The sequence below is a fragment of the Brevibacillus invocatus genome, from assembly GCF_003710915.1.
Taxonomy (GTDB): Bacteria; Bacillota; Bacilli; order Brevibacillales; family Brevibacillaceae; genus Brevibacillus; species Brevibacillus invocatus.
The window spans coordinates 1-57,671 of sequence record NZ_RHHR01000015.1; the positions used below are offsets into that span (position 1 = coordinate 1).

The following is a 57,671-nucleotide window of genomic DNA, read 5'->3' on the forward strand; positions in this document are numbered from 1 at the left end:
GAGGTTTGGCACCTCGATGTCGGCTCATCGCATCCTGGGGCTGAAGTAGGTCCCAAGGGTTGGGCTGTTCGCCCATTAAAGCGGTACGCGAGCTGGGTTCAGAACGTCGTGAGACAGTTCGGTCCCTATCTGTCGCGGGCGCAGGAAGTTTGAGGAGAGCTGTCCTTAGTACGAGAGGACCGGGATGGACGCACCGCTGGTGCACCAGTTGTCACGCCAGTGGCACAGCTGGGTAGCTATGTGCGGAAGGGATAAGCGCTGAAAGCATCTAAGCGTGAAGCCCCCTCCAAGATGAGACTTCCCACAGCGCAAGCTGGTAAGACCCCTCATAGACGATGAGGTTGATAGGTTCGGTGTGGAAGCGTGGTAACACGTGGAGCTGACGAATACTAATCGGTCGAGGACTTATCCACATGCTTTAGCAATCATGCAGATCCAGTTTTGAAGGAACAAGGTTCTTTCATTATTCCTCGGTAGCTCAGTTGGTAGAGCAATCGGCTGTTAACCGATCGGTCGGCGGTTCGAGTCCGTCCCGAGGAGCCATATATGGAGAGTTACCCAAGAGGCCGAAGGGGACGGTTTGCTAAACCGTTAGTATGCGCAAGCGTAGCGAGGGTTCGAATCCCTCACTCTCCGCCATATCGTTTTTAGTTTCATATTGTTTTGTGGCGGTGTAGCTCAGCTGGTTAGAGCGTTCGGTTCATACCCGAAAGGTCGGGGGTTCGATTCCCTCCGCCGCTACCATCCTAAGTTGCGGTCGTGGTGGAATTGGCAGACACACCATCTTGAGGGGGTGGCGGGGCGACCCGTGCGAGTTCGAGTCTCGCCGACCGCACCATATTGATAACTTGGCCCGTTGGTGAAGCGGTTTAACACAGCAGCCTTTCACGCTGTCATACAGGGGTTCGAATCCCCTACGGGTCACCATACAACACCTCACAAAGCAAAGGGAATGCTTGATAGCAAACTTGGATACTTTATGGGGGGGCCACATTGCTAGAGTGTGGATGTGGAGGCTTAGCTCAGCTGGGAGAGCATCTGCCTTACAAGCAGAGGGTCGGCGGTTCGATCCCGTCAGCCTCCACCATTAATTTCTTAGGATAAGGGACGCTTTTTTGGCGAAACATGATCCTTAACTGTCGCGGGATGGAGCAGCTCGGTAGCTCGTCGGGCTCATAACCCGAAGGTCGCAGGTTCAAATCCTGCTCCCGCAACCAAATACTCTTACTCGTACATAGAAGAGTACTCGTAACGTGCATATTATGGAGCTGTGGTGAAGTTGGAGTTCACGCCGGTCTGTCACACCGGAGGTCGCGGGTTCGAGTCCCGTCAGCTCCGCCATTCTTTCTCAAGCATGGTGGACAAGAATACGCTTGAGGCTCGGTAGCTCAGTCGGTAGAGCAGAGGACTGAAAATCCTCGTGTCGGCGGTTCGATTCCGTCCCGAGCCACCATTTATTGAATAGCTAAAACGTGCCGGTGTAGCTCAATTGGTAGAGCACCTGACTTGTAATCAGGGGGTTGTGGGTTCAAGTCCTATCGCCGGCACCATTTTTTGGGGTATAGCCAAGCGGTAAGGCAACGGACTTTGACTCCGTCATTCCCAGGTTCAAATCCTGGTACCCCAGCCATTTTTGAGCCATTAGCTCAGTTGGTAGAGCATCTGACTTTTAATCAGAGGGTCGAAGGTTCGAGTCCTTCATGGCTCACCAGTTTTTACAAAACGTATATTTCTGTTAAGAACATGCGGGTGTGGCGGAATGGCAGACGCACCAGATTTAGGTTCTGGCGGGAGACCGTGGGGGTTCAAGTCCCTTCACCCGCACCATCCTTGACAGAAATGATACAGGCTTTTTCCTTGAAATGCGGATGTAGCTCAATTGGTAGAGCGTCGCCTTGCCAAGGCGAAGGTCGCGGGTTCGAGACCCGTCGTCCGCTCCATCATCTTTATTCAGGTTTCCTAGTTGAATAGTAAGATTGATTTTGTTACATCTATTATAGAAGCTAAAGAGTAGGAAACTGTCCTACTCTTTTTTTGTACTATAGGAGGGCGAGATAAAGACTTTCCCTTATACCTGGATTAGATGGAACCTGACTGATACTATATACAATTTTTCGAAATATTTATACAAATTTTGTAATCTTCATTATTTTTTTCTTGTATCTCATTATTTCTTCTATTACGTTAGAAATACGTCTTTGAACTTATGACTTTGCATCAATCGATGGAATCAAATCTTTACCGTTACTGTCCCAGGCTTGGTAGAAGACTAAATGGAACAGGAGTTGTTATCAACATGAACCCGATCAAAGTGGAACATGCACATCCTGCAGTGACGAACCTGATTGCAAATATGGAAAAAGTGCTGATTGGTAAGCGCTCAGTCATCGAATTGACAGTGGCAGCGATTTTGGCAAAAGGGCATGTCTTGCTAGAAGATGTCCCGGGTGTGGGAAAGACAATGCTAGTGCGTGCTTTGGCTAAATCGATTGGTGGAGAATTTAAAAGGATTCAATTTACGCCGGACCTCTTGCCGACCGATGTAACCGGCGTTGCCATATTTAATCAAAAAAGTCTGGAATTTGAATTTCGTCAAGGTCCTCTCTTTTCCAACGTCGTGCTGGCTGATGAAATCAACCGGACATCGCCTAAAACACAATCAGCTCTACTGGAGGCGCTGGAGGAGCGCTCCATCACTGTAGATGGGGTCACCTATCCCTTGGCGAAGCCGTTCTTTGTCATGGCTACACAAAATCCGCTGGAGTATGAAGGAACATTTCCGTTGCCAGAGGCTCAGTTGGACCGCTTTCTGATGCAATTGCGTCTGGGATACCCTAGCGTAGAGGAAGAGACGCGTATGCTGACCCGTTTTTCGGACAGCAACCCGCTGGATACACTGGAGCCGGTCATGAGTGCTGAAGAATTGGCAAAATTGCAGGATTTAACTTCTCATGTGAAAGTATCAGAAGGAATCAAAGAATACATTGTACGACTTTGCCATAAAACACGTGACCATCACCATGTCTATTTGGGTGTAAGCCCGCGTGGGTCTCTCGCTTTGTATCGTGCAACACAAGCTTTGGCATTTGTACGTGGACGAGATTACGTCATTCCGGATGACGTGAAGGAGCTCGTCCCGGTTACATTTGCGCACCGGATGATTGTGAAGCCGGAAGCACGTCTGGAGGGGGCGACCGTTGAGCGGATTCTGACGGTGATTTTGGCAGAAACCCGTGTTCCGATGGGATGAGGTGGTGACTGAGGATGAAACAACAAAAATGGGGCAAAGTCAAAGTGATCGGACTGGTATTGGTAACCTTTGTGTTCTCCAAATTTCAGGGGGGATTTGCCAGCTGGTTTTTGTTCTACAGCAGCCTTGTCTTTTTCGCCTACGAATGTTTGGCCTACTTTCTGATGTTCTCCACGTTGGAGGTGGTTCGACAACTAGATCGAAATCGCCTGCAGGAAGGGGAGGACGTGGTTGTCACCATTCGGCTGCGACGGAGAATCTGGTTCCCATTTGGATGGAACATGATCCTGGAGCCGCTGCCTGAACGTCTCACAGGCTTGTATGAACCGCACAAGCAGCTCATATTCCCGTGGTTTAAAAGAGAGATAGAGTTTCGCTATGTCATCCCCCACCTGCCGCGCGGGCATTATCGCCTGCAGGAATGCGTAATTAGCGGCGGTGATTTTTTTGGATTCATTGAACGTCGAGAGGTCAAAGCGCTTTCTGATGAGCTTCTCGTTTACCCTACCTATCAACATTTGAACCATTGGCCACTCGGTGATGGGAGCTTCAGCGGAACCATCCATGTCTCGCATAGACGCTCCGATGATGTGGCCGCTGTACGAGGTGTTCGCGAATATCATCGTGGAGATCGGCTCAGTCAGATCCACTGGCGGGCGTCTGCTCGTGGATCGGGTTTGAAAACCAAAGAATTTGAGCATCAGGCGATGAACCAGGCTGTCTTTTTCCTTGATGTTGAGAAAAGAAGCTATCAGGATCAAGCGCCAGATCTGTTTGAATTGGCCGTTAAGGTAACAGCCAGCCTGATCGCCTTTGCCAACCGCAATCAGTACCATTATGGGCTCGTCTATAAACAGGCAGATCGAATCTCGATTGCACCTGCCGTTTCACATGCACACTTCTTACGTGTATTTGATCAATTGGCGCGTGTGATGCCAGAGGGAAGCGAACCTTTCGCGCGCATACTGGGACGCGAAGCCCTGGAGCAGACGCAGGGGGTGACTCTGATGGTCGTGACGCCGCGGCTGGACAAAGAGCTGGTGGGTCGATTGATCGCTTTGGCCCAAAAGGGAAGACGTGTACAGCTATTCTATGTAAACCGGGCTCAGAGCTACACGATGGAACAGAAACGCGTCCTTCAGCTGTTGACGGCAAACAAGGTAGTCTGTACAGCTATTCAGTCGGAAGATTACCAGCATTGGAAGCGTATGGGGGGTGCCTAGGCAGATGTACGAATGGAAACGCCCGACGCTATTAGACGTGATCTCGGCACTCTTTTTGTTCCTCCTGGTGAGGGAATGGCTTATTCCCCTGCAGGTTTTGACGGACACCGGAGATCTCTGGCCGTTCTATATGATAGCGGCTTCTGCCATCCTCGTGGATTTGCTAATGCCCTATCGTTGGCTATCCTTTCCGTTCAAGCTGATCGGGTTACTATGGCTGCTGCATGCGACCTTTTTTGAGACTCCGTTCTGGGAGCGCAAGTGGCTTATTGAGGTATATCAGCACATAGTCCACGATATCCCGCTCGTTTTTGCGCAAGACTGGGGAGCAATGTCAATTCTCTCTCGCAATGCCATGTTTGACATCATGTTGATCGTATTGATTTCCATGATTACGTACCTGGTACTGGAGCAGAGGCAAGTATTATGGTTTGTCGTCATGACAGAAGCGTATTTGGCACTGCTGGATACCTTTATGCCATACGAAGCAGACGGGGGCATCATACGCACACTGATCTGCGGCTTCCTGCTTCTCGCGATCACTCATTTGACGAAAATGACCCGTATGGCTACGGTAAACGGAAAGCGCGGCTGGGTGTTAGCCAATTCGATCATGGCCCCCATGCTGATTATTGCGATGAGTGTGGGAATCGCTTATGCTGCACCGAAACAGGACGCGAGCTGGCCAGATCCGATTTCCTTTTTAATGGGGAACAGTCAGGGGACAGCAGGGACCGTAATGAAAAAAGTAGGGTACGACAACAACGATGGACAGCTAGGCGGTCCATTTATTTCGGATAACACGCTGGTGTTCGTGGGGGTAACCAATGAACAGAGCTACTGGCGTGGAGATTCCAAGGATATCTACACCGGTGTGGGCTGGGAAAAAGGGAAGCGCGAATATGAATCCATTCTCGACCTCCAGAATCACGAGTGGGAAAACACGTTGTTTAAAGGACTGGAAGCCAGGGAAGTAAAGTCTTCCCTATTCTTTAGCGGACCTTTGCAGTATGCGACTGTCTTTTATCCCGGGCAGATTAAAAAGCTGAGGGACTATACACCGGAAAATGCGACTGTCGTCTTTGACACCTGGAACCAGCAGCTGGAAATTCGAGCAGGAAAAATCAATCTCCTGCCGCCGTCCGGTTCGAGCAATTCTCAGCCTGTCGTCGGCCCCAATACCTTGCTGATGAAGCTGAAGCAATACAATGTAGAGTCTGAAGTGCCTGTCGTGAGTGAAAAAGCCATCACGCAGGCTGGGACGAATTATCCGGAAGAAATTCGAGCCAACTATCTGCAATTACCTGAGCAGCTACCAGCGCGGGTGAGGGAGCTGGCTCAGGAGATCACCCAAAATGCCGAAAACCCGTATCAAAAGGTAAGGGCAATTGAGAATTACCTGCGTTCCAGTGGAAAATATAAGTATGAGACGACCGACGTGCCTATACCCGAGCCAGGTCAGGATTTTGTGGATCAGTTCTTGTTTGAGAGCTATCGCGGGTACTGCGATCATTTCTCTACCTCGATGACAGTCATGCTGCGTACACTGGATATTCCGGCCCGTTGGGTAAAAGGTTTCGCACCGGGTGAACGCGTAGGGTCTGACGATCAGGGGAATGACATCATGGAAGTGCGAAGCAAGGATGCTCACTCCTGGGTAGAAGTGTACTTCCCTGAGCTTGGTTGGATTCCTTTTGAAGCGACCAGCACGTTTACTTCTCCTGTTCGTATTCAATACGACCTGCAATCCGAGCAGTCGCAGCTTCCGATTCCACTGCCTGACCTAGGCAACCAGGGCGGCATCGATCGCGGAGATGGACGTTGGGATGAGTTGGAAGGGGGAGACGCAGTTTCTACCAGTGGCTTCCGTATTCCTTGGCAGGTAAACGCATTGATTCTGGCTGCCTTGGCAGGAAGTGCTTTCGTTGCGTGGAGACGCAGACAAGACATTCAGATTTGGTGGCTACGCCGCAAGATGAATCATCTCGAAAGCAACCAATATCCGGATCGCTTTCATCTCTTAATGCGCATGGTGGAAAGTGTCTATACACGTCGCAAGTCCGGTGAGACAATACGTGAGTATGTGAACAGGCTCTCCATACCGGGAGACAAGCGGCAGGATTTACGCTATTTGACAGAGATGTACGAACGGATGATTTACGGGTTAAAAGGAATGGAGCAAAAAGCACGAATCGTCGCAGAGGAATTAATGGAAAGACTGATACGTCAACTGAAGCCTTGAACATTGACTTTTCATCTGCTAGAATGACGATCAATGAGTCTCGTATAATCCTCAGGAATATGGCCTGAAAGTATCTACCACCTGACCGTAAATCGGGTGACTACGAGGAGAGCACATCGGATTTATGTACATGCAACTGCACAAGTGTACACAAGCTGGGACTCTGCCGCCGTACTCTTTTTCGGAGGTGACAGTCCCGGTTTTTTTCGGTGCAATGCCTGTATGGGGTAGACTGCTCGAACGGCAATGAACAAAATCGGATAGGGTCGGCAAAATTGAGCGCAGACTCTTGCAAGTCCTGTGGTACAGGAGAAAGGGGTCAACATGGACAAGACTATGGAAATGATCGTCGTACTTGATTTCGGAGGCCAGTACAATCAACTGATTGCTCGCCGCGTGCGCGATCTGGGTGTATACAGTGAACTGGTAGCGTACAATACACCGGTCGAAAAAATCAAAGAAATGAATCCAAAAGGAATTATTTTTTCCGGTGGACCTGCCAGCGTATACGAAGAGGGAGCGCCAAAGGTAGATCCAGCGATCTTTGATTTGGGACTGCCCGTACTGGGAATTTGCTATGGCATGCAACTGATGAGCCATATGTTGAACGGAAAAGTAGAACGTGCTGGAAAACGGGAGTACGGAAAAGCTGAGCTGCGTTTGCAAGAAGCGCACAACCTGTACGAAAAATGGGACGCGAACGAAGTCGTATGGATGAGCCACTCAGACAAAGTAGTGGAGCTGCCGACCGGATTCCGCATCGATGCAGTAAGCGACAGCTGTCCTGTAGCAGCGATCAGTCATCCAGAACGAAATCTGTACGGTGTACAATTCCACCCAGAAGTACGCCATACCGTGAAAGGCTCCGAGTTCATAGCGAACTTCCTGTTCAACATCTGCGGTTGTGAAGGCAACTGGAGCATGACCTCGTTTATCGAAGACGAGATTGTACGAATCCGCGAGACCGTTGGAGACAAACAGGTTCTGTGTGCATTGAGCGGCGGGGTAGATTCCTCTGTAGTAGCTGCACTTATCCACAAAGCCATCGGCGACCAACTCACTTGCATGTTCGTCGATCATGGTCTTTTGCGCAAAGGTGAAGCAGAAGGAGTAATGGAGACATTTGGTGAGAAGTTCTCCATGAAAGTGATTAAAATCGATGCCCGCGAACGTTTCCTTGGTAAGCTGAAAGGCGTTTCTGACCCCGAGAAAAAACGTAAAATCATCGGAAACGAGTTCATTTATGTATTCGATGAAGAAGCAGCCAAATTGAAAGACATGGATTTTCTGGCACAGGGCACACTATATACCGATATCGTGGAAAGCGGAACTGCAACAGCTCACACGATCAAATCTCACCATAACGTAGGCGGACTGCCTGAAGACATGAAATTCGAATTGATTGAGCCGCTGAAAACGCTGTTCAAGGACGAAGTTCGCAAGCTGGGTGCCGAGCTGGGTCTGCCAGACGAAATCGTATGGCGTCAGCCTTTCCCGGGACCAGGCTTGGGTATTCGGGTATTGGGTGAAGTAACGGAAGAAAAGCTGCACATCGTTCGGGAATCTGATGCGATTCTGCGCGAGGAGATTGCCAAAGCAGGTCTCGACCGCGAAATCTGGCAGTACTTCACAGCTTTGCCGAATATGAGCACGGTCGGCGTTATGGGTGATGTTCGTACCTATTCCTATACAGTAGGGATTCGTGCAGTAACATCCATTGATGGAATGACGGCGGATTGGGCGCGTATTCCATGGGATGTACTCGAGAAAATCTCTACGCGTATCGTGAACGAAGTAGATCATGTAAACCGCATTGTGTACGATGTAACATCCAAACCGCCAGCCACCATTGAGTGGGAGTAATCCGTTGAGTGCCACCCAGTGGGGGCGAAAAGACGAAAATAAAACATGGCTTCGGGATCAATTTGTAAAAACCGGATGATTTTCGTTATGAAAATAATAACGTTCGTATTTTTCGTTGACAGTATATAAGCTACCTGTTACACTTTTCGATGTAAAAGGTAAATATTAAGGTTCGTATAATCCAGAGGATATGGCTCTGGAGTTTCTACCAGGTCGCCGTTAACGACCAGACTACGAACAAAATGTCATCGGGATGTGTTTTCGTTATTATTTTTCGTGATTGGTCCCGCAGCGTTTTGTTTGCAGTCGAGGCGTTACATAGCGTCTCGACCTTTTTGTTTGCCACCAAACATAAATTCTGGGGGGACTACTCGGTGCGCAAGTATTTCGAGTTTGACAAACTAGGCACCAATTATCGCCGCGAAATCATCGCGGGAATCACCACATTTCTAGCAATGGCTTACATTTTGGCAGTTAACCCGTTCATTCTCAGCGGTGCGGATCTTCCGCCAGAACTGAAAGCGAACTATCCTGAATTCGGTGCAGTGTTTACAGCTACCGCACTGGCAGCGGCTATCGGTACATTGCTGATGGCGATTATCGGTCGTTTGCCAATCGCGCAAGCACCGGGGATGGGGCTGAACGCATTCTTTACGTACACCGTCGTACTGACTATGCAAATTCCTTGGCAACAAGCTCTGGCGGGTGTATTTCTCTCATGTACGATTTTCTTGATTCTGTCTCTGACAGGTGTTCGTGAAGCGATTATCAATGCCATTCCACAAGGTTTAAAATATGCGGTATCCGCAGGTATCGGTCTGTTCATTGCTTTCATCGGTTTGAAAAATGCTGGTATCGTAGTAGCGAACGATGCAACGTTCGTGGCTCTCGGTCACCTTACCTTTTTCCAGGACAACCTGACGCCTGAACAGGTTCTGGCTGCGAAAAATGCTTTGCTTGCTATTTTTGGTCTGATCGTTACGGTGATCCTGATGACACGCAAAGTAAATGCGGCAATCTTCATCGGGATGTTCGTAACCTGTATAGCTGGTATGATTGTCGGTTTGGTTGATGTTCCTAAAGGAATTTTTGCAGCTCCACCAAGCTTGGCTCCTACCTTCGGGGCAGCATTTGAATTTTTGGGAGATCCGTCTGTACTGTTTTCCGTAAACATGCTGATCATCGTCCTGACCTTCTTGTTCGTGGACTTTTTCGATGCGACTGGTACTCTCTTGGGTGTAGCCAACCAAGCTGGCTTGCTCAAGGATGGCAAACTGCCTCGTCCAGGTCGCGCACTCGCATCTGATGCGGTTGCGGGCATGGCGGGTGCTGTGCTGGGGACGTCCACAACGACAGCTTACATCGAGTCGGCTGCAGGGGTAGCTGCAGGTGGCCGCTCTGGTTTTGCTTCTGTCGTGACGGGCTTGATGTTCATCCTGGCGCTGTTCTTCTTCCCGCTGCTTGCAGTTGTTACTTCAGCAGTCACGGCACCAGCATTGATCATCGTAGGAGTATTGATGGCTTCCAGCATCGCGAAGATTGCATGGGATGACCTCGAAGAAGCGTTTCCTGCATTCCTCACGATTCTGATGATGCCACTGACTTACAGCATTGCGACCGGTCTGGCTGCAGGCTTCATCGTTTACCCAGTACTGAAAGTCATGAAAGGCAAAGCGCGTGAGGTTCATCCAGCGATGTACGTTCTATTCTTCGTCTTCCTGGCATACTTCATCTGGCTGCGCGAATAGAACAAGTAAAGATTATCAAACGAACGGTTTCCTTCTTGTATGGAGGGAGGCCGTTTTTTGCATTCATATAGTCTTTTATTTCCAGTTTCGGTAGGATAATAGAGAGGGAGGGGTTTGTGTGAAAAAAGTGGAGGTCATGCTTGTTCGTCATGGTACTGTTCTGTACGGCTACTGTGTTTCCCAGTGTTACAAGCGGCGAGGAACTGCCAGGTAAAAACCGCTACAGGGCGAATGTCCAGATAGATCCCCTGAGTAAACACGTTGAAGGGAGTATCACCATTCTGTTCAGACCGCAAGATCCCTCACAGGTCTACCTACATGTCTATCCGTATGCTTTTGCCGAAAAGAAACAAGGTGAACAGTGGGAGCAACTTTTAGGCAAGGACGCGCTCCCAGGAGCGTATGCTATTACCAAGCTATCAGTAGAAGGACACCCTGTCGAACCGAAACGGCAAGGCACTCTTCTGGAAGTGTCACTGGAATTGGCGAAAGACGCAGTGGAAAAGGCAGGACAAGTCAGGCTGGAGCTTCATTTTGAAATGACTCTTCCTCGCAATAATGGACGCATGTCCTACGACGATCACGCACTTTGGCTGGGCAACTGGCTGCCTGTACTTGCAGTTCATGACAAACAGGGCTGGAATCTGGAGCCATACGAGCCGATCGGGGACCCCTTTTACAGTGAGAACGCGGATTATCAGATACAGGTAACTCTGCCAGACCACTATCAATTGGCGAGTACGGCAGCTGATCAGGAAGCTATGATTAAGGCGACGGCACAGGGGCAAAAGACTTATCAACTAGAGGCTGGAGACGTTCGTGATTTTGCACTCGTCATTATGGATCAAACGTATCAAATATTGGAGACAAAGGCAGATCATACACAGGTGAGAACTTGGTTTCGCTCAAGTGACAATGCAGTGGCAGCAAAGCGTCAGCATGAGGCTGCATGGCAGTCATTGGCGTACTTCAACAGCCAGTTTGGCGCGTATCCCTATCGCGAATTCGATGTCGTGCGTACAGGCGGAGCGATCAATGGCATGGAGTATCCTGCTATCGTTTTTGTGGATGGAAGCCATTTCTTCTCCGAGAGAGAAAGTACGATACATACAGTCGTTCACGAAACAGCCCACCAATGGTTTTACGGTATTGTGGGGAATAATCAATGGAGGGATGCTTGGTTGGATGAAGGCTTGACGGAGTACGCTGCCATCGCTTTTCTCTCGGCTAAAGATCCACAATATGAAGCTTATCGGGTATGGGATCGCATGCTGCGAGGAACGACCGTTTCAAGCTATATAGAAGCGAATCTGCGTCCCTGGCAACCACTATCTGCCTTTCCGGACAACCGAAGCTATGGAGATTTGGTCTATTCGCGTCCTTTCTCGATGATGTGGATGCTGCGCGATGCTTGGGGAGAAAAGAAGCTGCATGCGTTTTTGAAGGCGTACGTCCGTACTTATCGATTCGGAGTGGCCACAGGAGAAGATTGGATTGCTTTACTGACAGCAGAAGCCGGTGCAGACGCAAAAGATTTTATCGACTATTGGCTGTATCTGAATCCGAAAAAAAGAACGGCTGCAGAGAATTGGTTGGAGAAGCAGCGACAATAGCGTGAGGAAATGAAAGAGTAGCGGATGAAGGCAGGGGATCGCCATGTGGCGAAAAAGTGGAGCACGTGCTGTCTTGCTGGGTGTGGGAATATTATTGGCCGGGATTATGTGGTTAAGGCCATGGTCAGAGGTACAATCGGGAGCTGTTACGAATGAGTCGGTGATTCCGACTGAACAAGGACAGGCAGCTCCCAAGGATGCTGCAACCTACACCGCCGATATGCAGATTGATCCAAAAGCGCATCGGGTGACAGGAACGTTGACAGTCCGATTTGTTCCAAAGGATGATCACGTGTATTTTCATCTTTATCCCAACACATTTCAGAAGGCAGCTGATCTGAGTACGGACTCTTGGGAGCGTGTACTGGGGAAACAGCGGGAGCCAGGAGGCATCCAGATCACGAGCGTACGCGTGAACGGGGAGGATGTGCCTGTCCGCTATCAGGGGCCAACGCAAACACTATTACATGTTCCCATCGCTTCGTCGGGGATGGGGACAGCTGACCACTCCGAGATCGAAATGCGTTTTCAGCTACAGGTGCCGTACAATAAAGGCAGACTTTCCTATAACGACAATGCCATGTGGCTCGGCAACTGGCTGCCGATTCTGGCGGTCAAGGAGCCCGGCGGTTGGCGGCTTGATCCGTACTCGGCGATTGGTGACCCCTTTTACAGTGAAACAGCGAACTATCATCTGCGGGTACAGCTGGCGGACGAATACCAGTTGGCTACCAGTGGTGTGGAGAGTGTAGCGGTGGTGACTCAGACCCGTCCCCAGCGGCAGACGCTTTACGAGATCGATGCCTTGAACGTACGTGATCTTGCGATGGTTGTCATGGACGATACCTACCACAAGGTGACGGCAACTGTCGAGGATACGGTAGTACATATATGGTCTCAGGAGGGAGACGATACTCGGATTGTCAGTCGTCTTCATGAAGCGGCAGAAGGAGCGCTGCGCTACTTTAGCGAGCAGTTTGGTCCGTACCCCTACAAGGAATATGACGTGGTGAAAACGGGCGGATTTTTTGGCGGCATGGAGTACCCCGGAATCGTCTTTATACAGGAAGAGTTTTTCGAAAGGGCTGATCCGATCGGCGATGCTGTCATCGCTCACGAAACAGCACATCAGTGGTTCTATGGGCTGGTAGGCAATGATGAAGTGCGCGAAGCGTGGCTAGACGAGAGCCTGAGCGATTATGCGACATTAGCCTACCTGACAGATGTGAGCCGAAATTCCGCCAATCTGTACATCAAGATGCGCCAGTCCCAATCCCGCGAGGCAGAAGCATACGCGGCAAAAGGGCTTGCGGTTTGGCAGAGTGTCGAACAATTTCCTGATTGGGACAGCTATGTGCGGCTCGTCTACGCACGCGGAGGGGCGATGCTTTGGCATTTAAGTCAGGAATGGGGACAAGAGCGCGTTCATCGGATTTTGCGTCAGTTTGTGAGCCAGCATCAATACGGCCAGGCTAAGGGGCAACAGCTGGTGGAACTGCTCAGTAAAGAGGCCGGGGCTGATGCCACTCCTTTTATCGATTATTGGCTGCATTTGAAGCTGGATCAGCAAGAGCACGCGAAGGCGTGGGTGGAAAAAGGTAAACACGAATGATTGATACAGGTTCATTTTGTAATGTTCGGAATCGAGGTTGACAGGCAAACTTTCTCCCTGCTAAACTGAAGAAGTTGAAAGCAATCAAGTACGTATAGCCCAGGCGATCAGTACGGCTGCCAGATGCCGTTAGTCGGTTGGGCTTTCTATTGAATCCTATACGAGGGGGCGAAAGGTGTCATGACCAAACCATTGGCTGGCGTCATCATGGGTAGTACTTCAGACTGGGAAACAATGAAGGAAGCATGTGCCATTCTGGATGAGTTGCAGGTGCCATATGAAAAGAAGGTGGTATCCGCTCACCGGACTCCGGACTTGATGTTTGAGTACGCGCAGACTGCCAAAAGTCGCGGGCTGGAAGTCATCATCGCAGGTGCAGGAGGAGCGGCTCACCTGCCAGGAATGGTTGCGGCGAAGACAGAGCTGCCTGTCATCGGCGTACCGGTCAAGTCATCCAATTTGAATGGACTGGATTCGCTTCTCTCGATTGTGCAGATGCCCGGTGGAGTTCCGGTAGCGACCGTGGCCATTGGCAAAGCGGGAGCGATCAATGCAGGTTTATTGGCTGCTCAAATCCTGGGGATCAAATATCCCGAGATTCAGGAGCGTTTTATGGAAAGACGGGATGCTACACGTCAAAAAGTGCTGGAGGATAGTGATCTGGGATGACACATGCCAAAGACAAGCTGATCAAGCCGGGCGCTACGATTGGAATATTGGGCGGAGGGCAGCTGGGACGGATGATTGCCCTTGCTGGACGAGCCATGGGGTATCGTTTCATTACGATGGATCCGACAGAGGATGCACCATGTGGCCAGACAGCAGACCGGCAAATCGTCGCGCGTTACGACGATGTGGAAGCCGCCATGCAGCTGGCTGCAGTCAGTGATGTGATTTCTTACGAGTTTGAAAATGTGGATGCACAGGTAGCGGAAGTGCTGGAGAGCCAGGCTTACGTGCCACAGGGCAGTCGCCTCTTGCGCATTACGCAAAATCGGATTCGCGAAAAGACTGCGATTCAGGAGATGGGGATTCCGGTTGCTCCTTTTCGGGTAGTAGCCAGCCTGGCAGACCTGAAGGAAGCAGTTCGCGAGCTGGGGCTGCCTGCCGTGATGAAGACGGCAACGGGCGGCTACGACGGTAAAGGACAGTGGGTATTGAAGCGTGAAGAAGAGCTGGAGGAAGCGTTTGAGACTCTTGCAAAGGCGGGAACAGAGCTGATCGTTGAGCAGTTTGTACCGTTTGAGCTGGAGCTGTCTGTGATCGCCGCGCGCAATCCGGACGGAGAGCTCGCAGTGTTCCCTACAGCAGAGAATATTCACCAGGACAACATTCTTCATCTGACCATTGTTCCCGCGCGTGTTTCCGAGGAAGTCAGGGAGCGGGCCGAAAAAATCGCCCGAACGATCGTGGACAAGCTGGATGTGGTAGGTCTGCTTGCTATCGAAATGTTTCTTACCGCAGATGGACAGCTGTTCGTGAACGAGCTGGCCCCACGCCCGCACAATTCCGGTCATTATACGATGGAAGCCTGTGTGACCTCACAGTTTGAACAACACGTACGGGCTGTCTGCAACCTTCCTTTGGGATCGACAGAGTTGCTCTCACCTGTCGTGATGGTTAATATACTGGGTGAGCATCTGCAGCCTGTTCTGGATCGTGTGGACGAGCTGCCGCGTTCGGCCAAGCTTCACTTGTACGGCAAGGCAGAAAGCAAGGAAAAACGGAAAATGGGCCACCTCAATGTACTGGCCCCTTCCGTAGATGAAGCACTCCACTTGATCGATAAGCTGGAAATCTGGAGTACAAAAACGGAGGTACAATCATGATTGATCGTTATTCGCGACCAGAAATGCGCGCTATTTGGACAGAAGAAAACAAGTTTAAGGCATGGCTGGAAGTAGAAATTCTCGCATGTGAAGCATGGTCCAAGCTGGGTGTCATCCCCGAAGAAGACGTGAAAAAGCTGTGGGAAAACGCGAGCTTTGATATTGAGCGCATTTATGAGATTGAGCAGGAGACTCGTCATGACGTCGTTGCCTTTACGCGCGCTGTATCCGAAACTCCCGCGCTGGGCGAGGAGAAAAAATGGGTGCACTACGGGTTGACCTCCACAGATGTCGTCGATACAGCACTCTCCTATCTGCTGCGCCAGGCCAACGAGATTTTGGAAAAAGATATTGAGGATTTCATTGCCATTCTCGCGGACAAAGCGCGTGAGCATAAAGATACCGTGTGCATGGGCAGAACGCATGGCGTCCATGCGGAGCCGACTACCTTTGGTTTGAAGCTGGCTCTCTGGCATGAAGAGATGAAGCGCAATCTGGCCCGTTTCCGCGCTGCCAAGCAGGAAGTAGCTTACGGCAAAATCTCGGGGGCAGTAGGAACCTACGCCAATATCGATCCTTTCGTTGAAAAATATGTATGCGAAAAGCTGGGCTTGTCCGCAGCTCCGATCTCCACGCAAACCCTGCAGCGTGACCGTCATGCTGAATACATGGCGACACTGGCTCTGATTGCGACCTCGCTGGAGAAGTTCGCGACTGAAATCCGCGGTTTGCAAAAGAGTGAGATGCGTGAAGTGGAGGAGGCATTTGCCAAGGGGCAAAAAGGTTCTTCCGCTATGCCACACAAACGCAACCCAATCGGCAGTGAGAACATTTGCGGTCTGTCTCGAGTCATTCGCGGACATATGCTGTCTGCTTATGAAAATGTTCCGCTCTGGCATGAGCGCGATATCTCCCATTCTTCCGTGGAGCGTGTCATTCTGCCGGATGCGACGATGCTGCTGAACTACATGCTACGCCGCTTTGGAAACATCGTGAAAAACCTGACCGTTTTCCCTGAAAACATGAAGCGCAACATGGACCGTACTTTTGGTTTGATCTACTCGCAGCAGGTCATGCTGAAGCTGATCGAAAAAGGCATGAGCCGCGAGAAGGCGTATGATACCGTACAGCCTCGCGCCATGCAAGCGTGGGAAGAACAACGCTCCTTCCGCGCGATTGTGGAAGAGGATGCGACGGTTACCGCTACCTTGACTAAGGAAGAGCTGGATTCCTGCTTCGACTACCGCTACCACCTCAAGCACGTAGACACGATTTTTGAACGTCTCGGCTTGCTGTAAGCAGCGCATCGATTACAACAACAGCCTGGCAAACTCATGCCGGGCTTTTTGCTGTCTCTTGAACGCGCTTGTTGCTTCGCTCAGCCTTGATTACGCCACGATAAAGGTTTTCTTACAAAAGTGTAAGGTTCCTGAAAGTTAACTCGATGGTACCCATTTCCGCTCTCTTTTAGAATGAAGTCAAGAATGAGGAAATGGGAGATCGATGATGAATACCATGAATGCTATGAACACCGTAAGAATGTATCCGCAACTGGATCATCAGCAAATATACGAAGAGTACTCTGATAAAATACATCGCTATTTTCGTTACCGGGTGAAAAATGTTTGGGACGTGGAAGACCTGACGACCACTGTTTTCATCAAGGTTTACTCCAAACTGGAGCAGTATGATCGACGCCATCCGTTTGGTGCCTGGATCTTCCGGATTGCTCACAATACGCTGATTGACTACATGCGCAAAAAGCGGGAGTGTCCGGTGGATCAGGATATGTTCTGCTCGATCAAAGCTACAGATGAGCAAGAGCTTCCGGAGGAGAGCCTTCTGACACAAGAGACGACAGAAGGGCTGTGGAAGCAGGTACATACGTTGACAGTGGATCAACGGAATGTGATTTCACTGCGCTACTTGGCTGACCTGCGCATGAACGAGATCGCTCAGATTCTCGGCAAGACAGAAGCCTCGGTGAAGATCCTGCATTTTCGCGGCATTCGAAAGCTGCAACAGATGATGACTGTCCAAAACTAGGGATGGAGGAGCTCCATCCTTTTTTGCCTTGCCCCCTCTCAAGCATTGGCGTAGACGAAATTTCTAAGTATAGTTAAGGGATGAGGAAACGCGAGATGAGAGGAGCACGCTTTCATGTCAACGATCATGATCGTAGAAGACGATCCGAAAATTAACCAACTACTGCAAAATCAGCTGGAGAAGTACGGCTATCATATTGTGAACATCGAGCAGTTTGATCGTGTCATGGACATTTTTTCCGAAGCAAGGCCCGATTTGGTCTTGCTCGATGTCAATTTGCCAAAGTTCGACGGTTTTTACTGGTGCAGGCAAATGAGGCAGGTGTCCAACTGTCCGATTCTCTTTATCTCGGCGAGAGAGAGCAAGATGGACCAGGTCATGGCGCTGGAGAACGGAGCAGATGACTACATTACCAAGCCATTTGATTATGATGTTGTGCTGGCGAAGATTCGCAGCCAGCTGCGTCGCGCCTATGGCTTGTACGCTCCGCAGGAAGGGGAGCGGACGGTGGAGGTTGCAGGGCTCAGGCTCTACCTGGAGCGGATGGAGCTGTCCATGCATGAGCACAAGATTGAATTGAGCAAAAAGGAAGCGTTGCTGTTGGAAGCGCTGATGAACCAGTTTCCGCGAGTCGTGAGCCGGGAGCGCTTGTTGGAAAAGCTATGGGATGAGCAGTTTGTGGATGAAAATACATTGAACGTGTACATTACGCGCGTGCGCGCCAAATTGAAGGACCTGGGACTGGACGGTGCTGTGGAGACGGTACGCGGTTCCGGCTATCGATTGAAGGCCACCTGGGAGGATCTGCAATGAAGCTGTTCCTCAGGGATCAATGGGCTTTTGCCGCTTTTTTCGTGGTTCAGCTGATCTTGCTGCTGTTGATCTTTGCGCTGGACGGGTACTGGAATTCCTCGCTGATGATCTACGCAATCTTCCTCTCCCTTTTCTTTTCAGGTGGATTCTTGCTTAGCCGTTACCTGACACACCGGACGATCTATCAGCGGCTGAGCAATCCGGTCCAATCTCTGGAGGAGCTGACGCAGTCACATGGCAATGCTCCTTTGTGCCGAGCAATGGACGAGAATTGCCTGGAGCAGTATCGGCTGTACAAGGAAGAGCTGCACGCGTATGAAAACAAGCAGCGGGACCATATTACGTTTATCCAGCAGTGGGTGCATCAGATGAAGACGCCACTTTCGGTCATTCATCTGCTCCTGCAGGATGACGACGATCCGAAGTCGGAGAGTGTGCGAGAGGAAGTAGACCGTCTGAAGCGAGGGCTGGAGACCATCTTGTACCTGGCGCGACTGGATCGATTCGAGCAGGATTTCCTGATCGAGCCGGTGAATCTGCGGACGCTCGTGCAGGAAGCGGTGGCGGAAAACAAGCGGCTGTTTATTCGCAATCAGGTGTATCCTGAGTTGCAGATCGACGAGCATTGGTCAGCCGAGTCGGATGATAAGTGGCTCTCTTTTGTCCTGAATCAGCTGCTGATCAATGCTGTGCGATATTCCGCAGGGAAGAGCAACAAAGTGACGATACGGGCTTATGAACGCGGCTCGCAGGTTGTGCTGGAGGTTCAGGATTACGGGATTGGTATACCTCGCGAAGATATTCGACGCGTGTTTCAACCGTATTTTACAGGGGAAAATGGGCGTAAATATGCGGAGTCTACCGGCATGGGGCTCTATTTGGTCAAGGAAATCTGCGGAAAGCTCAATCACGCAGTGGAGCTGGAGTCCATGGTGGACGCGGGAACGACGGTACGTGTGGTCTTGTCTGCTGTTGTACCAACCAACCTTACAAGATCGTAAGCTAGCTGAAAGTTAATTCGATAGTTGTCAGCTAGCTGCCTCTTTATAGTAGAGGGAGGGTCATGAAGGAGGCAAGGTTTATGGATATGCTGCAAGTGAAAAGCTTGAGCAAAATATATGGTGGTAAAGTGACATACCGCGCATTGACTGATATAGATTTTACGATCACCAAAGGAGAGTTCGTCGGGATCATGGGCCCATCAGGCAGTGGAAAGACGACTCTTTTAAACATGATATCGACTATTGATTCTCCCACGTCTGGAGAAGTGCTGCTCAATGGCACCAATCCGCATCTGCTGAAAAAGTCAAAGCTGGCTTTGTTTCGGCGCCGAGAGCTCGGCTTTGTCTTTCAGGACTTCAATCTGCTGGATACGTTGACGCTGGGGGAGAATATCGTCTTGCCGTTGACGCTGGACGGGGAAAACGTGCATGTCATGGAGGAAAAGCTGCACGCTGTGGCGATCAAGCTGGGAATTCAGGACATTCTGGAAAAGTTTACGTATGAAGTATCAGGGGGCCAAAGGCAACGTGCAGCAATCGCCCGAGCGATTATTCACTCACCGTCCCTGCTGTTGGCAGATGAGCCGACGGGCAACCTCGATTCCAAATCCTCACGAAAAGTAATGGAGACACTGGAGGCACTCAACAAGCAGGATCAGGTGACGACCATGATGGTGACCCACGATGCTTTGGCTGCCAGCTACTGTCACCGCGTCATTTTTATCAAGGACGGTCAGTTCCATAACGAGATGTATCGCGGGGAAAACAGGCAGGCTTTTTTCCAGAAGATTATTGACGCGCTGTCTTTCTTGGGAGGGAACACCTATGACCTTTCGACAATTCGCGTTTAACAATGTCTCAAGGAACAAAAGAACCTACGCAGCGTTTTTCCTGAGCAGCGTCTTTTCGGTGATGATCTTTTTCGTCTATGCCATGTTTATTTTCCATCCGGGCATTGCAGATGAGGCGATACACGAATCTGTAGCTACCGGGATGATGGTGGCTGAATACGTGATCTTCCTGTTCGCTTTTTTCTTTCTCTTTTATTGTGTAGGCGCTTTTTTAAAGAAGAGGGAGAAAGAGTTCGGGATCTTGTTCATGCACGGGATGACCCCGTTGCAGCGCAATTTGCTGATTTTCATGGAAAATATGTTGATTGGCGTGGTTTCGATTCTGTTTGGCATCGTCTTGGGGATGGTATTGGCCAAGCTGTTTTTCCAGTTCGCCGGATTTCTCCTCGACGTGCAGGCGCTGCCCTTTTATTGGGCTTGGAAAGCGATTGGACTGACAGCAGTTGCCTTTCTGGTCCTGTTTGCTGCAATCTCGGTATTTACTGTTCTGTTCTTGCGCAAACGCAGCTTGCTGGAATTGCTGCAGGGCAGTCAGCGTCCCAAGAAGGAGCCTAAGGCATCTGTCTCGCTTTCGGTGCTGGCTGCTATGCTTTTGGGGCTGAGCTACCTGCTCGCGCTCACGGCAGAAGGGATTTATGTGCCGGTGCTGCTCATGCCGGTTACGGCGATGACCATCGGTGGAACGTATCTGTTGTTTACACAACTGAGTGTATTCGCGATCGGGATGATGAAAAAGAAGCGCTTCTTCTACTGGAAGCGCACCAATCTCTTGACTCTGTCGGATATGGCGTATCGGATGAAAGACAATGCACGCATGTTCTTTCTCGTATCGATCGTCTCGACCATCGCGTTTTGTGCGATTGGCACGCTGGCTGCTCTGGCAGGCTCGATTCAGGAAACCGTAGTGCGTACGAATCCTTTTGCTTTCGAATACCAATCCAAGCGTGACAATGCTGAGGAGCAAAAGCATCTGTCCATGCTGGAAAACAGGCTGGAGCAAGCGGGCTACACCTACGAGAAGCATATGTTGAAGATGCGGGTGCTGCCGAACGAGGTGGAAGGCGAGCAGGTCGGCGTAGTGAAGCTGGCGCAGTACAATCAGTTTGCGTTGGCAGCCAATGCCGACAGCATCACCGTGGGGGACCAGGAAGCCTTTTTGTTTGTCCGTTGGTTTGGCGATTCTATTGAAAGCTCGACCCTGCATGTAGGAGATAGCATCCTGAGAGTAAAATCCAATGCATCGGTGATTCCTTTGGCCAGTGGTCTAGGCTTTGAACGTCTGGCTGTCGTGCCGGATGCGGTATACGATCAACTGGAGGAGCTGGAGGAAGAGTCCCTCTACGGCTACAACGTCCCCAAATGGAAAGAGACCAAAGAGATCAGCTTGAATCTGGAAGAGAAAATCGGCAGGTGGGACGAGGAAGGAAAGTACTACTTCTCGACCCGCGCGCCCGTCTACTATTCCATGAAGCAAATGGCGAACACCGCTTTGTTTATCGGATTGTTCGTCGGTGTGCTGTTCTTTGTGGCCGCAGCCAGCTTTCTCTACTTCCGTTTGTACACCGATCTGGAGAATGACAAACGGCAGTATGGGGCTATATCCAAGATCGGGATGACGGAGAGCGAGCTGACCCGCATTGTCACCATTCAGATCGCGCTTTTGTTCTTTGTTCCCATCCTGGTGGCAATCGCGCATAGTATTGTCGCGTTCGTTTCGTTGCAAAGCTTTTTGAAGCTCATGCTCATCACATCGGTAGTCAAACCGACAGCTATCGTGTTGCTCAGCTTTGTCGTCGTACAGGCGATTTACTTCTGGATCATCCGCAACCGCTATCTGTTCCATTTGAAGCGTTCCGTATTTTAGCGTTTGTTCTTTTGCATAGATGGAGAATCATAGAATAGAACAGGACTCGATCTGGCAGGAGGAAGATAGGATGCATCAGAATCAATGGATGGACCAAGCTATTTCACTGGCTTTGGAAAATGTTTTGAACAGTCATGGAGGGCCATTCGGGGCTGTCATTATCCGGGATGGACAGGTTGTCGGGACAGGTCGCAATGAGGTTACGACAAACAACGATCCTACTGCACATGCTGAGGTACAGGCGATCCGGGATGCATGTCGCAATCTGAATACCTTCCAATTGACCGATTGCGAGCTTTACACGAGCTGCGAGCCCTGCCCGATGTGCCTTGGAGCTATCTATTGGGCGCGTTTGCACAAGGTTTACTTCTCCGGGACCAAAGAAGAAGCGGCCCAAGCCGGTTTTGACGACCATTTTATCTATGAACAAATTGAGCAGCCTTTCGAGAGTCGCTCCATTCCCTTTGAACGGGTACAGCCGGAAAAAGGCAAAGAACCGTTCCGGGCCTGGACATCCTCGCAAAGTCGGATTCATTATTAAACCACATGAAAAGGGGCTTCCCTTGCAGCGCAACAGGCTGCTTGAGGAAGCCTTTGCTGTTTTAGGTAAACCATGGCTGTGTAGACGAGATTTGCTTGTGCGCAAATGTTATCACAAGCGATGAGTTGGGAGATTGTTCTCAACTCATTTTTTATTCCATTCACAATGAATAAGTGGGCAATAATGACTCAATTTCCAACAAAACATATACTTTCGTGAAATATTATTAACGAAAATTAAAATTGAAAACGCTTTCAACAGCAAATTTTCAGAAAAAGTGTTGATAATTGTCGATATTCGTATTATAGTTACTTCTACAATAACGCAATTCGACGAAAAAATGTTTTTTGACGACTAACTTATGCTATTTCTGGTAAACTACAAGTCGAAATATGGTAGGTGTATGGATGGAAGAAAAATTTCGGAGATCTCTTTACCCTGAATTGGACGACATCGATTATGGCATTGTACGAGCTTTGCAGGAAAACGCGCGATTGCCTTTTACTACGATCGCGAAGGAACTGGGTGTGACCGAGAAGACCATTCGGATGCGCGTCCAACAGATGCAGGATGATGGTGTCCTCAGTCTGGTAGGCATCGTCAATCCCGTAAAAGCAGGTTTGAACGTAGAATCGTTCATTCAAATTGCTGTCGAAGCGGACAAGCTCGACGATGTGGTCGAAGTGTTAAATGGAATTGTAGAAGTCAGACTGATTGTGTTAACGACAGGTGATTATCAGCTTTTCATTCAAATACTCGTGAGAAACTACGAAGAATTAGCACAATTCCTCATGAAAAAGTTGAATAAAGTCCCTGGTGTCACGCGAGTTAACGTGATCAACGAATTAAAGATACTGAAATCCAAGTTTAAGTTTGTTCGCTAATGGGGATAGACATTGGAAGGGGGAATGCCATTTACGCGGATAGTGGGCTTGGGGGAGCATTTATCACCAAACTGTCAGAATAATATATAAAGAGAGAGAAGGGGAAATCTTATGTTTTCAAAGAAAATGAACAAAACATTGATAAGCGCCGTCTTGGGCACCATGCTTTTGGTAACCGGATGCGGCGGCGGTAGCGGTAGCAGTGCACCAGCACCTAGCGACAGCAACAACGCTGGCACAGCAGCTCCAGCACCATCCAATGAAAAGAAAGTTCTGAATATCGGACTGAAGGCAGATCCGCCATCGATGGATCCGACAATCTCCACTTCGTTGTACGATCGCCAAGTATACGCGAGCCTGTATGACAAACTGTTCGAAATTGCTCCAGACGGAAAAATCGTACCGATGCTCGTGGATACCTATGAAGTATCAGCAGACGGTAAGACTTATACATTCAAGTTGAAAAAAGGTGTCAAGTTCCATGACGGTACAGATTTTAACGCCGAAGCGGTTAAGTTCAACTTCGAGCGCAACCTGACAACCGAAAAATCCAAGCGCAAGGGCGATCTGAAATACGTAGAAGCGGTCAACGTGGTAGACAATGACACGGTGACTGTACAATTGAAAGAGCCATTCGCGCCATTCCTGTCCGTTCTTACTGACCGCGCAGGGATGATGGTATCTCCTACAGCAGCGAAAGAAAAAGGAGACGACTTCCTCAACGCGCCAGTAGGTACAGGCCCATTCGTATTCGTAAAACAGGTGAAAGGCGACAGCGTAAGCCTGAAAAAGAACGAAAACTACTGGAACGGCGAAGTGAAGCTGGACGAAGTAAACTACAAAGTATTTACAAACGGTACAGCAAAAGTACAAAACCTGCGCTCCGGCATGCTGGACATCATCGACGAGACGCCAACCAAGGAAATCCCGGCTGTCGAGGGAGATGCCAACCTGCAATTGATCGCAGAATCGGGCATGGGCTACCAAGGCTTGCACTTTAACAATACCCAAGCGCCATTCGACAACAAATACCTGCGTGCCGCTGTGGATCGCGCTATTGACCGCGAAGCATTGGTTAAAGTGCTGTTCAATAACTACGCAGCACCAGCTCGCACTGCATTTGCAAAAGGAAGCCTGGCTTACAACGAGGAATTGAACAAACCGGTTGCGCCAAACGCAGATGAAATCAAGGACTTGCTGGCTAAAGGTGGTAAGCCGGACGGTTTTGAATTCAAGTTGTTGATCACCACAGCGCCTGAGAATGAACAACTGGGTGCAGTCATTCAAAACATGTTGAAACAACACGGCATCAATGCTGTACTGGAAAAAGTTGAGTATGGTCAATTGCTGGAAGCGGGAAGCAAAGGTGACTTCCAAGCGATGCAGCTCGGTTGGTCTGGCCGTCAAGACCCGGATGGTAACTTCCACGATTTTGTAGTAACTGGCAACACAAACAACTACGGCCGCATCAGCGTACCACAACTGGATGAACTGGTTCTGAAAGCACGTGGTGAGCAAGATGAAGCGAAACGTAAAGCTCTCTATGACGAAGCGACTAAAGTGGCCCAAGACGAAGCGGTTTACGCATACATGTACCACCAATACGTGCTCATCGGCATGAACAAGAAAGTAACTGGCTTCACCTATGTACCAGACGGTCTGATCCGTACAGCTACACTGGACAAGCAATAAGGTTACAAGATTAATCAACTAGAGTGAGGGGGAATTGTCATGATGTTCGTAGTTAGACGCCTTATGCTGACAATCCCGATTCTCCTCCTGGTGTCGATTATGACGTTTTCCTTGATTCATATGATCCCGGGCGACCCTGCCCGGGTCATTTTAGGACAAGAAGCGACACCGGAAGCGTATCAGGCACTGCGTACAGAGTTAGGACTGGACAAGCCGATCGTAGAGCAGTATTTTTCCTGGTTGGGAAAAGTAGTGCAGGGAGATTTGGGAATGTCGATTACGGACAGAGTTCCGGTCTCCGAGTTGATCTTGCAGCGATTACCTGCGACTGTAGAATTGACGATCGGGACGTTTATCGTAGCGATCCTCATTGCCTTTCCAGCGGGAATTCTGGCTGCAGTTCGACGCGGAACTTGGGTTGATTATACGAGTACATTTGCCGCACTGGGCGGTATGAGTATCCCCAGCTTCTGGCTGGCGATGATGATGATTATTTTCTTTGCGGTTGAGAATCAATGGCTGCCTTCCTCAGGTTATGTGCCATTTTCCGAAAATCCGGCGCAAAACCTGATGGCGATGATCTTGCCATGTGTCGCTACCGGGCTTCGTGAATCTGCGGTATTGATGCGGATGTTGCGTTCGTCCTTGCTGGATGTCGTAAATATGGACTTCATTCGTACAGCTAAAGCGAAAGGCTTGAACGAAGCACGCACGATTTTGGGACATGCTCTGCGGAATGCGATGGTACCGGTCATCACGACCTCTGGTTTGATGATTGCAGGACTTTTAGGCGGTCTGGTCATCACGGAATCCATTTTCTCCATTCCAGGATTCGGACGTCTGATTGTGGAGTCGGTATTCAAACGCGACTACGTAACGGTACAAGGTGCAATTCTGGTTTCCGCCATTCTGGTCGTTCTCGTCAACCTGGTTGTTGACATCCTGTATGCGGTCATCGACCCACGTATCAAATCCGGGAAAGGAGCGGGCGAATAATGAGAACTTTTAACAAATTCCTCCGCAACGGATTGGGTCTTATCGGGGCAATCATTATCTTGGCCCTGATCATTGTGGCTATTTTTGCACCGTATATTGCTCCATTTGACCCCAATGAGCAAGATTACAACAAGATTTTAATGGAACCGAATGCGGAGCATTGGTTTGGAACAGACGATCTAGGTCGAGACATCTTTTCCCGCGTCGTATACGGTGCGCGTATTTCGATCCAGGCAGCCCTTATTTCTGTAGGGATTGCCATGCTGATCGGTGTGCCCATTGGACTCTTGTCTGGTTATTATCGCGGTTTCTGGGACGAGTGGATCGTCATGCGCTCAGTGGATGCGATGCAGGCGTTTCCGTTTTTGATTCTGGCTTTGGCTATTTCCGCTGTACTTGGTTCAGGCTTCGGGAATGCCATGCTGGCGATCGGTATCGGATTTTCGCCGGCCTTTGTACGTATTACCCGTGGTCAGGTGTTATCCTTGCGAAACATGGAGTACATCCATGCGGCTCGTTCGGTCGGGGTCAAGGACGCCCGAATCATTTTCCGTCACATCCTGCCGAATGCGATGAACCCGATCATGATTCAGGCGACCTTGGCAATGGCATCTGGTATTATTGCAGAAGCGTCTCTCTCCTATCTGGGATTGGGCGTACAGCCGCCGACGCCATCTTGGGGAAGTATGCTGAACCATGCACAAAGCCTGATGTCCGTCGCGCCTTATGCAACGTTTTATCCCGGTATTGCAATCTTTTTGGTCGTGCTAGGATTTAACTTGTTGGGAGATGGACTACAACAGGTATTGGACCCTCGGGCACGTAAATAGAATAAAGGAGTGGAGCAGATGACGACGATCTTGGAAGTTGAACAACTGAGAACCCGGTTTCGCACGGACAACGGTGTCGTCAGTGTCGTTGACGGCGTCGACTTCTCCATCCGTGCCGGCGAGACGCTGGGCGTTGTGGGTGAATCGGGCTGTGGAAAAAGCGTAACCAGCCTATCCATCATGCGCCTATTACCTCCAAACGGAAATTCCGGAGGTACGATCCGTTTCAATGGCAAGAACGTGTTGGAGCTGTCGGAGAAAGAAATGCAATCCGTGCGTGGAAACGAAATCGCGATGATTTTTCAAGAGCCCATGACATCGCTGAATCCACTGCATACGGTGGGCAAACAAATTGAAGAAGCAGTCATCCTGCATACAGGAGCAAGCCAACAACAGGCCAAAGAGCGGGCTATTGCCATGTTAAAGGCAGTAGGTATGCCGCGCGCCGAAGAAATTTATGGCGAATTCCCTCACCAGCTGTCAGGTGGTATGCGCCAGCGTGTCATGATTGCCATGGCCATGTCTTGTGATCCCAAGCTGATTATCGCTGACGAGCCGACTACGGCGCTGGACGTAACCATTCAGGCACAGATTCTGGATCTGATGCGCGACTTGAAGGAAAAGACCGGCACTTCGATCATGTTGATTACGCACGACCTGGGTGTCGTCGCGGAAATGTGTGATCGGGTAATTGTCATGTACGCTGGTCAGGTTGTGGAAGAAACGGATGTAGAGACGCTTTTTGAGAATCCCAAGCATCCGTACACCATCGGATTGATGAATTCCATCCCCGATCTGGAGGATGAACGAGAGTATCTGGAGACCATTCCTGGCTCTGTGCCATTGGCTCATCAGATGCCGAAGGGCTGCCGTTTTGCTCCTCGCTGCTCCAAGGTGATGCCAGTATGTGAAGAAAAAGCACCTGAGCTATTGCAGCTGGAAGGGCATAAATGCCGTTGCTGGTTGTATGCGGAGGAGGGAGAACAGGCATGACGACACCTCTATTGGAAGTAAAAGGACTACAGCAGCATTTCCCGATCAAGGGCGGGTTCTTGAAAAAGACGACCGGCTATGTAAAAGCGGTAGACGGAATTGATCTGCAGGTGTATCCTGGTGAAACCTTGGGTATTGTAGGCGAGTCCGGCTGCGGAAAATCGACGACAGGTCGCAGCATTCTGCGTTTGCTGGAGCCAACAGCAGGTGAGGTTTGGTTCGATGGCAAGGACTTGGCGAAGCTGCCGAAGGAAGAAATGCGCCGGATGCGCAAGGATCTGCAAATGATTTTCCAGGATCCATACGCGTCACTGAATCCACGAATGACGATCAAGCAGATTCTGATGGAATCCTTGATGGTCCACAACATTGGTACGACAGAAGAACGGTTAAAAACCATTGAAGAAATTATCGAGATTGTGGGACTGCGCAAAGAGCATCTGAATCGCCATCCACATGATTTTTCGGGAGGCCAACGCCAGCGTATCGGAATTGCCCGAGCGTTGGTCGTAAAGCCAAAGCTGATTATTGCTGACGAGCCGGTTTCTGCTTTGGACGTGTCGATTCAATCACAAGTGCTCAATCTGTTGAAGGATCTGAGAAAAGAATTTAATCTGACATTGATGTTCATTTCCCATGATCTGTCCGTAGTCAAACATCTTTGTGATCGGATCGCAGTTATGTACCTGGGCAGGGTAGTCGAAATTGCTGACAAGCGCACTTTGTTTGAAAACCCGAGCCATCCGTATACACGGGCATTGCTGTCTGCCGTACCGGTGGCCAAACCACGACAAAAGCGGGAACGGATTTTACTGACGGGCGATTTGCCAAGCCCCGCAAATCCACCTAGTGGCTGTACTTTCCACCCGCGTTGTCCATACGCAACGGAAATTTGTAAGTCGAAGGTGCCTAGTCTGGCTGACATTGGTGCTGGCCAGTTGGTTTCCTGCCATCTGGTTCAATCAGGGGAACTGCAATAGCAGGTAGGGTCAGGATGGAGGTACGATATGATTTACTGGCAGTTGTTTCTAGCCTTTTTTCGGATTGGGATTTTTGGTTTTGGAGGGGGGCCTACCATGGTTCCCCTGTTTCATACGGAGTGTGTAAAAAAGTATAAATGGGTTACGGAAGATGATTTTGCTGATAATCTGGCGCTTGGCAACGCGTTGCCAGGTCCGATCGCGACCAAGCTTGCAGCTTACATCGGTTACCGGGTAAAAGGCTGGAAGGGCGCATTGGTTGCAAACATTGCAGTGGTTCTGCCGGTCGTCGTTCTGATGATCGCGCTGCTCGGTGTGATTTATCAATATAAAGACGCTCCAGGTGTATACGGCATGATTCAGGCGATTGGTCCGGTGATTGCTGTCATGACTGGGGTTATGACCTGGGAGTTCCTGCAAAAGGGCTGGCAGGGCGCGTCCAGTAAAACAGGCATCAGCATCGCGCTGGCCTTGTCCATCGTGGCGCTGGTTCTTTTGGATCTGCATCCCGGAATCGTCGTAGGAATCGCGCTTCTCATATCTTTTGCCTACACCACATGGTCCGTCCGGAAACGGAAGAAAAAGGACAGTGAGGAGGGGGCAGCATGATCTATCTTCAATTGTTCTGGGCCTTTTTTATTTCCAATATTCTGGGGTACGGCGGCGGTCCTGCAAGTATTCCGTTGATTCAGAATGAAGTGGTCAATCAGTATGGATGGATGACGGTTCAGGAGTTTGGTGAAGTACTTGCTGTTGGGAATGCCTTGCCAAGCCCGATCGCTACCAAGCTGGCTGGCTATATCGGTTATGAGGTAGCCGGTGTGCCGGGAGCTTTGGTTGCCTTGTTTGCGACAGTGGCGCCCACTGCCATCGCGATGATTTTACTGCTCCAATTTATCCATATGTTCCGCAAGTCACCCCAGGTAAAAGCAATGACACAATCGGTACGTCCTATCATAACGGTCTTATTGGGAACCATGACGTATCAGTTTCTGATGGGAGCTGTCGAAGGGATTGGCTGGATGCAGACAGGGATTCTGACTGTTGCTTCCTATCTGCTTTTGGAGACGTGGAAAATGCATCCTGCCTATGTGATACTGATTTCGATGGCCTACGGGTTCTTCTTTATTGGTTAGCTCTTACGGTAGAAAAAAGGAGGTTAATAACATATGACACAGTTTGACGCACATGAATACCCGTATGCATCGCGTAGAACGACGACTTTTGCCAATAATGGCATGGTTGCCACTTCTCAACCCCTGGCAGCCCAAGCAGGTCTGGACATCCTGAAAAAGGGTGGAAATGCGATCGATGCAGCGATTGCTACAGCTGCTTGCTTAACTGTTGTGGAACCTACCTCCAACGGTATTGGCGGAGACGCCTTTGCCCTGGTATGGGTCAAGGATGAGCTGTTTGGCTTGAACGCCAGCGGTCCGGCTCCGCAAAGCATTTCCATTGATGCCGTCAAAGCCAAAGGTCACGAAGAAATGCCGACATACGGCTGGACTCCGGTAACCGTACCGGGCGCTCCTGCTGCGTGGGCTGCTTTGTCCAAGCGCTTTGGCCGTCTTCCTTTGACAGAAGTTCTGCAGCCTGCCATCGATTACGCGGAGAAAGGCTTTCCACTCTCCCCGACTCTCGCGCACTACTGGAAAGTGGGCTACAACAAGTTTAAAAAGCTTTGCACAGGTCCTGAATTCGCGCATTGGTTCACGACATTTGCTCCAGACGGACGCGTGCCACAGGCAGGAGACATCTGGAAATCTCCAGCTCATGCCCAAACCCTGCGTCTGATCGCCGAGACGAATGCAGAGAGCTTCTATCGTGGTGAGCTTGCTGACAAAATCGATGCTTTCTCCCGCGAGTGCGGCGGTTTCCTGACCAAGGAAGACTTGGCAGCGTACCAACCAGAGTGGGTCAAACCAATCAGCGTCAACTATCGCGGCTATGACGTATGGGAAATCCCGCCGAACGGGCAGGGAATGGTAGCCCTGATGGCATTGAATATCATGAAGGGCTTCGAGGTAGGGGCAAAAGATACAACCGATACGTACCACAAGCAGATCGAGTCGATGAAGCTGGCCTTTACAGACGGCATGCACTACATCACCGAGCCAAAAGACATGAGCGTGACTGTGGAAGAGCTGCTTTCCGAGGAGTATGCAGCAGCAAGACGGGCGTTGATCGGTGACGAGGCACTGACTCCAGAACCAGGTCAACCGCGCAGCAGTGGTACAGTCTATCTGTGTACTGCTGATGGTGAAGGCAACATGGTCTCCTTCATTCAAAGCAACTACATGGGCTTTGGCTCCGGTGTGGTCATTCCGGATACCGGGATTGGCATGCAAAACCGAGGCCATAATTTCTCGCTCGATCCGAAGCACGACAATCGACTGGAACCAGGCAAACGTACGTATCACACCATCATTCCTGGCTTCCTGACGAAGGATGGAAAAGCGGTAGGACCGTTCGGAGTTATGGGCGGCTTCATGCAGCCACAAGGGCATATGCAGGTTGTGATGAACACGGTAGACTTCCATTTGAACCCGCAAGCTTCCCTCGACGCGCCGCGCTGGCAGTGGCTGGAAGGCAAGACCGTGGAGCTAGAGCGCCATTTCCCTGAGCATCTGGCTCTGGCGTTGGAGCGCAAAGGCCACACAATCAAATGGGCGCAGCCAGGCAACTACTTTGGCCGTGGACAGATCATCTGGCGCAATGAGCAAGGCGTGCTGATCGGCGGAACGGATATGCGGACTGATGGTTGTATTGCGGCCTGGTAATACAAGTGAACGCATCATGAAAAGGGTGTCCTCCGAGTGGATAATGGCTCGGGAGACACCCTTGTTTTATGGATATTATCGGAATTCACGGATATTAAATTTGACACAGCCGATAGCCAGATTCTCCATGAAAAAGCTGCACGCTAGACAGGATCGTATAGCAGCAGGCTTGCATGGATCGTTGATATGTATCGTTGAGATGAACTGCAAAGCAGCAGTCAAGGACCTTTTTTCAGGTTCGTGGCTGCTGTTTTTCTAATTTGAGTCTGGTGTATAACGTACTGAAAGGAGTCATGTGATGGGGGGATTGTCTTCAAAATGATTCAGGGGATAAAGACATCTTATAAAGCTACATATAATCTAGACAGCAAAAAGGAGTTTCTTAGTTGTATGACGACCGGCAGAAGAAAGTTCAGCCCTGAAGAGAAGGCACGCAATGTACTGGAAATTTTGAAGGAAGAAAATACGGTGTCACAGATCGCAACGGAGGAGGGAATTCATACGAATGTCCTCATCCGGTGGAAATCAGAAGCCGTTCAAAACCTCTCCCAATTGTTTGTCGATGAAAGTAAAGGCATCACGAAAATGAAACAGGAATACGAGCAGCAAATTGACGAACTCTACGGCGAGGTTGGCAGATTAACCACCCAATTGTCTTGGCTTAAAAAAATCTGGCCTCTAACCTGTCTCGTGACGAACGAGTAGACTTATTGGAATGGGACTGCCCAGAGCACTCCATCTTCGTACAAGCGGATCTCTTGAGCCTGAACCGCTCCAGCCTGTATTACAAGCCGGTACCTCCATCTCCGGAGGAAATACGCCTCAAACACCGGATTGATGAGCTCTATACAAGGCATCCGTTCATGGGCTATCGAACGATTGCTTCGATCATGAATCGGGAGAACGACTTGATTCATGAGAATACGGTAAGGCGCTATATGCGTGAAATGGGCATCATGGCGATCTACCCCGGTCCGAATCTGAGTAAACGTGATCTTCAAAACATCGGATCTATCCGTATCTCCTGCGTAAACTGGCGATCACAGATTCAGAGCAGGTCTGGAGTGTTGACATCGCCTATATTCGGCTGAAGCAGGGCTGGATGTACTTTATACGCTATTATAGACTGGTATTCACGTTATATCGTAGACTGGCAGCTCGATCAGAGCCTGGAGATTGGTTTTGTACTTGAGACGATGAAACGGGCACTGGCAAGGCGAAAGCCGGGCATAGTGAACAGTGATCAAGGGAGCCATTTCACGAGCACAATACATTGTTTTATTGAAGGAAAACGATGTTCGCATCATTATGGATGGCAAAGGTCGCGCAGCCGATAATATCGCCATCGAACGGTTTTGGCGCAGTTTGAAGTACAACGAGATTTATCTAAACGACTACAACAGCCCGCTTGAGGCTCGGAACGGCATCCGTAACTATATTCATCTTCATAACCACTATCTGCTGCACCAATCTTTGCAGAAGCACACGCCAGCTGCTGTGTATAACCGTAAAGTCATACTTAAATCCACATCTGAATAACGGAGGAGGAACCTTTCCTCCCGCGCCTTCGCTTGAGCTTTGTCCTCCATCTGTGGACAACAAGACACTGGGGATAATTAACTGTTTTTCCATCTAAGCAAAAGAATACGTTCTATTGTACCAGAGTGTTATTAAACCATTGTGAATCATTTCACACATTAACTATATTAAAATAACTGTCTTGATATCTTGTAGCACCATACTATTCTTTAGTCGATGAAGATACTCTAACGGGCATTAGTTCAGATGCATTCAAGAAAAAACGTGAAAAATGGGAAGCAATCGGACTCATGGGCGAAGAATTCGTATTTGAAAATGCACGGCTGCGGTTAATACAAGACGGACGTGAGGATTTAGCTGAAGTAGTTCGACATGTAAGTTTGTACGACTGCGGAGCGGGATACGATATATTGTCATATGAGCTTGATGGAAGACCACGGTATATTGAATGTAAAACGACTGTCGGCAGTTCGATGAAATTTGAGATTACCTCAAATGAGTGGAATAAGGCAAAGAAGTACAGGGAGCAATATAACTGTACCGGATTATAAATATTGATCAGCAAGACCATCGTGATATTGTTGTTATTCAAGACCCATTTGGTAAGTTTGAAGATGGGAAGCTTGTGTTGACGCCGAATGCATTCACTGTTTCAACAATTAAGGACTGGTGAACAACGGTAAGGTAATGTTATCCTGACGACTAAAAGAGCAGGAAAATTAGCAAAAGGAGTCGAATATTGACAGGTTATATAACTACTTAAAAAGATGGTGATTTGATGCCGTTAAAAAAAGAAATTTCACATGAGATAATTAAACCATCTTGGGATAACTATAAATTACAAGCACTCAACAATAAAAGAAAACATGTTGAAACTAATACAGAGTATGAGATGTTGTTTTCTTCATCATTTTGTTTTCTGATATTAAAGTCATTATGGAAAATCGTTGATTCAAAGAAGAGGTTTGAGCTTAGAAGCTGTAAGTACAAAAGATTGCAGTTAAATTTAGAGACTAACAAACTAGCAAAAGAAATTGCGGATTATTTGTCTACTCTCTCAATTATAGAGTGCAGTTATTACATCGGAGTATTATACACGTATTTGCTACCTCAAAAATATAAAGCTGAATATGGTATTTATTATACACCGCCAGTCATAGCGGAAAGGCTTCTTGATCTTTTGGGTTCGGAGGGAGTTAACTGGTCAAAAGACAGCATACTAGACCCTGCTTGCGGTGGTGGAGCATTTTTAGTACCCGTGGCAAATCGAATCTTGGGTGACCATAGAATTAAATGCATACCAGCAGAAGAAAGGATTAAGCATCTAGAAAATAATCTCTCGGGTATCGAGATAGACGAGTTTGCTGGTTGGATGACACAAGTGATGCTGGATGTAGTAACATATCAAGACGCTTGTTTGATTGGTCGTAAGATGAAGAATATAGTACGGCATGATGATACAATCGAATTCGCATTGAAGCAAGACAAGAGCTACCAGCTCATTGTAGGAAACCCGCCATATGGTCGAATTACTCTCAATGAGGAACTTAGAGAAGCATATGCTAGATCTCTTTACGGTCATGCCAATATGTACGGATTATTCATTGACGCTGCCTTAAGAATGAAATCATCAGATGGTTTTATTGGATTTGTAACCCCGACTTCGTTTATGGGGGGGCAGTATTTCTCTAATCTAAGAAGCTTGCTGATGAAAGAAGCCCCTCCCTTAGATATTGACTTTATTACAGAACGTTCTGGTGTATTTGATGAGGTCTTGCAAGAAACATGTTTAACTGTTTTTGGCCCGAATGACTCTAAAGAAACAAGCATTCATAATATCAAAACAGACATTGTGGGGTACAGAGTCAACAGAGTAGGAACATTTCAATTAAATGAAGGAACGAGTCCTTGGTTTCTTCCGAGGGATAGTTCTGAGACCAAGCTAATTAAGAAACTCAATAAAATGAAAACAACGATTAAAGACTATGGATATAAAGTATCCACCGGGCCGCTAGTCTGGAACCGACATAAGGAACAATTAGAAAATAGTCCGAGAGATGGATCATATCCGATAATTTGGTCACATGCGATAGTAAATGGTAACTTTACTTTTGATTATAAAACAAAGAAACCGAGATTCATTAATATACTGGATGGGCAAGATTTTCTTGTTTGCAAACAACCCGTAGTCTTGTTACAGCGAACGACGTCGAAGGAACAACAAAGACGGTTAATATCAACTGTGCTTCCACAAGAGTTTTTGTCTGAATGGAACGGAGCAGTCATCGAAAATCATGTGAATATGATTCATTCGGTTGATAAGCAGAAACTCTCGCCAGAAGCATTATCGTTAATTCTAAATACTACTGTTGTAGATCGCATATTCAGGTGCATTTCTGGTAGTGTTGCTGTCTCAGCGTCAGAGCTCCATGCTTTGCCGTTGCCACCGTTAAAAAAAGTCTTGGGTATCGAGGATTTAGTGCAACAGTACAAGTCAAACCAAATTAGTGAAGAAGATTTAAGCCTTAGCGTAGAGCAAATTATGTTGAAGGCTTACAATCTTGGAGGGTGAAATGAGTTACGGTTGGCTATCAACTGAAGTGCCGAGTGTTGATGAGATTTCAAGAAGGTTAAACATGATTTTTACCAAAGAGCTTGACCCTAACGGATATATACTGAGGGATATCGGGGCGAGAACTATATTTGTGATGCTATATTCATTCAGCGTACAGGGTCGGAATTGGATTAGACCTGCAATTATTACCTGCATGACAGACCAGCAAGCCCAAGTAAAAGAGGAAAAGGCAAGGTACTTGTGGCTTGAAAATAACCTAAACAGAAAAAATAAAGAAAAAGATATTCCGGGTAGATGGTATAAGGAAAATACTCGTGAATCAATCCGTGATGAGACGATTCGGACACTTGTACATCTCGGAGCTATTGTTGAAAAAAGCGGTCTAGCAACTACATCCCCAGCACCAAGATATACCCTACAGACTGACTTTGCTGAACTTTTTAATCCTCAGTTGGTTGACGAAGAACTCAATCAGGCTATTACCAACTGGCAGGAGTCGAATCTATCTGCAATTGCAAGGGCGAGGATCGCTATTTCGAAAAACATGGCAACGTCGAATGACGATGGTGTATTAGTCCAGTTACCGAACGGCGAAGTAAGAAAGCTATCTACTGGGCCGAGTTCCGACATTGCAAAAGCTGTTGTAGAAAAAATGTCAAAGCGGTTTCTCAAAGAACCTGCTGTTTTATTAATTAGTGAATCAGCTAAAAAGATTGTTGTAAATGATGAGAGAATTTGTTCTGCTATCGGTTTTCATATTGATGTAACCAAAGTGCTACCAGATATTATCATGGTTGATCTAGGCAGAAGAGAGCCGTTAATCGTCTTTGTCGAATGTGTTGCCACTGATGGGCCAATTTCGGATAGAAGGAAGTTAGAGCTCATCTCTATTGCGGAGGAAGCAGGCTATAGAGGAAAGGATTATACTTTTGTCACAGCATTTAAAGATAGAACGGATCAAGTAAGCCGAAAACTTACACCGTCGATTGCTTGGGATACATTTGTCTGGTATGCGACCGAGCCGAATTCCATCATTCATATGTTTGAAGGAAACGAACAAATGATTATTTCGCTTGGCGATATGCTTGATAGTAGTCACTAATAAATCGACACCACTCAGATCTACGGGAATAAGATAATATGTAGAGTTTCTGTATGTAAAGCCATTTATAAATTGTATAAATGAAGTTTATTTTTCTTATACTGAATGCAAGTTGAAGAAAGGATGTGAAGAGATGGCACGTGCCGATTTGCTTTTGAAGCTAGTTATGGCAGGAAATAACGGGGATTCAAAGCTTTTTCATCGAACTGTAGAAGCTCTAATTGCTGAAGAAAGAAGTAAACAGCACCATGTGTTGGCAGATCGACTAGCTGAAGTCTTGCGGTCGGCAACCCCATCTAAGGAAGCACCTTCACTAATGAATGATGGCATAAGAAATTTTTTTTATGAAATAGTGCCTAATAGAAGCCTTGGTGATTTAATCATACCTGAAACGGTGCTTGAAGCTTGCATAGAACTTATTGAAGAGCAGCATCGAAGCGAATTGCTTCATTCATACAATTTGGAGCCTAGGAATCGAATTTTATTAACAGGGCCGCCGGGGAATGGTAAAACTACGCTAGCTGAATCAATAGCAACGGCATTAATGGTTCCAATGTATACAGTTAGATACGAAGGAATAATTGGTAGTTACTTGGGTGAAACCGCTTCGAGATTGAGGAGAATGTTTGACTATGTTCGTACTCAAAGATGTGTACTTTTTTTCGATGAGTTTGATGCAATAGGAAAAGAAAGAGGAGATCAGCATGAAACCGGTGAGATCAAACGAGTTGTGAGCTCCTTGCTTTTACAAATTGATGAATTACCTAGTCATGTTATCGTCATTACTGCAACGAATCATCCTGAGCTACTAGATAGAGCAGTATGGCGTCGATTTCAGCTTAGGCTTTCATTATCGAAGCCGGAACGAGTTCAAATTGAAGAATGGTTCAAGAGATTCCAAAAGAAGGTTGGACTTCCATTAGGATATGCTCCAAAAACATTAAGTGAAAAACTAATTGGCCTAAGTTTTGCTGAAATTGAGGAATTTGGTTTGGACATACAAAGACGCTACGTTTTAAATATGCCTGCTTCCGATTTGAAGACAATCATCCGAGACCGACTGAAACAATGGGAGGCAAAATATAAATTAAAGTCGGATGAATCGGAGTGATAAATAGATGGCCGAAAGACCGTTATTAATTTTTCCACGTGCAAGTAATGCTGAAAAGGATACCCGCAATAGCAAGTTCATACCTAATAAACCAATTGTACCAAGCATTCAAAGACAAACTGAGCGATTAGATCCCCAGTTTCTTAGAGTTGAGCAAGCGTTTGAGAAGCAACGGGCATCATTTCAAAGCAACTTAACAGGTGCATTACCAGAGCAAGCTTTGGTATTTGAAACAGTTAGTACATTAGATGATTTTATTAATGCAGTAAAGAAAATCGAAGGTCTTGACTGGCTAACCGAGTGGGAAACTGACATTGCTCCTGATGATGATTTTTTTCTTCAAGAAGATGGAGTTGTCTCTGATAAAATTATTGGTGGACGATTGTTTTTAATTATGTCAGACCAACGAGCTATGAAGGAACTCAGGTCTTTGTGGCAACTGTACCAGAACCAAGAAACATTCCCTCATGGCAAAACAAAGTGGAGGGACTTATTCAAGCATTTAAAAGATGTAAGACCGTGGAGAATCAGTGATCGTTTTCATGAAACAGGGTTTATTGAAGATTGGAAGGAACGTGTTGCCGCGGCTCAAGAAACGATAAAGTTCGAGATTGAACTTTGGTATAGATCGAATGATGAAAAAAGACGAGCGTCTTCCCAAAACATCCGAAAGCTTATTGAACAGGTGCAAGGACGAGTAATTCAGGAAACGATAATACCTGAAATTTCATACCATGCTATACTAGCCGAGACTCCGATTCAATTATTTAATGATATTAACGAGAACACAGATATTCAGTTTATCCGATCCGACTCTGTAATGTTTTTTCGGCCAGTTGGACAAGCGTTAACGATTATACCTGAATCCGAAGTTTTCGAAGAGAAGATAGGAAAAAAAGCTGAAGTAGAAAATCCTAAACCGATTATCGCTTTACTTGATGGATTGCCTTTAGAAAATCATGAATTGCTAAGAGGCAGGCTAATTGTTGATGATCCTGATAATTATGCTTCTCAATACCGTCCTCATGAGCGTGTACACGGTACAGCAATGTCCTCATTAATTATTCATGGTGAATTAGATCAACAAAACGAGCCATTATCACGCCCACTTTATGTGCGTCCCATCTTAGTTGCTGATTATAGAGATTGGCGGGATACAAGGGTGGAGTGCGTTCCCGTAGAACAACTACCAATAGATCTAGTGCATCGGGCTGTTAGAAGGTTGTTTGAAGATGTTGATGGTCAAGGGGCTGTAGCTCCCACAGTCAGAATTATCAATTTATCAATTGGGGACGGGGCGAGACCCTTTGATTATGCGGTTAGTCCATGGGCAAAATTATTAGATTGGTTGTCTTACAAGTATAGAGTATTGTTTATCGTAAGTGCTGGCAACTTCACTGAAGGTATAGATATTGACGTAGCAAAAGAACAGTTAAACAGTCTGACGCCTATACAACTATCAGAGAAGGTTGTCAAATCAGTCTATAGCAATGCTCATCATCGAAGAATCTTAACTCCTTCAGAGGCAATTAATGGTGTGACAGTCGGAGCTTTGCACGATGATACCTCTATAATTACCCAGATGGGTAATCGGCGGGATATTTTAAATATTAGACCTATGCTGAGTCCAGCAAGTAGGATTGGATTAGGGTTCCGACGTTCCATTAAACCGGATATTGTAATGAATGGAGGTAGACAGCTATACGTTGAAGATATTACTGGAAGAAATCACTTTTCAGTAAACTTATCAACACTTGCACCTGGACAAAAAGTTGCTCATCCCGGTAATCAAGGGGAGCTATCCGCAATAGTTCATATGCGTGGTACTAGCAATGCAACTGCACTTACCACTCGAACAACAGCTCACATATTTGACATGCTTGATTATCTCAGGAGTTCCCAATCAGGTGGAGAGACAATTACTGATGACTTGATTGCAGTCTTAATTAAAGCTTTGCTAGTGCATGGAGCGAGTTGGGGAGATATGTATCAAACACTTGAAAAATTCCTTGGCTCAGAAAGAAGTAGAATGAAAGATAGAGTTATTCCAAGGCTAATAGGCTATGGTTCAATTGACTCTAGCAGAGTATTTGAATGTAATGCTCAGAGAGTGACTTTATTCGGTTGCAATCAATTATTAAAAGATGGAGCACATATTTACTCAGTACCTTTGCCTCCGTCTTTAAGTAGTAAAAAAATATGGAGAAAATTAACGATCACCTTAGCGTGGTTTTCTCCAATTAATTCAAACAGCCAAAAGTATCGACAAGGTCACCTTTGGTTTGATCCTCCTCGAAATGAATTAAGTGTAAATAGATCTGAAGCTGATGCTAAATCTGTTACTAGGGGAACTGTTCAACATGAGATTTTGACAGGTGATCAAGCAACACCGTTTATAGATGGTGATGTATTGGAGATAAAGGTCAACTGTAGACAAGATGCAGGTGGTTTGAATGCGGCAGTTCCCTACGGGTTAGCTGTTTCATTGGAAGTGGCTGAGGGAGTCGATGTTCAAGTGTATGATGAGGTACGCAGTAGAATTCGACCAGCAGTACAAATTCAACCTAATTCAGAACAGTGATGTAAAAGACGAGAGGGATTTTCACCCCTATCTCTTTTAATTTTTGTTTACCCTATCAACCGGTACGGTGAACCGTATCATAAGTAAAGGATAAATAAAAATACGACGGGTTCGAAAGTACCAATGCTTCTCTCGGTGTGAATTCGATATTGCCCATGTGATCTGGCGCCTTGATGAAAAAACCAGAAGGACAAGGCATCGTTCAGCGATACCATGTCTTTCCGGTTTTTTTCAATCAGGCAATGCCAAATGCCAATGCCAGCAAGACCGCCGAAGCACCACCAGCAAGCGAGCCGGCGACATTGACGGCATCGTTGTTCCAGCCGAAGCGGCCACGGACCCGCACGGCTGGCTTACCGCAGTGACGAGCCTGCTCGATTTCGCGACCACAAGCGTCACAACGGTACATTTGCTGCCATGTCGCACCGATCCAAGAATCAGTCAGCGATCCGATGAGGCCAGCCAGACCGGCTATTCCGATCCAGGCCGCTGGTCTAAGCATCTCCGCGAACGCATCTGGCGCAGCTTGACCGGGCATCGCAAGCAGCGACCATGCTACAGTGCCGATAAATAGGCCACCTGCTAGCGAAGCGCCCATGCCGAGGCCAGAGATACCACCGGACGTGCCAGGTGAAACGCGCCGACCTGTCTTGATCGATCTCGGGGGAGTCCGGCTCAAGCCGCCGATTTCCGTAGCCCAGGTATCAGCAGTAACCGCCGCCATGACACCAAGGAAGGCGTACCACCAAATCGGATGCGGATAAGCCCAATTTGCTACACACAACAGCAGCCCCAGTCCACCGTTCGCGAGCACTTGGCCGGCATCACGGGTCCCGGTTTTCTCATAACTACTCTCGGCCTCTTTCTTTGCATGCTTTTTCCACTTGGACCAGAAGTTCGACGAAACAAAAAAAGCAATGAGGGAGCCGAACCAGATCACACTTCCGAGCGCGTACATCATCGTGCCCAGTATCACTGCAGCCAGAAAGCCGGAACCGGAAAGCGACCTTTTTGAATAAGCCGCCCCCGCAATTCCAGCGCTGCAGGCAAGACCTATTAACCATACCACCGTTTTCCGCCCCCTTTGCTATTGAACTATTATACCTTAATACAGCAGGCTTACGAGAAGTATAAAGAGTCTAGTAGGACATCAGATGTCTCGACTTCCAAATAATGGACGTGGTATGATTTGAGAATACTATCTTCACATTAGGTGGTATGTAATGGGAACAGGTAATCCGGCAACGATAACCGTAGAGACGATTGTTCATTCTCCCGTCGAAAGCGTGTGGAAATTTTGGACGGAACCGAAACATATCATGCAATGGAATAACGCTTCCGATGACTGGCACACGCCTTACGCCGAGAATGATCTGAAGGTCGGTGGCAAATTCGTATCGAGAATGGAAGCCAAAGACGGCAGCTTCGGATTTGATTTTGGCGGAGTATACGATGAGGTGAGCATGTACGAGACTATCTCCTATACGATGGGAGATGGTCGAAAAGTAAAGATCTCTTTTATTCGCCAAGGCAACGACACGCAAATCATTGAGTCGTTCGATGCCGAAGAGACCAATGCCATTGAGATGCAGCAAGCCGGATGGCAGTCGATTTTAGACAATTTCAAGAAATATGCGGAAAACGCTAAAGAAGAATAGGAAACTCTCGCAGTCCTAGAAGAGCATGCCAACATCGGCATGCGTTTTTTGCTATTGCTGCGTCTAGGCTGACCTGATTGTTTTTTGCATTTTGGCTGTTTTGCTGTTTTATAGATGAATAGTAAAAGTGAGAACCCCTGGCACACCAAAAAGATGGTGAAGACAGGGGTTCTTATCATTTTTCCCAGTTTTGCTATGTAATCGATCATGGTTCACCCGAACCTGCGAACAGATGCCAATGCATCCTCCAGCTCGCCGAACACGACGATTCGCGACTGGCGATGCACCTCTTTTCCCTCGAAGAACAACAGTATGGTGGGTGCGGCAAATACGAGGAATTCCCCGCTGATTTCTGGTGTTTTTTCGATTGAGACGATTCTACCCTCTACTTCAGGATAGGCCTCAAGCAGCTTGATTGTCTTTTCCAGCGTGGCGTCACAGACTCCGCAATTCGCCATTTTTATAAAGAGTAGACTGATCGGATGGGCTTCCAGATGTGCCTTTACCTCAGACAAATGAGTGAGTAGATTCATTTCGTGTTAACCCCCGGTTGCTAGATCACTTCATGCTGTAGTTGTCTTTTTTCTTGCGGAACAACAGAAAACCTCCGCAAGCGATGAGAACGATCCCCAGAATTCCGCCTAATTGAGACGATAGCAGGTTGGCGGCCAAAAAGATACTGGCGACGACGGTCAATATCGAGATGGGGATCAGAAGGGCATGATTGCGGCCACCGAAAATGTACAATTCCAGAAGACCAAAGGCTGGACCAATAAGAAAGAATGGCCATGTACCGCTCATGTCGCCATCGAACAAGAGCTGGCTAAAGAAAAACAGCGGAGCATAGACCAGCAGGATACCTCCCGGAACCAGCAGTCCCGCCCGTTTGGGGTGTGGATTCATGAAAAAGAAGATGTGAAATCCAATCGCTGGAATCAAAAGAAATGCTGGCCACAGAACACCCATATTCATTTCGATTCCACTATAGGTAGCCAGAACAAAGATTACGCCTAAACCAATTAAAACATATCCGAAAAACTCCTTCATCCCTTCGAGCCCCTTTAGATTATTTTTCCAGCCTGCACTTTTATCAGTCTAACATACCCCTTCTAGGAGGTGATCCGTCTTCGGACTGAAATGACATAAAATAGACGGCTGCACCTGAGGCAATAAACCCAGCTGGTCCACATAACGATCAGTGAAAAGTCCCCTTTCTGCAAAAAAATAAAGAAAAATTTTGGGGGATTTGCAACAAATTATGCCAAATGTCCGTCTGTGGGTTTGACAACATATTCCAAAGGAAGGAAGGGGGATGTGATTGCTACCCGCATACATCTTCATTCCTATGATGATCATCATGGTCATCGCCGTTTACACCGATTTGCGTAGCAGGATGATTTACGACTGGCTAACGCTTCCTGGAATGGTTTACTTTTTGCTCTGCCATGCGTTTGCCCAGCCGGATCGATGGCTATCGTATGTGCTCGGGGTGGTCGTATTGGGCGGGATTACTTTGATGATGGCAGTGATCAGCAAAGGACAGCTGGGCGGTGGAGATATCAAGCTGTTTGCGGTGGTGGGTGCAGCGCTGGGATGGCAGGCAGGCTTGATGGTCATGGTACTTGCTTACCTCATAGCAGGAATAGGGGTTATTCCGGTCTGGATTGCATCGAAAGTCTTGAAAAAGCAGGGGATTGGGCGGGAAATTCCGTTAGCTCCATATATTGCAGGAGGAACAGCACTCCTGATAATGCTGGCGTTTTACATCGAGTGAGAAATAACTTTCTGGAATAAAGGGTCAATGAAGCAAGTGAACAAGACTCGTGCCCTTTGACAGCGAAGTTTTCTAAAAGGAGAGGGAATCATTGCATGCTGGAATCCAAGCGTAGAGCCATTATATTCTTGGCGCTGTCCATTTTGCTGGCGGCGGGAGCAGGCTTTTTATTTTTGAAAAAAATCAAGGACTTGAATGCTCAACTGGGGGAAATGGTAGAGATTTACGTGGCAACTACCGACATTGCGTCGCGGTCCCTGATCCAACCAGACCAGATCACAACGAGAGAAATTCCGAAAAAGTATGCAGATGATTCGTACATAACGGACAAAGCAGTCCTGAAGAACCAAGTGACGGTTGTCCCATTGTCAAAAGGCAACATCATTACAAAGAACATCATCAAGCCAGCGACTACGGTACGTGATCAAAATAGTCGTCTCGTCACCGTCTACGCTTCGGGAAAAGTCGTCTTTGACCAGCAGCTGGATGCATTGGATCGGGTTGATATTATCGTCTCTCGAGATATCAATGGAAAGCCGGCTACTGAGGTCTTCATGAAGGACGTTCCCGTCGCAATGGTCGCCAAATCCGAAGATCAATTTCGCGGTGTCGCATTGGAGATGCCGTTCGAGCAGGTTCCGGTCTTTATTCATCAGCAGCACTATGCCGATGTCATGCGGATCTTGAAAGCCAATGTAGGCAAAGGAGAGCTGGGGATTCCAGAGCCATTCTCCGAGCAGCCAGCAGAGCCTGGAGCTCCAGGTGCGACTCCCGCGGAAGGACAGCCTGGCAATCAGTCGCCTGCAGCACCTTCAGCTCCGCCAGCAAATGCAGCTACACCGCCGGCACAGACACCGCCGGAAGCACCTCCGGCAGCGCCTGCGGCTGGTCAGCAGCCACCATCCCAGCCGCCTGCATCGACACAACCAGCAGGGACTCCACCTACACCAGTTCCGAATTCGGGAGGCTAATGCATGAACACCGCTATCAAAATACTTGTCGTCGCCGACTATGAGTCCATTCAAAGTCTGTTGCGAGAATCTCTCACCCAGCGTAATGTCCACTTTACGACATCGCGCGAAGTGAAAAAGGAGATCGACCGGATTGCACCCGATGTCGTGCTGCTCGTTCAACCTGAGGATGGCACAGGGGTTGAACTGGTTCAATACATCCAGGGGGAGCTGCCGGAAGGAATCATCATTTTTTTAACGGAAAAGCAAGACTTTGCCCTGGTGCGCGATGTTGTGCGCGCGGGTGCGATCGAATACATTTTGATGCCCGACGAGCTGTCGCTGTTGACGGATCGGCTGGATAAAATCGCGGAGCTGGAGCAGCACCAACAGCGCAAGAAGGGAGCAGTTGCGACCGGAGGGGCATTCGTCAGGGGAAGGGGAAAAGTATATTCCTTTTACAGCGGCAAGGGTGGCAGCGGTCGAACACAGCTGGCGACCGGCTTTGCGCAGGCACTCAAGCTGGAGTCGACCGCCCGTGTCCTGCTGATTGACTTGAACCTGCAATACGGCGGCGTGGAAACCTTCTTCTCTCTAGATAGTATGCGTACGCTGGCGGATCTGGTTCCGGTGATGAACGAGATGAATGAAAACCACATTCGCAACGTGTCGCAGAGGGAGAGTCATTCCAAGCTGGAAGTGCTGGTAAGCCCGAGAGATGCGGAGACTGCCGAGAATATTTCCGAAGAGTTTATCACTCGACTCATCCGCGCGAGCCGACGCAGCTATGATTTTGTCATTCTCGATCTGCCAAATCATATGAATGAGCTGACGTATTCGGCCTTGGAGGAATCCGACACAATCTATTACGTCATGAATCTGGATACGCCGTCTGTACAGACCTATCGACTGGTAGAGGAGCTGTTCAGAAAGTTGCGAATCGACACCCAAGGCAGATTGGAGATCGTGGTCAACCAGGTGGGAAGAGATAACGAGCTGACCGTATCCGACTTGAAAGGATTGACACAAACACCGATCACTGCCGAAATCGTCCGCGACCATCGCGGTGTGCAGGCCGCAGTCAATCAAGGGCTGCCCCTGCAGCGAGAAGCCAATGAGAAGAAGCTTGTTCCCGCTGCCAAAGACATCCGCAAATGGGTACTATCCAAGCTGTCATAGGAGGCGAAGGACATGGCATTATTTCGACGAAAAGAAGAGAATCACGTACAGCCTGAAGAAACTGCCCGTTCGCTCGCAACTCCGCCCTATCACAATCCGTACATCGACGAGCTGGCTGATCATTACAAAGCGAGGCTCTTGCGGGAGACCAATCTGGATCGCTTGACCAGTCTGGCTCCTGGTGAGATGAGACTGGCGATCGAACGAATGGTATCGCAATACATGTCGGAAGAAAAAGTCGTCATTCCACGCAATGAAAAAGAAATGCTGCTAACCAGGCTGATCAATGAGTCTGTCGGTCTGGGGCCCTTGGAACCTTTGCTGGCTGATCCCGAGATCACAGAGATTTCAATCAACGGACACAAGGAAGTCTACATCGAAAAAAGCGGCCGACTGGAGCGAACCGATCTGAAGTTTCGCGATGAAGAGCATCTCCGCCACATCGTCGACCGGATTGTGGCACCACTCGGGCGACGAATTGACGAAAGCTCTCCGATGGTGGACGCCCGCTTGAAGGATGGCAGCCGCGTGAACGCTGTGATTCCCCCAGTCAGTCTGAACGGTACGCTTGTCTCCATCCGGAAATTCCGCAAAGAGCCGTTCGCTATGAAGGATCTGATGAAGTTTCATTCCTTTGATGAAAAGATGGCGTTTTTTCTGGAAGCCGTCGTTCAGGCGAAGATGAACGTACTCATCTCGGGAGGTACGGGCAGCGGAAAAACAACCTTGCTCAATGCCGTTTCCAAAGCGATTCCTGTCTTCGAGCGGGTCATTACCATCGAGGATTCGGCAGAGCTGAAGCTGGATCGACCCAATTGCGTGGGACTGGAAGCACGCCCGCCCAATATGGAGGGAAAAGGGGAAATTACGATTCGTCATCTGGTGCGCAACTCCCTGCGGATGCGTCCCGACCGAATTATCGTCGGGGAGGTCCGCGGCGCCGAGGCCTTTGACATGCTGCAAGCGATGAACACGGGCCATGAAGGCTCCCTGACTACGGTGCATGCGAATACGCCGCAGGATGCGTTTAACCGCTTGGAGGGAATGGTCATCATGGCCGGTATGGAATTGCCTTCCTCGGTCATTCGCGAATACATCGTCAGCGCCCTTGATTTTATCGTCCAGGTCACGCGCCTATCGGACGGAACACGGAAGATGATCTCGATCTCAGAGGTGTACACAGGGGCTGACAAACAGATTGAAGTCAATGAGATTTTTCGTTTTCAACGCATCGGCATCGGCAAGGATGGGGAAGTGCTCGGCTATTTTACGCCGACCGGCATTATCCCCCGGTGTCTGGAACGGTTGAAAACCTTTGGCATAGAGATCGACGAGACCTTGTTTCAGTCAGCGGAGGTGAAAAGACGTGAGCATCTCCATCCTGTTTAGTCTCTCGGTATTGCTGGGCATTTGGGGCATTTATGAATACCTGGGCTACCGGGCGAAGAAGACGGAGTGGAAAAAGAAGGCCGAGGAATGGTACGACGTCAAATCACAGCGTAAAAGCTTCCTGCTCGTCTGGGGGGATCGCTTTGACCGTACTCCTCACGCACAGGAGATTCAAAGCAAGCTCATCAAGGCCAATATCTCGCTCGCACCCTCTGAGTACTACGGCATCATGCTGGTGGGCTCATTCGGATTAGCCTTCTTTTTCAACAATGTCGTAGGCCTGAAATTCCCCTACAACCTGGTCGCGGGTACAGCCAGCATGTACATCCTGCAAAACCTGCTGTTCATCGTCCGACGCAACAAATACCAGGAGAGAATGAACGATCAGCTATCGGACGTGTGCCGCCTGCTCGCCAATTCGCTACGGGCCGGACTAACCCTGACACAAGGGATTGAGATGGTAGCCAGAGAGATCCCGCAGCCGGCAGGCATGGAGTTCAAACGAATGGCGCGTGAGCTGCAGCTGGGTGTCAGCTTTGACAAGGCTTTGAGCGATATGGAAAAGCGCATTCCGACGAGAGACTTTCGGATTTTTGCAGCGACGCTGTACATCCAGCGGCGTGCCGGGGGCAATCTCAGCGAGGTGCTGCAGGAGATGGCAGAGACCTTGGAGGATCGGCGAATCGTCAACCAGGAAATCAAGACGATGACGGCTGAGCAACGCTACGTTTCCATCCTGGTGCCGATCATGCCCATCGCTTTGGTGCTGATGATGAACACGATGAACAAAGGCTTTATCGATCCGCTGTTTTCCGGCTTTGGGTTGATTTTGCTGGGGGTATTTATTATCGGGACCATTTTGTCCTACGTTCTGGTCAGAAAAGTGACCAACATAAAGGTGTGAGAAGGGTGTGGCAGATGGATGCTTGGATGATTACCTGTCTGTTTCTGTTCTTGTTGTTCTTCGGCATTTTTTTAAAGGAATTCTATCGTTACTCGGTCGAGAAGGAAAAGCTGATCAACCATGTGCATGAAAAAACGGACATTCGTGGTTATGAGATTCGCAAGCGGGAGACGGCTTCCGAAAAGTGGATCAAAAAATGGCTCGCATACAGTGACGATTACTCTGCTCTCGGACAGCGCATCAACTTTTTCAGTGAATCGCATGAGGTGGAGGAATGGCTGCTAAAGGCAGGACGCCCGTTCGATCTGAGCGTGGAACGGTTTCAGGGTACGAAAATTCTCATGGCTCTGCTCGGGGTCATTGTTGGTACGGTTTTCTTCGTTCTGGGCTTTCCCTTTGGGCCCTATGGCTTGATAGTGTGGCCATTGGTCGGCTACTTTCTGCCGATTATCCTGCTGAAAAATCGGGCAAAGGATCGACAAAACCAGATACGCTACGATCTGCCGGAATTTCTCGACACGGTGAGTGTCACCCTGCAGGCGGGGGTCAGCCTCGATCAAGCGCTGCGAGCGGTCATCCAGTTTTTCAAGGGCCCGCTGCAGGAAGAGTTCTCCCGATTCAATCAGGAGCTTGATCTTGGGGTTCCTCGTGAAAAGGCGTATGAGCAGTTGCTGCGGCGCAATGACAATCCCGAGTTTCAGATGCTGATCAAAGCGTTAATCCAAGGAATGCGGCTGGGCGTACCGATTGCGGTTACCTTCAAGATCCAGTCGGAAAACATGCGCCGCATCCGCAAAGAACTGATTAAGGAAAAAGCAGCGAAAGCTTCACCGAAGGTCACGTTGATCACGACGTTTGTAGTGGCGCCGACAGCCATTGCCTTGATTGGTGGGCTGATGGTTCTGAACATTTTGGAGAGCACGACCATGTTTTCGGATGTGTTTTCCAGATAGGGCCAAGCCGGAGAGGAGGTGATGCCCCTCATCAGGAAGAGCACAATGAAGATTAGTACTTATCACTTAAAAAATGTAAGCCATGAGGGGAGTAGTGAATGATGATGACAAACACAATCCAAAAGTTTTACGCGAAGATGAAGGTTTCATTGAACAATCAAAAAGGGGCACAAGCGATTGAGTGGATTGCCCTGGCTGGCGTCATTCTCGCTGTATTCGCTTCGATTCAAGTGTTTTTCAAGGGAGATACTGCTGTCGGTACTGCCGTTTCCGATACACTTTCGAACATCATCAAAGGCATTAGCGGTGGAGAATAATCCCTGATCAGCCTGTAGGGGATGCTGGCAATCAGACATCTGCTTTGTCAGCATCCTGCCATTTTTTGTCCTTTATACATATCGAGGTTAGATAAAAAGAAGAAAGATCAGGAGGGAGAGAGCGTTGCGGAACCAATTTTTTGTCATCTTCCTGGCTTGTGTAATAGGTTTGTACGCCTGTTCTACAGATGAAGGAGCACCTGCAGGCACGAACGGCTCTACAACTCCAGCACAGCCAGAGGATACCCAGCCTGCACAGCCAGGCGTCAGCAATCCTGAGGATCAATCACCACCGGAGTCATCCTCCAGCAACAGGGAAAAGCAATTGGCTGAACTACGTGCCCTGATCCCAGAAGGGCTGACCAAATTGCCGCAAACAGCTGAGGATTTTTACAGCATGCCCGTTGGCCGCTTTGCCGGCGTCTCCTATGGGAAGCAAAGAGAGGCGATTGAACAGGCCATCCAGCAGCTTCCCGATATAGAAGACCCAGATCCGGAAATCATCGAGCTTTATTATCTCGCGCTGCTTGGCATGTTTGCTGAAGATTATCCCGAGCCAGAGGAGATCATCAATCAAATCAAGCTGAATTCGTTCGGGAGTCCGGAAATGGATGATCCTCGCTTTCAGTTTAAAGAGCAGTACAATGTGATGATTGTGCTGGATGCCAGTGGAAGTATGGGAAATATGGCCGGAAACAAAACGCGGATGGAAGCGGCCAAAGAAGCCATTCGTGCTTTTGCTGCCTCACTGCCTCCGGAAGCACGAGTCGGGCTGCGTGTCTACGGGCACGAGGGTGATGGTTCAGATTCGAAAAAGGAGCTATCCTGCAGCAAAAGTGATGTGATGTACCCGCTACAGGCGTATGACACACAGAAGCTGGACGGGGCACTGGCTGAGTTCAAGCCGGCTGGCTGGACGCCCATCGCCTTGGCACTGCAGCAAGCTCAGGAGGATTTGCAAGCATTTAAAGGAGAGAACAGTACCAATATCATTTACCTCGTCAGTGACGGGATTGAGACATGCGGGGGTGACCCTGTGGCCGTTGCCGAACAGTTGGGCACCTCAGACATAACGCCGATTGTCAATGTCGTCGGCTTTGGGGTCGATGGGGAAGGACAGCGTCAGCTCAAGGAGGTAGCAGAAGCAGCAGGTGGACGCTACGTGCTGATTCAGGATCAGGATCAGCTGCAAAAGGAGTTTGACCAGGCCAATAAAATCGCACGCAAATGGAACGAGTGGAAGAGCGGTGCAACCTACGAAGCGTTGTCATCGAACCTTTCCCAAGCGGTTTCCATCAATATATACGGTTCGAACTGGTACCGATATTCGGTCGTGGAAAGCTACAACTTTCTTTCCGCGTTCAACGATTTAAAAAGGTTCAAGGTTTTGAGCCCGGAAACCATTGCAAAGCTGGAAAAAATGGAGGCCGAACAAGAGAAGCTCATCGTCAAGCACGGCAGAGAAATGGAAGCCTTCCTGAAAAAGTTCAATGAAAAGTCCTACAAAGAAGCCGTAGCAGCGATCAAGCAAGCCTATAAGGAAAATGTGACAGGAAATTAGTTATCGCACTGGAGGGTTGCGATGTGGGCAAAAGAGGAAGAAGACCCTGGTTGGCCGGAATCTTCGCCCTGTTTATTCTTTTGATGCAGGTTTTCCCGATGATCGTGCTGGCGGAAGGTGCAACCTTGCAGGCACCTTCCATGCAGGTGCCCCATTATCAGGCTCCTGACCTGAATGCACCAAACGGAAAAACGCCATCGCTGGAAGGCGTTCAATGGGAGGTGCCAGATCTGGAGCCTCCACCGGGAAGCCTGCCCCAGCTGGAAACTCCGAATTATCAGGCTCCTGATTTGCAACCTTCGGGTGGAAGCATGCCATTGCTGCAATCTCCTGACAGTCAGGCACCCGGTCTGACTCCTCCGAATGGGAGCGGACCTGTGCTGCAAACTCCGGGAGGAAATGGTTCTACAGGAGGAAGCAGTAATAGCGGCGGTGCACCACAATTACAGCCACCCAGCCTCAATCCGAATGGCAATGCCGGCGACAAGCCATTTGGAGAGACGCTTGGCTATAAAATGATGGAGCTTTCCTTCAAGGATGTGGTTGGCGATACGTTGAGCTATACCGCTGACTTGCTTAAGGAAGGGGAGGTTTCCGCTGGTGGCGGAGCGGGTGGATACGCCAAAGTCCTGTTCACGCTCGGTCTGAAGGGATTAGACATCGGCTTGCAGGGGACAGATTACGAGAATTATACGGGCGGTGCGCTTGATCTTTTGGGGGCAAAAGGCGCTTATGACGGCTACAAGTTCGTCGTGCAGCAGAGTGCCAGCTCCCTGGCAGGAGGAGTAAACGCCCAACGCTCCATTACCAATACCGTTCAAGGAGCGTCAGGAGCCGTTCGTGTACCTGGTATCGTCTCAGGATTAAATGCAGGCGTTGCTGCCATCAGCCTGCCTTTTGACGCCTACAACACGTATACGAGTTTTGGGCAGGCATTCGATCCCAAGCTCAGCGAAGACAAGCAAAATGAAAAGTTCGTCGATGGGGTCGGCAGCTTGGGAAGTACGTTGATGGATGCCGGCATTATCGCTTCTGTCATTCCAGGCGGACAGACGGTAGGGACGGTGCTCTTTGTCGTAGGCGGTGTCCTTTGGGGAGGAAGCAAGCTCGTCAAATGGGCAAACAAAGCGACGGGTGGGGCCGTGACAAAATGGATCCGAGAAAAAACAAGCGGGGCCATCGGCTGGGTGAAGTCCATCTTTTCGTAGCGTGTAGGAAAGTACGGAATCTTTATCGTATACAAACAGCATGAAATACATGACTGAGTTGGGGGAATGGTCGCATGATCGTGAGAGAAACAGCACAAGTACGAGAACAGATTCAAACCTATAAACGCTTTCTGGAAAAGCCGGACTTGTTTAATCATGCGGCATTGCTTGATGACCAAACCTATTACAATGTCCAGTATTGGCGATGGGGGAAAAACGAGGCGGTCGGGTATTTGATCCTGCGCAGCGATGGAAGTGTACCGCCTCGCTCCGAAGCCATTTCCGTCGTTCACTTGTTCATGTCCCATAACAACGCAGCGGTCAACTTCACGCAAAAATTTGCTGTCGATAAGGAGAAGCCTGTATGGATGTACCAGCAAAAACGGGATCATCTCTGGGCCCTTCTCCCGGCATGCGAGGCGCAGATGGATACACAAATTCGTCAGGATGCAGCTGCTGTCATCGAGATGTGCGAAGAAATGGTTGGAAGTGTGGATAAGCTGCAAGCGATCTTTGATCGGGGCATGCGCCATCACAATCAAATGCTTTCCCGCAACTACGTGACCCCGGAAGACGAGAAACATATGCGTGACGCTTTGATTGAATCGGATTATATTCTCTACCGCAGACTGAAGAAACAGGTAGAACTACAAGGTGCTGTGGATCGGCTGTATCATTTTTTTCATTCCTACCAGCATGATTTGCCCAGGGAACAAAGAGAGGCTGTCAAAAAGCTGACGGCTCTATTGCGTGACTATAAAAGGGATGAGATCAGACGAATCATGATCCAATCCGTTCGGGACATGGAAGTAAGTGGCTCACCTTATCGGAATGTTGATGAGATGAGGCAGGCTATCGGAGAAAAAAACAAAGAAATCTTTCAGAACCAGGTCTTTTCCATTCTGCGCAATCCTTAGCAGAAGAGGAAGGTAAGGAGGGCCGTCTGTGAATCCATTCAAAGAAAGCGTTCATTTTTACACGCGTCATATTGAGTCGCTGTTGATACTATCGGCTGTTATTGTGCTTCCGTTGCTGCTTTTGCACAACATGACGATCAACTACGTCCATTTTCTGGCCGTCCTGACGGGCGCTCCTGTGGTAGCCAGTTTCTATAATCTCTTTTTGCTGCTGTTGTTTCTGACATTGGTGCAGATCGCATTCGCGCAATTCGTCATCAGTGAAAGAGAAGGGGAGGAAAGGCCGCTGCGCAAGGCATTCCGTATGTTTTTCGAAAATGGATTTTCCGTATTTCTGTTCGGGATCGTCTATGTACTGGCGGTCTGTATCGGTCTGCTTTTGTTCGTTGTGCCGGGAGTCATCGTGCTGATCTTGTTTTATCTGACTCCGTATTTGACCGTCATGAAGCAAAAATCGCCTTGGCAATGCTTTCGGTCAGCTCTGGAAATGGGAAAGAGGCACTTTGTTCCGATCCTGGGCTTGATGATTCTGACGAGTGCGATTCAATGGCTGATCAGTTTGATTGGCATGGCGTCTGTGACCTTTGTTACGACCAGCTTCGGAGCCATTTTTTTCACGCAAATTCTATTGACGGTGCTGATTTTCCCCTTCATCGCCGTATTGTTTACGATGTATACCTACAAGTGGAGTGCTGAAAGTGTGCGAGCCACAGAAACAGAAGGGCTGGCTGTGGAAGGATAAGCGCTCTGCCAACGGAGGTGACTTTTCTCATGAGCATGCTAAGTCGGACCATAAAAAGTGAAAAAGGCTCTGTGACCGTGGAGTTTATTGGCATTCTGCCCTTCGTCTTTTTGATTCTGCTGATCCTGTGGCAGTTTTTGACGGGCGTGTACGCCGTGATCATCGCGCAGTCTGCAGCGAACGAGGCGGCAAAGGTGTACGCCATCACGGGGAATTCCGGGGAGGCCATGAGTGCTGCGCGACAGATCGTCAGCTCGGCTGGGGGAGGCATTTCCTACAATGGATCAAAATCCGGAATCAAGAATGAAAGTGACAGCTATTTTACAGCACAAATTGGCGTAGAACTGGATTTGTTTTTTATTCCGGAGTTCATCAAGGAAAACATGAGTGAGGAAGACAAGGTCATCTCACTCAGCCGTGAGCTGCGGGGACGGGTGGTCCATTAGATGAGAAACGCAACGGAAGTGTTACGCGACCAACGAGGCAATATGACGGTGTTTGTGCTGACGATTTTTTTCTTCTTCTCCCTCGTCATGTTCACCCTGCTGTTCAACATGTCCACAATTTTTGTAGACAAGGAAGTCGCTGCCAATAGTGCGCAGCAAGCCAGCTTGGGTGCGACGCAGATCGTGTACGAAGAAATGGAACGGGCCATTAAAGCCTATGATGATTCCATCAGGCTTTTGATAGATCCGGTATTTATTTGGCCGTTGGTGGAAATCGCGGAGTCGCACTATCGCCGGGCCTATCCGAGCTGGTCAGAAAGTGAGGTTCGATACCACGCGATTGATCAGGTGCTTAGTGCCTATATCGTAGGCAATCTGGAGCTTCGCGCCTATGTCTGGCGCCACTTGGCGATTGCAGAGCGAGAAATTCCTGGTACGGTCGGAAGCATTCTGTCCTCGAACGGTGCGGTCAAGAGCGGGTCACGAGTGAAGATGTTCAATAGTGAGCAGCGGATTGAGGTTCGGACCTCTGTCCGCTATGAGAGCGAGACGTTCGGGCTTGATTTTTTATCCAATCATCACAACGAAATTGAGCAAACCGCAGAAGGGCGGCGCATTCGCTTTGTAGAGGTACTCCGTTGGGATGATGTCCACCTTTCCTTATAGAGAGAATATACGGACGGGCTTTGTGCAGCGAAGGAGGCGAGGAGTAGTATGGCATGTACAGGTAAATGGCGTCACATTCTGAGCGGCTTGGTCCTGACCTTGTCGCTTTGCGGCTGTTCATTGGGATCAGCTGTAACAGGCTCAGCATCGGGAATTCCAAGCATGCCACAGACGACACAAGAATTAATTGGTGCCGAGCCGGGTCCATTGTCTGGCACACATTTTTATCAGGAAAACTACCCGCATCGGGCACAGATCGCGAAAGTTCTGGATCAATTGCCCCCGATCATCGACGGAATGGACTCCTCGATCGCAGACGTATACTGGGGACAGCTGCTGACGTTGTTTGCAGAAGACTATCTGACTCCACAAATGGTCGTGGATCGCTGGCGAATGGCTTCCTTTGGCAGCCCGGATGTGGGCGATGCCCGTTTTTACTTTCGCGAGAATTTTAATGTGCAAATCATTCTGGACGCGAGCGGCAGCATGAAGGAGAAAATCGGCGACAAGACCAAAATGGAGCTGGCGAAGGAAGCAATCAAGGAATTCGCAGAGGCTCTCCCACAGGAAGCCAAGATCTCGCTGCGCGTATACGGGCACAGGGGCAGTGGAGCTGAAGCTGACAAACAGCTTTCTTGTTCCAGCAGCGATCTGGTGTACCAGCTGCAATCGTACGATGCGAAGAAGCTGGACAGTGCCCTGAAGCAGTTCGAGCCCAATGGCTGGACCTCTATCGCCCATTCTCTGCGGATGGCGCAGCAGGACATGTCTGCTTTTCACGCCGATAAAAACACCAATGTCATCTATCTGGTCAGCGACGGTATCGAGACCTGCGATGGAGATCCGGTAGCAGTCGCGAAGGAACTCTCGCAATCTGACATCATGCCGTTGTTGAACGTGATCGGTTTTGATGTAAATGCAGAGGGTCAGAAGCAGCTAAAAGAAATCGCCACCGCTTCGGAGGGCTTGTACGCCAACGTGACCAATCGAGAGCAGTTCAAACAGGAGCTGGAACGGGCGCGTGAGATTGCTCTCAAATGGGAGCAGTGGAAAAAAGACGCCTTGAGTGAAGCGGATGCCGTCCTGATTGACCGCAAGAAGTGGATTGATGCTTATGATCGGGACTGGTACGAGAAAAACTGGCGTGAGAGCTTGAATATTGGGGCAGCCATCGACTATCTGGTTGCGACTGGGAAATTGGGTGCCGAGGCTCGCGAGTATCTGGTCGCGAAGCGGCAAGCCAGAGAATCGTTGGTCACACAGTCCAAGGATGAGCTGGTGCATTATCTGGTCAATCTGACGACGCAGACGTACAGTGAGATGCGTGTGGAGATTGAGGAAAAGTATAGCGGGGGATGACGACTTCCTATGCAGCACCATACAGATAAAGGATTTTACCTCGTATAGAAAGAAAGAGTGGGTATGCGCTCGAAGCGAGGAGGATGGAAGATGAATGTGAAGGATTTGAACCATGCCATTCAAACGTATGTCAGAACCGATACGTTCCCGGTCGGAATCAAGATCGTAAAAGCAGAAGCCGATTTGCCGGAAAAGACAAAACGACCCATGCGCGATCTCGGCTATCCGATCACGATCTGTCAGGCAGTGAGCTTTTCCCGCCGCTATGGCTGGAGCATAGCCATGAACGGATCAGATTTGTCCTGTCCGATCGCACAAGTAGCGTTTGGCTACGAGCCTGTGCTGCCTTTTTATTCGGAAGGCCATCTTGCCTGCGGCATGTATACCGATACCTTGGAAGCGGGGCAGCTGAGTGAGCAGGATGTTCCTAAATTCTCACAGGAGGAGAGCGGATACTACGTCTCCTATCCGCTGGAACGCGCTTCGGTAGATCCGGATGTCGTCGTGATTTACGGAAATTCAGCCCAGGTGATGCGGCTGGTGGCAGGCATGCTGTACAAACGAGGTGGTTCTATTCCTTCGACGTTTTCCAGTCGAGCAGACTGTGCGGATATTGCGATTAAGCCTCTACAGACAGGAGAGCCACAGGTCATCGTGCCCTGTTACGGGGACAGGTTGTTTGCCCAGACACAAGACCATGAGATGGCGTTCAGCTTTCATTACAGAGATGCAGAGGAACTGGTAGCGGGGCTTGCGGGTACCCAAAAAGGCGGTGTTCGCTATCCGATCCCTTCCTATCTTCGCTATCAGGCGGAGTTCCCACCGACTTATCAGAAATTGAGTAACATGTTTGCTGAGAAAGAGGAAGATTCCTGACGTGTATAGACGTCAGGATTTTATTTTTAGTTACTTGAAAGTTCAGACAAATACTCGTATGATAAGAGAAATATCGATAAAAAAAATCTTATCGAGAGAGGGAAAAAAAGATGAAAAAAGCGCTCGTTATCGGTGGAACGCAGTTCTTTGGAAAACGTTTGGTGAAAAATCTGATCGACAGCGGCTGGAATGTCACAATAGCGACGAGAGGTA

At 48.8% G+C, this 57,671-nt stretch carries 50 protein-coding genes, 14 tRNA genes, 1 rRNA gene, 1 pseudogene and 2 riboswitches (1 of these 68 running past the window's edge); of the genes and pseudogenes, 63 read left to right on the plus strand and 3 right to left on the minus strand.

What is annotated here, in order from left to right; all coding sequences use genetic code 11:
- The 46 genes and pseudogenes from EDM52_RS10510 to EDM52_RS10735 form a co-directional block, all read left to right on the plus strand.
- Nucleotides 1-413, plus strand: a 23S ribosomal RNA gene (locus tag EDM52_RS10510); the annotation flags it as partial.
- Nucleotides 414-467: 54 nt separating this feature from the next.
- A tRNA-Asn gene (locus tag EDM52_RS10515) sits at nucleotides 468-543 on the plus strand.
- Between the two features lie 5 nt (nucleotides 544-548).
- Nucleotides 549-639 (plus strand) — tRNA-Ser (locus EDM52_RS10520).
- 28 nt (nucleotides 640-667) lie between these two features.
- Nucleotides 668-744 (plus strand) — tRNA-Met (locus tag EDM52_RS10525).
- Nucleotides 745-753: 9 nt separating this feature from the next.
- A tRNA-Leu gene (locus tag EDM52_RS10530) sits at nucleotides 754-838 on the plus strand.
- Nucleotides 839-850: 12 nt separating this feature from the next.
- A tRNA-Glu gene (locus EDM52_RS10535) sits at nucleotides 851-927 on the plus strand.
- Between the two features lie 84 nt (nucleotides 928-1,011).
- Nucleotides 1,012-1,087: transfer RNA gene (locus EDM52_RS10540), tRNA-Val, on the plus strand.
- Between the two features lie 53 nt (nucleotides 1,088-1,140).
- Nucleotides 1,141-1,217: transfer RNA gene (locus EDM52_RS10545), tRNA-Met, on the plus strand.
- A gap of 47 nt (nucleotides 1,218-1,264) precedes the next feature.
- Nucleotides 1,265-1,341: transfer RNA gene (locus EDM52_RS10550), tRNA-Asp, on the plus strand.
- Between the two features lie 36 nt (nucleotides 1,342-1,377).
- Nucleotides 1,378-1,453 (plus strand) — tRNA-Phe (locus tag EDM52_RS10555).
- Between the two features lie 21 nt (nucleotides 1,454-1,474).
- Nucleotides 1,475-1,550 (plus strand) — tRNA-Thr (locus tag EDM52_RS10560).
- A gap of 5 nt (nucleotides 1,551-1,555) precedes the next feature.
- Nucleotides 1,556-1,630: transfer RNA gene (locus EDM52_RS10565), tRNA-Gln, on the plus strand.
- Between the two features lie 5 nt (nucleotides 1,631-1,635).
- Nucleotides 1,636-1,711: transfer RNA gene (locus tag EDM52_RS10570), tRNA-Lys, on the plus strand.
- A 34-nt stretch (nucleotides 1,712-1,745) separates the two neighbouring features.
- Nucleotides 1,746-1,827 (plus strand) — tRNA-Leu (locus EDM52_RS10575).
- Between the two features lie 37 nt (nucleotides 1,828-1,864).
- A tRNA-Gly gene (locus EDM52_RS10580) sits at nucleotides 1,865-1,940 on the plus strand.
- Nucleotides 1,941-2,296: 356 nt separating this feature from the next.
- Complete coding sequence (locus tag EDM52_RS10585; RefSeq protein ID WP_122908965.1) at nucleotides 2,297-3,250, plus strand: AAA family ATPase; 954 nt, start codon at nucleotides 2,297-2,299, stop codon at nucleotides 3,248-3,250.
- A 14-nt stretch (nucleotides 3,251-3,264) separates the two neighbouring features.
- Nucleotides 3,265-4,473: a DUF58 domain-containing protein gene (locus tag EDM52_RS10590; RefSeq protein WP_122908966.1), complete on the plus strand. Its 1,209-nt coding sequence runs from the start codon at nucleotides 3,265-3,267 to the stop codon at nucleotides 4,471-4,473.
- Between the two features lie 4 nt (nucleotides 4,474-4,477).
- Complete coding sequence (locus tag EDM52_RS10595) at nucleotides 4,478-6,715, plus strand: DUF4129 domain-containing transglutaminase family protein (RefSeq protein WP_122908967.1); 2,238 nt, start codon at nucleotides 4,478-4,480, stop codon at nucleotides 6,713-6,715.
- 20 nt (nucleotides 6,716-6,735) lie between these two features.
- A riboswitch (purine riboswitch) is annotated at nucleotides 6,736-6,838 on the plus strand.
- Nucleotides 6,839-7,039: 201 nt separating this feature from the next.
- Nucleotides 7,040-8,578, plus strand: a complete 1,539-nt coding sequence (gene guaA, locus EDM52_RS10600) for a glutamine-hydrolyzing GMP synthase (protein WP_122908968.1) — start codon at nucleotides 7,040-7,042, stop codon at nucleotides 8,576-8,578.
- 152 nt (nucleotides 8,579-8,730) lie between these two features.
- Nucleotides 8,731-8,832, plus strand: a riboswitch (purine riboswitch).
- Between the two features lie 120 nt (nucleotides 8,833-8,952).
- Nucleotides 8,953-10,326 carry an NCS2 family permease gene (locus tag EDM52_RS10605; protein ID WP_122908969.1) on the plus strand — a complete coding sequence of 458 codons (1,374 nt, stop codon included), beginning with the start codon at nucleotides 8,953-8,955 and terminating at the stop codon, nucleotides 10,324-10,326.
- A gap of 149 nt (nucleotides 10,327-10,475) precedes the next feature.
- On the plus strand, nucleotides 10,476-11,939 hold the full coding sequence (locus EDM52_RS10610) for a M1 family metallopeptidase (protein WP_122909254.1): 1,464 nt from the start codon (nucleotides 10,476-10,478) through the stop codon (nucleotides 11,937-11,939).
- A gap of 43 nt (nucleotides 11,940-11,982) precedes the next feature.
- Entirely contained in the window at nucleotides 11,983-13,551 is a 1,569-nt protein-coding gene (locus EDM52_RS10615) for a M1 family metallopeptidase (RefSeq protein WP_122908970.1), read from the plus strand.
- A gap of 180 nt (nucleotides 13,552-13,731) precedes the next feature.
- Nucleotides 13,732-14,220 carry a 5-(carboxyamino)imidazole ribonucleotide mutase gene (gene purE / locus EDM52_RS10620; RefSeq protein WP_122908971.1) on the plus strand — a complete coding sequence of 163 codons (489 nt, stop codon included), beginning with the start codon at nucleotides 13,732-13,734 and terminating at the stop codon, nucleotides 14,218-14,220.
- Nucleotides 14,217-15,380, plus strand: coding sequence for a 5-(carboxyamino)imidazole ribonucleotide synthase (gene purK / locus EDM52_RS10625; protein ID WP_122908972.1), 1,164 nt, complete (start codon nucleotides 14,217-14,219; stop codon nucleotides 15,378-15,380). The genes purE and purK overlap by 4 nt, the downstream gene beginning before the upstream one ends.
- Entirely contained in the window at nucleotides 15,377-16,678 is a 1,302-nt protein-coding gene (gene purB, locus EDM52_RS10630; RefSeq protein ID WP_122908973.1) for an adenylosuccinate lyase, read from the plus strand. Before purK ends, purB begins: the two co-directional genes overlap by 4 nt.
- A 226-nt stretch (nucleotides 16,679-16,904) precedes the next feature.
- On the plus strand, nucleotides 16,905-17,426 hold the full coding sequence (locus EDM52_RS10635) for a sigma-70 family RNA polymerase sigma factor (protein ID WP_122909255.1): 522 nt from the start codon (nucleotides 16,905-16,907) through the stop codon (nucleotides 17,424-17,426).
- Nucleotides 17,427-17,540: 114 nt separating this feature from the next.
- A complete protein-coding gene (locus EDM52_RS10640; RefSeq protein ID WP_122908974.1) occupies nucleotides 17,541-18,239 on the plus strand; it encodes a response regulator transcription factor in 699 nt (232 codons plus the stop codon).
- Nucleotides 18,236-19,240, plus strand: coding sequence for a sensor histidine kinase (locus EDM52_RS10645; protein ID WP_122908975.1), 1,005 nt, complete (start codon nucleotides 18,236-18,238; stop codon nucleotides 19,238-19,240). Before EDM52_RS10640 ends, EDM52_RS10645 begins: the two co-directional genes overlap by 4 nt.
- Nucleotides 19,241-19,320: 80 nt before the next feature.
- Nucleotides 19,321-20,091 carry an ABC transporter ATP-binding protein gene (locus EDM52_RS10650; protein WP_122908976.1) on the plus strand — a complete coding sequence of 257 codons (771 nt, stop codon included), beginning with the start codon at nucleotides 19,321-19,323 and terminating at the stop codon, nucleotides 20,089-20,091.
- A complete protein-coding gene (locus EDM52_RS10655; RefSeq protein ID WP_122908977.1) occupies nucleotides 20,066-21,955 on the plus strand; it encodes an FtsX-like permease family protein in 1,890 nt (629 codons plus the stop codon). Before EDM52_RS10650 ends, EDM52_RS10655 begins: the two co-directional genes overlap by 26 nt.
- 70 nt (nucleotides 21,956-22,025) lie before the next feature.
- Nucleotides 22,026-22,496, plus strand: coding sequence for a nucleoside deaminase (locus EDM52_RS10660; protein WP_122908978.1), 471 nt, complete (start codon nucleotides 22,026-22,028; stop codon nucleotides 22,494-22,496).
- A gap of 407 nt (nucleotides 22,497-22,903) precedes the next feature.
- Nucleotides 22,904-23,380, plus strand: coding sequence for an Lrp/AsnC family transcriptional regulator (locus EDM52_RS10665; RefSeq protein ID WP_122908979.1), 477 nt, complete (start codon nucleotides 22,904-22,906; stop codon nucleotides 23,378-23,380).
- A 126-nt stretch (nucleotides 23,381-23,506) separates the two neighbouring features.
- Entirely contained in the window at nucleotides 23,507-25,072 is a 1,566-nt protein-coding gene (locus tag EDM52_RS10670; protein ID WP_245996778.1) for an ABC transporter substrate-binding protein, read from the plus strand.
- Between the two features lie 39 nt (nucleotides 25,073-25,111).
- Nucleotides 25,112-26,068: an ABC transporter permease gene (locus EDM52_RS10675; protein ID WP_122908981.1), complete on the plus strand. Its 957-nt coding sequence runs from the start codon at nucleotides 25,112-25,114 to the stop codon at nucleotides 26,066-26,068.
- Entirely contained in the window at nucleotides 26,068-26,898 is an 831-nt protein-coding gene (locus EDM52_RS10680; protein WP_122908982.1) for an ABC transporter permease, read from the plus strand. The genes EDM52_RS10675 and EDM52_RS10680 overlap by 1 nt, the downstream gene beginning before the upstream one ends.
- 18 nt (nucleotides 26,899-26,916) lie before the next feature.
- Complete coding sequence (locus EDM52_RS10685) at nucleotides 26,917-27,891, plus strand: ABC transporter ATP-binding protein (protein WP_122908983.1); 975 nt, start codon at nucleotides 26,917-26,919, stop codon at nucleotides 27,889-27,891.
- Nucleotides 27,888-28,871, plus strand: a complete 984-nt coding sequence (locus tag EDM52_RS10690) for an ABC transporter ATP-binding protein (protein ID WP_122908984.1) — start codon at nucleotides 27,888-27,890, stop codon at nucleotides 28,869-28,871. The genes EDM52_RS10685 and EDM52_RS10690 overlap by 4 nt, the downstream gene beginning before the upstream one ends.
- A 27-nt stretch (nucleotides 28,872-28,898) precedes the next feature.
- Nucleotides 28,899-29,480: a chromate transporter gene (locus EDM52_RS10695; RefSeq protein ID WP_122908985.1), complete on the plus strand. Its 582-nt coding sequence runs from the start codon at nucleotides 28,899-28,901 to the stop codon at nucleotides 29,478-29,480.
- On the plus strand, nucleotides 29,477-30,007 hold the full coding sequence (locus tag EDM52_RS10700) for a chromate transporter (RefSeq protein WP_122908986.1): 531 nt from the start codon (nucleotides 29,477-29,479) through the stop codon (nucleotides 30,005-30,007). Before EDM52_RS10695 ends, EDM52_RS10700 begins: the two co-directional genes overlap by 4 nt.
- Before the next feature lie 33 nt (nucleotides 30,008-30,040).
- A complete protein-coding gene (ggt, locus tag EDM52_RS10705; RefSeq protein ID WP_122908987.1) occupies nucleotides 30,041-31,651 on the plus strand; it encodes a gamma-glutamyltransferase in 1,611 nt (536 codons plus the stop codon).
- 390 nt (nucleotides 31,652-32,041) lie between these two features.
- Nucleotides 32,042-33,190, plus strand: a pseudogene (locus EDM52_RS10710) (IS3 family transposase).
- 290 nt (nucleotides 33,191-33,480) lie between these two features.
- Complete coding sequence (locus EDM52_RS25650; RefSeq protein WP_122908988.1) at nucleotides 33,481-33,741, plus strand: protein NO VEIN domain-containing protein; 261 nt, start codon at nucleotides 33,481-33,483, stop codon at nucleotides 33,739-33,741.
- A 227-nt stretch (nucleotides 33,742-33,968) separates the two neighbouring features.
- Nucleotides 33,969-35,762, plus strand: coding sequence for an HsdM family class I SAM-dependent methyltransferase (locus EDM52_RS10720; protein WP_122908989.1), 1,794 nt, complete (start codon nucleotides 33,969-33,971; stop codon nucleotides 35,760-35,762).
- Nucleotide 35,763: 1 nt separating this feature from the next.
- Complete coding sequence (locus EDM52_RS10725; RefSeq protein ID WP_122908990.1) at nucleotides 35,764-36,867, plus strand: BsuBI/PstI family type II restriction endonuclease; 1,104 nt, start codon at nucleotides 35,764-35,766, stop codon at nucleotides 36,865-36,867.
- Between the two features lie 133 nt (nucleotides 36,868-37,000).
- A complete protein-coding gene (locus EDM52_RS10730) occupies nucleotides 37,001-37,978 on the plus strand; it encodes an AAA family ATPase (RefSeq protein WP_122908991.1) in 978 nt (325 codons plus the stop codon).
- Nucleotides 37,979-37,985: 7 nt separating this feature from the next.
- On the plus strand, nucleotides 37,986-40,559 hold the full coding sequence (locus EDM52_RS10735; protein WP_122908992.1) for a S8 family peptidase: 2,574 nt from the start codon (nucleotides 37,986-37,988) through the stop codon (nucleotides 40,557-40,559).
- 235 nt (nucleotides 40,560-40,794) lie between these two features.
- Here the strand turns inward: EDM52_RS10735 and EDM52_RS10740 are convergent, their stop codons facing one another.
- Nucleotides 40,795-41,628 (minus strand): DUF92 domain-containing protein, encoded by an 834-nt coding sequence (locus tag EDM52_RS10740; RefSeq protein WP_122908993.1) that lies wholly within the window; start codon nucleotides 41,626-41,628, stop codon nucleotides 40,795-40,797.
- A gap of 154 nt (nucleotides 41,629-41,782) precedes the next feature.
- Between EDM52_RS10740 and EDM52_RS10745 the strand changes: the two genes are divergently transcribed.
- Entirely contained in the window at nucleotides 41,783-42,217 is a 435-nt protein-coding gene (locus EDM52_RS10745; RefSeq protein ID WP_122908994.1) for an SRPBCC family protein, read from the plus strand.
- Nucleotides 42,218-42,429: 212 nt separating this feature from the next.
- Here the strand turns inward: EDM52_RS10745 and EDM52_RS10750 are convergent, their stop codons facing one another.
- Both EDM52_RS10750 and EDM52_RS10755 read right to left on the minus strand, forming a co-directional pair.
- Nucleotides 42,430-42,750 (minus strand): thioredoxin family protein, encoded by a 321-nt coding sequence (locus EDM52_RS10750; protein WP_122908995.1) that lies wholly within the window; start codon nucleotides 42,748-42,750, stop codon nucleotides 42,430-42,432.
- A gap of 25 nt (nucleotides 42,751-42,775) precedes the next feature.
- The gene (locus EDM52_RS10755) at nucleotides 42,776-43,264 is read right to left on the minus strand and encodes a hypothetical protein (protein ID WP_122908996.1); all 489 of its coding nucleotides are present in this window, start codon (nucleotides 43,262-43,264) and stop codon (nucleotides 42,776-42,778) included.
- A gap of 298 nt (nucleotides 43,265-43,562) precedes the next feature.
- Here EDM52_RS10755 and EDM52_RS10760 point away from each other — a divergent pair, with 298 nt between their 5' ends.
- The 16 genes from EDM52_RS10760 to EDM52_RS10835 all read left to right on the plus strand — a co-directional run.
- Nucleotides 43,563-43,991 carry a prepilin peptidase gene (locus tag EDM52_RS10760; protein ID WP_122908997.1) on the plus strand — a complete coding sequence of 143 codons (429 nt, stop codon included), beginning with the start codon at nucleotides 43,563-43,565 and terminating at the stop codon, nucleotides 43,989-43,991.
- Between the two features lie 95 nt (nucleotides 43,992-44,086).
- Nucleotides 44,087-44,962 carry a flagella basal body P-ring formation protein FlgA gene (locus EDM52_RS10765; protein ID WP_122908998.1) on the plus strand — a complete coding sequence of 292 codons (876 nt, stop codon included), beginning with the start codon at nucleotides 44,087-44,089 and terminating at the stop codon, nucleotides 44,960-44,962.
- A 3-nt stretch (nucleotides 44,963-44,965) separates the two neighbouring features.
- A complete protein-coding gene (locus tag EDM52_RS10770) occupies nucleotides 44,966-46,120 on the plus strand; it encodes a CpaE/TadZ family protein (protein WP_122908999.1) in 1,155 nt (384 codons plus the stop codon).
- Between the two features lie 12 nt (nucleotides 46,121-46,132).
- Nucleotides 46,133-47,509: a TadA family conjugal transfer-associated ATPase gene (locus EDM52_RS10775; RefSeq protein ID WP_122909000.1), complete on the plus strand. Its 1,377-nt coding sequence runs from the start codon at nucleotides 46,133-46,135 to the stop codon at nucleotides 47,507-47,509.
- Complete coding sequence (locus EDM52_RS10780) at nucleotides 47,487-48,413, plus strand: type II secretion system F family protein (RefSeq protein ID WP_122909001.1); 927 nt, start codon at nucleotides 47,487-47,489, stop codon at nucleotides 48,411-48,413. The genes EDM52_RS10775 and EDM52_RS10780 overlap by 23 nt, the downstream gene beginning before the upstream one ends.
- Before the next feature lie 14 nt (nucleotides 48,414-48,427).
- The gene (locus EDM52_RS10785; RefSeq protein ID WP_122909002.1) at nucleotides 48,428-49,366 is read left to right on the plus strand and encodes a type II secretion system F family protein; all 939 of its coding nucleotides are present in this window, start codon (nucleotides 48,428-48,430) and stop codon (nucleotides 49,364-49,366) included.
- A gap of 101 nt (nucleotides 49,367-49,467) precedes the next feature.
- A complete protein-coding gene (locus EDM52_RS10790; protein ID WP_122909256.1) occupies nucleotides 49,468-49,683 on the plus strand; it encodes a hypothetical protein in 216 nt (71 codons plus the stop codon).
- Nucleotides 49,684-49,807: 124 nt separating this feature from the next.
- Nucleotides 49,808-51,244 (plus strand): vWA domain-containing protein, encoded by a 1,437-nt coding sequence (locus EDM52_RS10795; RefSeq protein ID WP_245996779.1) that lies wholly within the window; start codon nucleotides 49,808-49,810, stop codon nucleotides 51,242-51,244.
- Nucleotides 51,245-51,267: 23 nt separating this feature from the next.
- The gene (locus EDM52_RS10800; protein ID WP_122909004.1) at nucleotides 51,268-52,452 is read left to right on the plus strand and encodes a hypothetical protein; all 1,185 of its coding nucleotides are present in this window, start codon (nucleotides 51,268-51,270) and stop codon (nucleotides 52,450-52,452) included.
- Between the two features lie 74 nt (nucleotides 52,453-52,526).
- Nucleotides 52,527-53,369 carry a hypothetical protein gene (locus tag EDM52_RS10805; protein WP_122909005.1) on the plus strand — a complete coding sequence of 281 codons (843 nt, stop codon included), beginning with the start codon at nucleotides 52,527-52,529 and terminating at the stop codon, nucleotides 53,367-53,369.
- A gap of 28 nt (nucleotides 53,370-53,397) precedes the next feature.
- A complete protein-coding gene (locus EDM52_RS10810; protein WP_122909006.1) occupies nucleotides 53,398-54,111 on the plus strand; it encodes a hypothetical protein in 714 nt (237 codons plus the stop codon).
- Between the two features lie 29 nt (nucleotides 54,112-54,140).
- A complete protein-coding gene (locus EDM52_RS10815; protein ID WP_245996781.1) occupies nucleotides 54,141-54,557 on the plus strand; it encodes a TadE/TadG family type IV pilus assembly protein in 417 nt (138 codons plus the stop codon).
- Complete coding sequence (locus EDM52_RS10820; protein WP_122909007.1) at nucleotides 54,558-55,223, plus strand: Tad domain-containing protein; 666 nt, start codon at nucleotides 54,558-54,560, stop codon at nucleotides 55,221-55,223.
- A 48-nt stretch (nucleotides 55,224-55,271) separates the two neighbouring features.
- Nucleotides 55,272-56,582, plus strand: a complete 1,311-nt coding sequence (locus tag EDM52_RS10825; RefSeq protein WP_122909008.1) for a vWA domain-containing protein — start codon at nucleotides 55,272-55,274, stop codon at nucleotides 56,580-56,582.
- A gap of 90 nt (nucleotides 56,583-56,672) precedes the next feature.
- On the plus strand, nucleotides 56,673-57,458 hold the full coding sequence (locus tag EDM52_RS10830) for a DUF169 domain-containing protein (RefSeq protein WP_122909009.1): 786 nt from the start codon (nucleotides 56,673-56,675) through the stop codon (nucleotides 57,456-57,458).
- A gap of 110 nt (nucleotides 57,459-57,568) precedes the next feature.
- A protein-coding gene (locus EDM52_RS10835) for an NAD-dependent epimerase/dehydratase family protein (RefSeq protein ID WP_122909010.1) crosses the window boundary here: on the plus strand, nucleotides 57,569-57,671 show its 5' end (the start). 788 nt of this gene lie beyond the right edge of the window; only the first 103 of its 891 coding nucleotides appear in the window; its start codon is at nucleotides 57,569-57,571; the stop codon falls past the right edge of the window.

Bases quoted from the DNA above. Each gene is read 5' to 3' on its own strand.
- EDM52_RS10585 (WP_122908965.1), top strand. From the start codon at position 2,297: ATGAACCCGATCAAAGTGGAACATGCACATCCTGCAGTGACGAACCTG.
- EDM52_RS25650 (WP_122908988.1), top strand. From the start codon at position 33,481: ATGGGCGAAGAATTCGTATTTGAAAATGCACGGCTGCGGTTAATACAA.
- purK (WP_122908972.1), top strand. From the start codon at position 14,217: ATGACACATGCCAAAGACAAGCTGATCAAGCCGGGCGCTACGATTGGA.
- EDM52_RS10785 (WP_122909002.1), top strand. From the start codon at position 48,428: ATGGATGCTTGGATGATTACCTGTCTGTTTCTGTTCTTGTTGTTCTTC.
- EDM52_RS10665 (WP_122908979.1), top strand. From the start codon at position 22,904: ATGGAAGAAAAATTTCGGAGATCTCTTTACCCTGAATTGGACGACATC.
- EDM52_RS10645 (WP_122908975.1), top strand. From the start codon at position 18,236: ATGAAGCTGTTCCTCAGGGATCAATGGGCTTTTGCCGCTTTTTTCGTG.
- EDM52_RS10680 (WP_122908982.1), top strand. From the start codon at position 26,068: ATGAGAACTTTTAACAAATTCCTCCGCAACGGATTGGGTCTTATCGGG.
- guaA (WP_122908968.1), top strand. From the start codon at position 7,040: ATGGACAAGACTATGGAAATGATCGTCGTACTTGATTTCGGAGGCCAG.
- EDM52_RS10690 (WP_122908984.1), top strand. From the start codon at position 27,888: ATGACGACACCTCTATTGGAAGTAAAAGGACTACAGCAGCATTTCCCG.
- EDM52_RS10695 (WP_122908985.1), top strand. From the start codon at position 28,899: ATGATTTACTGGCAGTTGTTTCTAGCCTTTTTTCGGATTGGGATTTTT.
- EDM52_RS10590 (WP_122908966.1), top strand. From the start codon at position 3,265: ATGAAACAACAAAAATGGGGCAAAGTCAAAGTGATCGGACTGGTATTG.
- ggt (WP_122908987.1), top strand. From the start codon at position 30,041: ATGACACAGTTTGACGCACATGAATACCCGTATGCATCGCGTAGAACG.
- EDM52_RS10610 (WP_122909254.1), top strand. From the start codon at position 10,476: ATGGTACTGTTCTGTACGGCTACTGTGTTTCCCAGTGTTACAAGCGGC.
- purB (WP_122908973.1), top strand. From the start codon at position 15,377: ATGATTGATCGTTATTCGCGACCAGAAATGCGCGCTATTTGGACAGAA.
- EDM52_RS10720 (WP_122908989.1), top strand. From the start codon at position 33,969: ATGCCGTTAAAAAAAGAAATTTCACATGAGATAATTAAACCATCTTGG.
- EDM52_RS10765 (WP_122908998.1), top strand. From the start codon at position 44,087: ATGCTGGAATCCAAGCGTAGAGCCATTATATTCTTGGCGCTGTCCATT.
- EDM52_RS10750 (WP_122908995.1), bottom strand. From the start codon at position 42,750: ATGAATCTACTCACTCATTTGTCTGAGGTAAAGGCACATCTGGAAGCC.
- EDM52_RS10815 (WP_245996781.1), top strand. From the start codon at position 54,141: ATGAGCATGCTAAGTCGGACCATAAAAAGTGAAAAAGGCTCTGTGACC.
- EDM52_RS10650 (WP_122908976.1), top strand. From the start codon at position 19,321: ATGGATATGCTGCAAGTGAAAAGCTTGAGCAAAATATATGGTGGTAAA.
- EDM52_RS10635 (WP_122909255.1), top strand. From the start codon at position 16,905: ATGAACACCGTAAGAATGTATCCGCAACTGGATCATCAGCAAATATAC.
- EDM52_RS10770 (WP_122908999.1), top strand. From the start codon at position 44,966: ATGAACACCGCTATCAAAATACTTGTCGTCGCCGACTATGAGTCCATT.
- EDM52_RS10730 (WP_122908991.1), top strand. From the start codon at position 37,001: ATGGCACGTGCCGATTTGCTTTTGAAGCTAGTTATGGCAGGAAATAAC.
- EDM52_RS10595 (WP_122908967.1), top strand. From the start codon at position 4,478: ATGTACGAATGGAAACGCCCGACGCTATTAGACGTGATCTCGGCACTC.
- EDM52_RS10790 (WP_122909256.1), top strand. From the start codon at position 49,468: ATGATGACAAACACAATCCAAAAGTTTTACGCGAAGATGAAGGTTTCA.
- EDM52_RS10820 (WP_122909007.1), top strand. From the start codon at position 54,558: ATGAGAAACGCAACGGAAGTGTTACGCGACCAACGAGGCAATATGACG.
- EDM52_RS10775 (WP_122909000.1), top strand. From the start codon at position 46,133: ATGGCATTATTTCGACGAAAAGAAGAGAATCACGTACAGCCTGAAGAA.
- EDM52_RS10725 (WP_122908990.1), top strand. From the start codon at position 35,764: ATGAGTTACGGTTGGCTATCAACTGAAGTGCCGAGTGTTGATGAGATT.
- EDM52_RS10805 (WP_122909005.1), top strand. From the start codon at position 52,527: ATGATCGTGAGAGAAACAGCACAAGTACGAGAACAGATTCAAACCTAT.
- EDM52_RS10640 (WP_122908974.1), top strand. From the start codon at position 17,541: ATGTCAACGATCATGATCGTAGAAGACGATCCGAAAATTAACCAACTA.
- EDM52_RS10755 (WP_122908996.1), bottom strand. From the start codon at position 43,264: ATGAAGGAGTTTTTCGGATATGTTTTAATTGGTTTAGGCGTAATCTTT.
- EDM52_RS10660 (WP_122908978.1), top strand. From the start codon at position 22,026: ATGCATCAGAATCAATGGATGGACCAAGCTATTTCACTGGCTTTGGAA.
- EDM52_RS10670 (WP_245996778.1), top strand. From the start codon at position 23,507: ATGAACAAAACATTGATAAGCGCCGTCTTGGGCACCATGCTTTTGGTA.
- EDM52_RS10700 (WP_122908986.1), top strand. From the start codon at position 29,477: ATGATCTATCTTCAATTGTTCTGGGCCTTTTTTATTTCCAATATTCTG.
- EDM52_RS10745 (WP_122908994.1), top strand. From the start codon at position 41,783: ATGGGAACAGGTAATCCGGCAACGATAACCGTAGAGACGATTGTTCAT.
- EDM52_RS10655 (WP_122908977.1), top strand. From the start codon at position 20,066: ATGACCTTTCGACAATTCGCGTTTAACAATGTCTCAAGGAACAAAAGA.
- EDM52_RS10675 (WP_122908981.1), top strand. From the start codon at position 25,112: ATGATGTTCGTAGTTAGACGCCTTATGCTGACAATCCCGATTCTCCTC.
- EDM52_RS10825 (WP_122909008.1), top strand. From the start codon at position 55,272: ATGGCATGTACAGGTAAATGGCGTCACATTCTGAGCGGCTTGGTCCTG.
- purE (WP_122908971.1), top strand. From the start codon at position 13,732: ATGACCAAACCATTGGCTGGCGTCATCATGGGTAGTACTTCAGACTGG.
- EDM52_RS10615 (WP_122908970.1), top strand. From the start codon at position 11,983: ATGTGGCGAAAAAGTGGAGCACGTGCTGTCTTGCTGGGTGTGGGAATA.
- EDM52_RS10760 (WP_122908997.1), top strand. From the start codon at position 43,563: ATGATGATCATCATGGTCATCGCCGTTTACACCGATTTGCGTAGCAGG.
- EDM52_RS10735 (WP_122908992.1), top strand. From the start codon at position 37,986: ATGGCCGAAAGACCGTTATTAATTTTTCCACGTGCAAGTAATGCTGAA.
- EDM52_RS10830 (WP_122909009.1), top strand. From the start codon at position 56,673: ATGAATGTGAAGGATTTGAACCATGCCATTCAAACGTATGTCAGAACC.
- EDM52_RS10685 (WP_122908983.1), top strand. From the start codon at position 26,917: ATGACGACGATCTTGGAAGTTGAACAACTGAGAACCCGGTTTCGCACG.